At 73.3% G+C, this 55,703-nt stretch carries 46 protein-coding genes and 1 pseudogene; 17 read left to right on the plus strand and 30 right to left on the minus strand.

From position 1 onward, the window contains the following. Positions 1–518: 518 nt before the first annotated feature. On the minus strand, positions 519–956 hold the full coding sequence (locus ACIA8F_RS36040) for a Zn-ribbon domain-containing OB-fold protein (RefSeq protein WP_399385255.1): 438 nt from the start codon (positions 954–956) through the stop codon (positions 519–521). Positions 957–1,116: 160 nt separating this feature from the next. Between ACIA8F_RS36040 and ACIA8F_RS36045 the strand changes: the two genes are divergently transcribed. The 4 genes from ACIA8F_RS36045 to ACIA8F_RS36060 all read left to right on the plus strand — a co-directional run bounded on the left by ACIA8F_RS36045 (position 1,117) and on the right by ACIA8F_RS36060 (position 6,539). Further along, entirely contained in the window at positions 1,117–2,292 is a 1,176-nt protein-coding gene (locus ACIA8F_RS36045) for a flavin-containing monooxygenase (RefSeq protein WP_399385256.1), read from the plus strand. Positions 2,293–2,371: 79 nt separating this feature from the next. Beyond that, on the plus strand, positions 2,372–2,713 hold the full coding sequence (locus ACIA8F_RS36050; protein ID WP_399385257.1) for a DUF5713 family protein: 342 nt from the start codon (positions 2,372–2,374) through the stop codon (positions 2,711–2,713). 314 nt (positions 2,714–3,027) lie between these two features. Next, positions 3,028–5,262: an acetate--CoA ligase family protein gene (locus ACIA8F_RS36055; RefSeq protein WP_399385258.1), complete on the plus strand. Its 2,235-nt coding sequence runs from the start codon at positions 3,028–3,030 to the stop codon at positions 5,260–5,262. A gap of 473 nt (positions 5,263–5,735) precedes the next feature. Beyond that, entirely contained in the window at positions 5,736–6,539 is an 804-nt protein-coding gene (locus ACIA8F_RS36060) for an enoyl-CoA hydratase/isomerase family protein (RefSeq protein ID WP_399385259.1), read from the plus strand. Between the two features lie 6 nt (positions 6,540–6,545). Here the strand turns inward: ACIA8F_RS36060 and ACIA8F_RS36065 are convergent, their stop codons facing one another. After that, positions 6,546–7,331 (minus strand): VOC family protein, encoded by a 786-nt coding sequence (locus ACIA8F_RS36065; protein WP_399385260.1) that lies wholly within the window; start codon positions 7,329–7,331, stop codon positions 6,546–6,548. 276 nt (positions 7,332–7,607) lie between these two features. Then, on the minus strand, positions 7,608–8,618 hold the full coding sequence (locus ACIA8F_RS36070; protein ID WP_399385261.1) for a hypothetical protein: 1,011 nt from the start codon (positions 8,616–8,618) through the stop codon (positions 7,608–7,610). A 114-nt stretch (positions 8,619–8,732) separates the two neighbouring features. Here ACIA8F_RS36070 and ACIA8F_RS36075 point away from each other — a divergent pair, with 114 nt between their 5' ends. Both ACIA8F_RS36075 and ACIA8F_RS36080 read left to right on the plus strand, forming a co-directional pair. Continuing rightward, positions 8,733–9,350 (plus strand): flavin reductase family protein, encoded by a 618-nt coding sequence (locus ACIA8F_RS36075; RefSeq protein WP_383950433.1) that lies wholly within the window; start codon positions 8,733–8,735, stop codon positions 9,348–9,350. 71 nt (positions 9,351–9,421) lie between these two features. Beyond that, positions 9,422–10,324 (plus strand): hypothetical protein, encoded by a 903-nt coding sequence (locus tag ACIA8F_RS36080; protein WP_399385262.1) that lies wholly within the window; start codon positions 9,422–9,424, stop codon positions 10,322–10,324. A 65-nt stretch (positions 10,325–10,389) separates the two neighbouring features. Here the strand turns inward: ACIA8F_RS36080 and ACIA8F_RS36085 are convergent, their stop codons facing one another. The 3 genes from ACIA8F_RS36085 to ACIA8F_RS36095 form a co-directional block, all read right to left on the minus strand. Further along, positions 10,390–11,457 (minus strand): Zn-dependent alcohol dehydrogenase, encoded by a 1,068-nt coding sequence (locus ACIA8F_RS36085; RefSeq protein ID WP_399385263.1) that lies wholly within the window; start codon positions 11,455–11,457, stop codon positions 10,390–10,392. Then, positions 11,454–12,668, minus strand: coding sequence for an acyl-CoA dehydrogenase family protein (locus tag ACIA8F_RS36090; RefSeq protein ID WP_399385264.1), 1,215 nt, complete (start codon positions 12,666–12,668; stop codon positions 11,454–11,456). Before ACIA8F_RS36090 ends, ACIA8F_RS36085 begins: the two co-directional genes overlap by 4 nt. A 106-nt stretch (positions 12,669–12,774) precedes the next feature. Beyond that, entirely contained in the window at positions 12,775–13,695 is a 921-nt protein-coding gene (locus ACIA8F_RS36095) for an SDR family NAD(P)-dependent oxidoreductase (protein ID WP_243339341.1), read from the minus strand. A 120-nt stretch (positions 13,696–13,815) separates the two neighbouring features. On the opposite strand from ACIA8F_RS36095, the gene ACIA8F_RS36100 reads away from it, so the two are divergent. Then, complete coding sequence (locus tag ACIA8F_RS36100) at positions 13,816–14,742, plus strand: cyclase family protein (RefSeq protein WP_399385299.1); 927 nt, start codon at positions 13,816–13,818, stop codon at positions 14,740–14,742. A gap of 133 nt (positions 14,743–14,875) precedes the next feature. On the opposite strand, the gene ACIA8F_RS36105 is transcribed toward ACIA8F_RS36100, so the two are convergent. The 7 genes from ACIA8F_RS36105 to ACIA8F_RS36135 form a co-directional block, all read right to left on the minus strand. After that, positions 14,876–15,574, minus strand: coding sequence for a hypothetical protein (locus ACIA8F_RS36105; protein ID WP_399385265.1), 699 nt, complete (start codon positions 15,572–15,574; stop codon positions 14,876–14,878). A 103-nt stretch (positions 15,575–15,677) separates the two neighbouring features. Further along, a complete protein-coding gene (locus tag ACIA8F_RS36110) occupies positions 15,678–16,223 on the minus strand; it encodes a hypothetical protein (RefSeq protein WP_399385266.1) in 546 nt (181 codons plus the stop codon). Continuing rightward, positions 16,220–16,885 (minus strand): SigE family RNA polymerase sigma factor, encoded by a 666-nt coding sequence (locus tag ACIA8F_RS36115; RefSeq protein WP_399385267.1) that lies wholly within the window; start codon positions 16,883–16,885, stop codon positions 16,220–16,222. The genes ACIA8F_RS36110 and ACIA8F_RS36115 overlap by 4 nt, the downstream gene beginning before the upstream one ends. Positions 16,886–17,086: 201 nt before the next feature. After that, complete coding sequence (locus ACIA8F_RS36120; protein ID WP_399385268.1) at positions 17,087–17,593, minus strand: ATP-binding protein; 507 nt, start codon at positions 17,591–17,593, stop codon at positions 17,087–17,089. Between the two features lie 358 nt (positions 17,594–17,951). Then, entirely contained in the window at positions 17,952–18,881 is a 930-nt protein-coding gene (locus ACIA8F_RS36125) for an acyl-CoA dehydrogenase family protein (RefSeq protein ID WP_399385269.1), read from the minus strand. Between the two features lie 7 nt (positions 18,882–18,888). Next, positions 18,889–20,052, minus strand: coding sequence for an acyl-CoA dehydrogenase (locus tag ACIA8F_RS36130; protein ID WP_399385270.1), 1,164 nt, complete (start codon positions 20,050–20,052; stop codon positions 18,889–18,891). Positions 20,053–20,057: 5 nt separating this feature from the next. Further along, positions 20,058–21,266 carry an amidohydrolase family protein gene (locus ACIA8F_RS36135; protein WP_399385271.1) on the minus strand — a complete coding sequence of 403 codons (1,209 nt, stop codon included), beginning with the start codon at positions 21,264–21,266 and terminating at the stop codon, positions 20,058–20,060. 206 nt (positions 21,267–21,472) lie between these two features. Here ACIA8F_RS36135 and ACIA8F_RS36140 point away from each other — a divergent pair, with 206 nt between their 5' ends. Both ACIA8F_RS36140 and ACIA8F_RS36145 read left to right on the plus strand, forming a co-directional pair. Next, a complete protein-coding gene (locus ACIA8F_RS36140) occupies positions 21,473–23,026 on the plus strand; it encodes a class I adenylate-forming enzyme family protein (RefSeq protein WP_399385272.1) in 1,554 nt (517 codons plus the stop codon). Between the two features lie 216 nt (positions 23,027–23,242). Beyond that, positions 23,243–24,490 carry a hypothetical protein gene (locus ACIA8F_RS36145; protein ID WP_399385273.1) on the plus strand — a complete coding sequence of 416 codons (1,248 nt, stop codon included), beginning with the start codon at positions 23,243–23,245 and terminating at the stop codon, positions 24,488–24,490. A 79-nt stretch (positions 24,491–24,569) separates the two neighbouring features. On the opposite strand, the gene ACIA8F_RS36150 is transcribed toward ACIA8F_RS36145, so the two are convergent. Beyond that, positions 24,570–25,088: an EF-hand domain-containing protein gene (locus tag ACIA8F_RS36150; RefSeq protein WP_399385274.1), complete on the minus strand. Its 519-nt coding sequence runs from the start codon at positions 25,086–25,088 to the stop codon at positions 24,570–24,572. A 320-nt stretch (positions 25,089–25,408) separates the two neighbouring features. Between ACIA8F_RS36150 and ACIA8F_RS36155 the strand changes: the two genes are divergently transcribed. Both ACIA8F_RS36155 and ACIA8F_RS36160 read left to right on the plus strand, forming a co-directional pair. Then, a complete protein-coding gene (locus ACIA8F_RS36155) occupies positions 25,409–25,987 on the plus strand; it encodes a sigma-70 family RNA polymerase sigma factor (RefSeq protein WP_399385275.1) in 579 nt (192 codons plus the stop codon). Further along, on the plus strand, positions 25,984–27,321 hold the full coding sequence (locus ACIA8F_RS36160; protein WP_399385276.1) for a maleylpyruvate isomerase N-terminal domain-containing protein: 1,338 nt from the start codon (positions 25,984–25,986) through the stop codon (positions 27,319–27,321). Before ACIA8F_RS36155 ends, ACIA8F_RS36160 begins: the two co-directional genes overlap by 4 nt. A 56-nt stretch (positions 27,322–27,377) precedes the next feature. Here ACIA8F_RS36160 and purU read toward each other — a convergent pair whose 3' ends face one another. Both purU and ACIA8F_RS36170 read right to left on the minus strand, forming a co-directional pair. Beyond that, positions 27,378–28,253: a formyltetrahydrofolate deformylase gene (gene purU, locus ACIA8F_RS36165; RefSeq protein ID WP_399385277.1), complete on the minus strand. Its 876-nt coding sequence runs from the start codon at positions 28,251–28,253 to the stop codon at positions 27,378–27,380. 19 nt (positions 28,254–28,272) lie between these two features. Continuing rightward, the gene (locus ACIA8F_RS36170) at positions 28,273–28,719 is read right to left on the minus strand and encodes a hypothetical protein (protein ID WP_399385300.1); all 447 of its coding nucleotides are present in this window, start codon (positions 28,717–28,719) and stop codon (positions 28,273–28,275) included. 231 nt (positions 28,720–28,950) lie between these two features. Here ACIA8F_RS36170 and ACIA8F_RS36175 point away from each other — a divergent pair, with 231 nt between their 5' ends. Further along, the gene (locus tag ACIA8F_RS36175) at positions 28,951–30,306 is read left to right on the plus strand and encodes an ABC transporter substrate-binding protein (RefSeq protein ID WP_399385278.1); all 1,356 of its coding nucleotides are present in this window, start codon (positions 28,951–28,953) and stop codon (positions 30,304–30,306) included. Between the two features lie 88 nt (positions 30,307–30,394). Here the strand turns inward: ACIA8F_RS36175 and ACIA8F_RS36180 are convergent, their stop codons facing one another. Both ACIA8F_RS36180 and ACIA8F_RS36185 read right to left on the minus strand, forming a co-directional pair. Further along, positions 30,395–31,753, minus strand: a complete 1,359-nt coding sequence (locus ACIA8F_RS36180; protein WP_399385279.1) for a hypothetical protein — start codon at positions 31,751–31,753, stop codon at positions 30,395–30,397. 127 nt (positions 31,754–31,880) lie between these two features. Next, the gene (locus ACIA8F_RS36185) at positions 31,881–33,260 is read right to left on the minus strand and encodes a transcriptional regulator (RefSeq protein ID WP_399385280.1); all 1,380 of its coding nucleotides are present in this window, start codon (positions 33,258–33,260) and stop codon (positions 31,881–31,883) included. A 219-nt stretch (positions 33,261–33,479) separates the two neighbouring features. Here ACIA8F_RS36185 and ACIA8F_RS36190 point away from each other — a divergent pair, with 219 nt between their 5' ends. The 3 genes from ACIA8F_RS36190 (at position 33,480) to ACIA8F_RS36200 (ending at position 36,825) form a co-directional block, all read left to right on the plus strand. Further along, positions 33,480–34,160, plus strand: coding sequence for a bifunctional DNA primase/polymerase (locus ACIA8F_RS36190; protein ID WP_399385281.1), 681 nt, complete (start codon positions 33,480–33,482; stop codon positions 34,158–34,160). Between the two features lie 131 nt (positions 34,161–34,291). Further along, on the plus strand, positions 34,292–35,164 hold the full coding sequence (locus tag ACIA8F_RS36195) for an ABC transporter ATP-binding protein (protein ID WP_399385282.1): 873 nt from the start codon (positions 34,292–34,294) through the stop codon (positions 35,162–35,164). Beyond that, a complete protein-coding gene (locus ACIA8F_RS36200; protein WP_399385283.1) occupies positions 35,161–36,825 on the plus strand; it encodes a transporter in 1,665 nt (554 codons plus the stop codon). Before ACIA8F_RS36195 ends, ACIA8F_RS36200 begins: the two co-directional genes overlap by 4 nt. A gap of 401 nt (positions 36,826–37,226) precedes the next feature. Here the strand turns inward: ACIA8F_RS36200 and ACIA8F_RS36205 are convergent, their stop codons facing one another. Together ACIA8F_RS36205 and ACIA8F_RS36210 are read right to left on the minus strand one after the other, a co-directional pair. Continuing rightward, positions 37,227–38,159, minus strand: a complete 933-nt coding sequence (locus tag ACIA8F_RS36205; protein ID WP_399385284.1) for an alpha/beta fold hydrolase — start codon at positions 38,157–38,159, stop codon at positions 37,227–37,229. A 373-nt stretch (positions 38,160–38,532) separates the two neighbouring features. After that, positions 38,533–39,225, minus strand: a complete 693-nt coding sequence (locus ACIA8F_RS36210) for a metal-dependent transcriptional regulator (protein ID WP_274548200.1) — start codon at positions 39,223–39,225, stop codon at positions 38,533–38,535. Between the two features lie 268 nt (positions 39,226–39,493). Between ACIA8F_RS36210 and ACIA8F_RS36215 the strand changes: the two genes are divergently transcribed. Then, positions 39,494–40,249: an SIS domain-containing protein gene (locus ACIA8F_RS36215; protein WP_399385285.1), complete on the plus strand. Its 756-nt coding sequence runs from the start codon at positions 39,494–39,496 to the stop codon at positions 40,247–40,249. 80 nt (positions 40,250–40,329) lie between these two features. Here ACIA8F_RS36215 and ACIA8F_RS36220 read toward each other — a convergent pair whose 3' ends face one another. The 3 genes from ACIA8F_RS36220 to pdxH form a co-directional block, all read right to left on the minus strand. Further along, positions 40,330–41,661, minus strand: a complete 1,332-nt coding sequence (locus ACIA8F_RS36220; protein WP_399385286.1) for a PAS domain-containing protein — start codon at positions 41,659–41,661, stop codon at positions 40,330–40,332. Positions 41,662–41,763: 102 nt separating this feature from the next. Further along, positions 41,764–42,399: a PH domain-containing protein gene (locus ACIA8F_RS36225; protein WP_399385287.1), complete on the minus strand. Its 636-nt coding sequence runs from the start codon at positions 42,397–42,399 to the stop codon at positions 41,764–41,766. A 334-nt stretch (positions 42,400–42,733) separates the two neighbouring features. After that, positions 42,734–43,357, minus strand: coding sequence for a pyridoxamine 5'-phosphate oxidase (gene pdxH / locus ACIA8F_RS36230; RefSeq protein WP_399385301.1), 624 nt, complete (start codon positions 43,355–43,357; stop codon positions 42,734–42,736). A gap of 237 nt (positions 43,358–43,594) precedes the next feature. Here pdxH and ACIA8F_RS36235 point away from each other — a divergent pair, with 237 nt between their 5' ends. Next, on the plus strand, positions 43,595–44,701 hold the full coding sequence (locus ACIA8F_RS36235; RefSeq protein WP_383956471.1) for a citrate synthase 2: 1,107 nt from the start codon (positions 43,595–43,597) through the stop codon (positions 44,699–44,701). Between the two features lie 118 nt (positions 44,702–44,819). On the opposite strand, the gene ACIA8F_RS36240 is transcribed toward ACIA8F_RS36235, so the two are convergent. The 7 genes and pseudogenes from ACIA8F_RS36240 to ACIA8F_RS36270 all read right to left on the minus strand — a co-directional run bounded on the left by ACIA8F_RS36240 (position 44,820) and on the right by ACIA8F_RS36270 (position 55,312). After that, a complete protein-coding gene (locus ACIA8F_RS36240) occupies positions 44,820–45,485 on the minus strand; it encodes a TetR/AcrR family transcriptional regulator (RefSeq protein ID WP_399385288.1) in 666 nt (221 codons plus the stop codon). Next, a complete protein-coding gene (locus tag ACIA8F_RS36245; protein WP_399385289.1) occupies positions 45,473–46,219 on the minus strand; it encodes an enoyl-CoA hydratase family protein in 747 nt (248 codons plus the stop codon). Before ACIA8F_RS36245 ends, ACIA8F_RS36240 begins: the two co-directional genes overlap by 13 nt. Positions 46,220–46,964: 745 nt before the next feature. Continuing rightward, complete coding sequence (locus tag ACIA8F_RS36250; protein WP_399385290.1) at positions 46,965–48,155, minus strand: acyl-CoA dehydrogenase family protein; 1,191 nt, start codon at positions 48,153–48,155, stop codon at positions 46,965–46,967. Then, positions 48,152–50,137, minus strand: coding sequence for a biotin carboxylase N-terminal domain-containing protein (locus tag ACIA8F_RS36255; RefSeq protein ID WP_399385291.1), 1,986 nt, complete (start codon positions 50,135–50,137; stop codon positions 48,152–48,154). The genes ACIA8F_RS36250 and ACIA8F_RS36255 overlap by 4 nt, the downstream gene beginning before the upstream one ends. A gap of 8 nt (positions 50,138–50,145) precedes the next feature. Beyond that, a complete protein-coding gene (locus tag ACIA8F_RS36260) occupies positions 50,146–51,744 on the minus strand; it encodes an acyl-CoA carboxylase subunit beta (RefSeq protein WP_399385292.1) in 1,599 nt (532 codons plus the stop codon). Positions 51,745–51,875: 131 nt separating this feature from the next. Further along, positions 51,876–54,428: pseudogene (locus ACIA8F_RS36265) on the minus strand (acyclic terpene utilization AtuA family protein); the annotation flags it as partial. A gap of 68 nt (positions 54,429–54,496) precedes the next feature. Further along, positions 54,497–55,312, minus strand: a complete 816-nt coding sequence (locus ACIA8F_RS36270; protein ID WP_399385293.1) for a TIGR03084 family metal-binding protein — start codon at positions 55,310–55,312, stop codon at positions 54,497–54,499. Between the last annotated feature and the right edge of the window lie 391 nt (positions 55,313–55,703).

Here is a 55,703-nt window from a genome sequence, read left to right on the forward strand (position 1 = left end):
CTGGACTGCATGATTTAGGCGCCCTGTCCCCGACTTTCGACAGTTGTGGCTTCCCCACGCGCCACAAATCACGCTCTACGTCCAGGCCAACACCCCACCCCGCCCCCGTCCCCGCCCCTGCCGTCCGCAGCCACCGACCCCGGGCGGGGAGTATCGACCTTGGGCGATGTGGGTCTTTGGCCCCGGCCGGGGTTTGGTTTTTCAGCCGTCCGGCGTTTGAGGACCGGGGTCCGGGGCGGAGCCCCGGGGGTTCGGCGCAGCCCGGTTGCCGGTTTCGGGGCGGGCTGCCCATATTCAGCCTCGCCGGCGTTTGAGGCGCGGGGTCTGGGGCGGAGCCCCAGGGCGGCCGGGCGCAGCCCGGGGACCCGCTTTCAGCCTGGCCGGCGTTTGAGGGCCGGGGCAGGGCTGGCCCTGGGAACGGTGGAAGGGTGGGGCGGGGACTTCGCCCCGCAGGGCCGAGGCACGCGTGGCCGACCACCGGGCACCGGGGCCGAGCCGGCTCCGGGCGGCAGTGCGGCTCAGCGTGTGCTCGGTGCGAACACCGCCACCCAGATGCCCTCCGCCGCTTCCCGGAAGGTGACCTCGAGCTCCATCCCCACCCGGAGCGACGGCTCCCCCGTCCCGTCCACGACCTCGGTCATCATCCGCGGCCCCTCCTCGAGTTCCACCACCGCCGCCACATAGGGCACCCGCTCCCCGAAGGGCGGCAGATCGTTCCGGTGGATCACCGACCAGGTGTACAGCGTGGCCCGCCCGCTCGCCGTCTCCCACGTGACCCGGTCCTCGCCCGCCCAGCAGGCCGGGCAGAACTCCCGCGGGTAGTGGTGGGCTTTCCCGCACTCACCGCAGCGGCGCAGCAACAGCCGCCCCTGCGCCGCCGCGTCCCAGTAGGGCCGCGTGAAGTCGTCGATCTCCGGCAGGTCGAACCGCGCAGCCGTACCGGCTCCAGTACTCACGACACCACTCCTCCGCGACACACCTACCTGACGTACCGTCAGTTCACCGGATCCCGCCCCATCCCACAAGCCCCCGTCCCCACTCCCCGTGATCGATCCGCAACCGATTCCCTCCTCGTCCGAGACCCACCGCCCCCGTACGGCGATACGCTCACACCTCATGTCCGGAGTCCCCACAGCACCCGACCTGTCCACCCAGCCCCGCCCGGTCTACGTGATCGGCGCCGGCCCCGGCGGCCTCGCCGTCGCCGCCGCGCTGCGCGCCCGCGGGATCCGTGCGGTGGTCGTGGAGAAGTCGGAGTCGGTGGGTGCTTCCTGGCGGCGGCACTACGACCGCCTCCACCTGCACACCACGCGCCGCCTCTCCGCCCTCCCGGGCCTGGCCATGCCGCGCCGCTTCGGGCGCTGGGTGGCGCGCGAGAACGTGGTGCGGTACCTGGAGAAGTACGCCGAGTTCCACGAGCTGGAGATCGCCACCGGCATCGAGGTGACCCGCATCGAGCCGGCCGCGGACTCCAGCCCCGGCTGGACCCTCCACGCCACGGGCGGCCGCGTCATGGCGGCCCGCGCCGTCGTGGTCGCGACGGGCTTCAACCACACCCCGTTCGTCCCCGACTGGCCCGGCCGGGACACCTATCCGGGCCCCCTCGCGCACGCGGCCGAGTACCGCAACCCCGCCCCCTACGCCGGCCGCGACGTCCTCGTCGTCGGTGTCGGCAACACCGGCGCCGAGATAGCCGTCGACCTCGCCGAGGGCGGGGCCGCCCGGGTCCGGCTCGCGGTGCGCACCGCCCCGCACATCCTGCGCCGCTCGACCGCCGGATGGCCCTCGCAGCGGACCGGGATCCTGGTCCGGCGGCTCCCGGTCCGGCTCGTCGATCGGCTCGGCGCGATCGTCGGCAGGCTCTCGGTCCCGGACTTGTCCGCGTACGGCCTCCCGCGCCCCGCCACCGGCCTCTACAGCCGGGTCAAGCAGGGTGCGATCCCGATCCAGGACGTCGGCCTGATCGACGCGGTCCGCACGGGCCGGGTGGAGCCCGTGGCCGCCGTCGTCTCCTTCGACGGAGCCGAGGTGGTCCTCGCGGACGGCTCCCGGATCACCCCGGACGCCGTGATCGCGGCCACCGGCTACCGCCGCGCCCTGGAGGGCCTGCTCGGCACGCTCGACGTACTGGACGACCGCGGCCGCCCCCGCACGCACGGCGCCAAGACCCCGCCCGATGCCCCGGGCCTGTACTTCACCGGCTTCACCAACCCCATCAGCGGCAACCTCCGCGAACTCGCCCTGGATGCCGAGAAGATCGCCAAGAGCATCGCCCGTACGCTCCCCGAGTGATCCCCACCCCCACCCCCGTTGTCAGCGCCCTGGTGCACCATCGGCACACCGACCCAGCACCGGACCATGGGGGATCACCGTGCCGATCACGAACGAACGGGCAAGGACGCGCTCCTTCCTGGCGCCGCTCTACGGGGACGCGTACTACCCCGATCACGTCCTCGACAAGGGCCGGGAGATCCTGCTCCGGCTCTGTGCGCGCATCGAGGCCGAGCGGCCCTCGGATCTGGCCGGGCTGTACGCGCTGACGGGGGCGGCGACCGAGGAGTTCAACGCGCTGGAAGCGGAGTTCGAGGCCGCGGGGAGCGAGATCGAGACCGTGGCGCGCGAGGAGATAGCCGAGGACTTCGCGTTCGTGGCCGCCGCGTACGGATTCGCGGACGCGGACGTGGAGGAGCTCATCGCCCCCCGCGAGTGGTGAGGATCCACCGGGCCCACGGGGCTCCGCGGGCGCGGTGCGGCCGCCCCGCCGGGCCGTCCCGGCCCTCTGACCTCGGCCGAATACTGGTCTGGACCGGGTGCCGGTGATCTGAGACCGTTCCCTGGACGGCCCCGTAAAGCATCCGGGGGCCGGGCCCGGGAGGCGTCCGGGGGCCGGGCCGCGGGCGTTCCACACATCACCTCCACCAGCTTTCCTGTGCATCCCTGTTCCTGACGGCACGTCAGTTCAGTAATCTGACTACGCGTCAGTTATTGAGATTCGTCGAGGTTCATCGAGCAGGAGCGGGCGGAACGATGCTTGGATCTACTCACGGCACCCTCACCACCGACTTCCGCGCACGTGTCGAGGCCTGCGGGGAGACCCCCAGGACGGCCGTCCATTCCACAGCGGCCCCGTCCGCCGAGGACACGGTCGCGCTGGACGTCAGCGGTCGGCCCCTGCACGCCGACGCTCCCGACCTGGACCGGTTCTTCCGGCCCGAGTCCGTGGCGGTCATCGGCGCCTCGGACACCGACGGCAGACCCAACACCGGCATCACCCGCCAGCTCATCGCCTGGGCGGAACGCGTGGGAGCCCGGCTGCACCCCGTCCACCCCACCCGGACGACGGTCTTCGGGCTGCCCTGCCACGCCTCCGTGGCCGACCTGCCCGAACAGGTGGACCTCGCCGTCCTCCTCGTCGCCGACCCCCTCCCCATCGTGGAGCAACTGGCCGAAGCCAAGGTGAAGTTCGCGGTCGCCTTCGCCTCCGGCTTCGCCGAGACCGGCGACGAGGGCGCCGCCGCACAGGCCCGCCTGGGCGCCGCCGTACAGCGCTCGGGGCTGCGCCTGCTCGGACCCAACACGAACCTCAACGCCTTCGAGAAGTTCCGCGACGACCTCGACGGCCCGGCCATCGCGCTCATCACCCAGTCCGGCCACCAGGGCCGGCCGGTCTACACCCTCCAGGAGCTGGGCATCCGCCTCTCCCACTGGGCGCCCACCGGCAACGAGGCCGACCTCGAAACCTCCGACTTCATCTCCTACTTCGCCGAGCAGCCCGAGGTCGGGGCCATCGCCTGCTACGTCGAAGGCCTCAAGGACGGCCGGCAGTTCCTCCTCGCCGCCGACCGGGCCGCCCGCAACGGCGTCCCCGTCGTCGCCGTCAAGGTCGGCCGCACCGAGACCGGCGCCCGCATGGCCGCCTCCCACACCGGCAAACTGACCGGCGCGGACACCGTCGTCGACGCCGCCATGCGCCAGTTCGGCGTCATCCGCGTCGACGGCCTGGACGAACTCCAGGACACCGCGGCCCTCCTCGCCCGCGCCCGCAAGCCCCTCGCCGACGGAGTCGTCGTCTACTCCATCTCCGGCGGCACCGGCGCCCACTTCTCCGACCTGGCCACCGAGGCGGGCCTCAGCATCCCCACCCTCTCCCAGGCCAAACAGGACGAGCTGCACCAGTGGATCCCGCAGTACCTGGGCGTCTCCAACCCCGTCGACAACGGCGGCCACCCGGTCGGCGACTGGCGCGGCCGCAAAATCATCGACGCGATCCTCGCGGACCCCTCCGTAGGCGTCCTGATCTGTCCGATCACGGGCCCCTTCCCCCCGATGAGCGACAAGCTCGCACAGGACCTGGTGGACGCGGCCGAGCAGACCGACAAACTGATCTGCGTGATCTGGGGCTCCCCGGTCGGCACGGAGGAGGCCTACCGCACCACACTCCTCGGCTCCTCCCGGGTCGCGACCTTCCGCACCTTCGGCAACTGCATCACCGCCGTCCGCGCCTACCTGGGCCACCACCGCTTCACCGCCGCCTACCGCTCCCCCTTCGAGGACGCCCCCCGCACCACCTCCCCCTCCTTCCGCAAGGCCCAGGCCCTCATGCGCCCGGGCCAGCAGCTCAGCGAGCACGCCGCGAAGCAGCTCCTGCGCGCCTACGGGATACGCGTGCCCCGCGAACAACTCGTGACCAGCGCCGCAGCAGCCGTACGGGCGGCCGGACTGGTCGGCTACCCGGTCGTCATGAAAGCCTCGGGGCCGCAGCTCGCACACAAAACGGAACTCGGCCTGGTCAAGATCGGCCTGACCTCGGCGAGCCAGATCCGCGACGCCTACCGCGAACTGACCGACATCGCCCGCTACGAGAACGTCCCGCTGGACGGGATCCTCGTCTGCCAGATGGTGGAGCGCGGCGTCGAGATGGTCGTCGGCGTAACCCAGGACGACCTCTTCGGCCCGACGGTCACCGTCGGACTCGGCGGGGTCCTGGTGGAGGTCCTGCACGACGCGGCCGTCCGGGTACCCCCCTTCGGGGAGGACCAGGCCCGAGCCATGCTCGGGGAGCTCCGCGGGCACGCGCTTCTGGAGGGCGTGCGGGGGGCGCCGCCGGCCGATGTCGACGCGCTGGTGGAGGTCATCCTCCGGGTCCAGCGGATGGCGATGGAACTCGGCGACGAGCTGTCGGAGCTGGACATCAACCCGCTGATGGTGCTGCCCCGCGGCCAGGGCGCGGTCGCCCTGGACGCCCTGGCCATCTGCCACTGAGCCCCCGCTGCGCGGTCGGCCCCTGCGGGGCGAAGTCCCCGACCCACCCTTCCACCGTTCCCCGGGCCAGCCCGGACCCGGTCCTCAAACGCCGGACGGGCTGAAGGGGGCCCCGGGCTGCGCCCGGACCCCCGGGGCTCCGCCCCAGACCCCGGTCCTCAAACGCCGGACGGCTGAAAGACCCCGGGTCGGCGGCTGCGGCAGGGGCGGGGACGGGGGCGGGGTGGGGTGTTGGCCTGGACGTAGAGCGTGATTTGTGGCGCGTGGGGAAGCCACAACTGTCGAATGTTGGGGGCAGGGCGCCTAAATCATGCAGTCCAGGCCAACACCCCACCCCGACCCCGGCACCGCCCCACCCCCGCAGCAAGCGAGCCCCGGCACAACCCAGCCCCGCCGGCGCTTGAGGCGCAGGGGCCCGGGGACAGAGTCCCCGGCAACGGCGCCGCACGTATCCACCGACAAGGAGTTCCACCATGACCGGCACCCCGGAGGACGAAGTCCTCCACCGCTTCGAGAGCGGCGTCTCCTGGATCACCCTCAACCGCCCGGAGGCCATGAACGCCGTCACCTGGGACCAACGCGAACGCATCATCACCCTGCTCGCAGACGCCTCCGCCGACCCCGACGTGCGGGCCGTCGTGATCACCGCCACCGGCAAGGGCTTCTGCGCAGGCGCCGACCTCCGCGGAGCAGCCGCCGCCCCCACCGAGCGGGTCGTCGGAGACATAGCCCGCATGATCCGCCTCGGCGCCCAACGCCTGATCACTGCGGTGCTGGACTGCGAGAAGCCGGTCATCGCCGCCGTGAACGGCACCGCGGCCGGCATCGGCGCCCACCTCGCGCTCGCCTGCGACCTGGTCATCGCCGCCGAACCGGCCCGGTTCATCGAGGTGTTCGCCCGCCGCGGCTTGGTCCCCGACGGCGCGGGCGCGTACCTCCTGCCCCGCCTCCTCGGACCGCAGAAGGCGAAGGAGCTGATGTTCTTCGGCGACGCCGTCCCCGCGGCCGAGGCCGAGCGGCTCGGGCTGGTGAACAGGGTGGTCCCCGCCGAGGCGCTGCAGGACACCGCCCGGGAGTGGGCGGAGCGCCTCGCGCAGGGCCCCACCCGCGCCCTCGCGCTCACGAAGCAACTGGTCAACGCCTCCCTGGACAGCGACCGCGCGACCGCGCTCGCGGCCGAGGCCACCGCCCAGGAGCTCAACATGAGCACGGCCGACGCGAACGAGGGCGTCGCCGCCTTCGTGGAGCGCCGCACCGCGAAGTACGTAGGGCGCTGAAGAGACCTACATCCGAGGGTCCGGCGTGAGCAGAGCGAACACCGCTCCCGTCGGATCCGCCGTCCACGCCATCCGCCCGACGTCCGGAACATCCGCGGCGGGCATCAGCACCGAGCCCCCGCCGCCCCGGATCGCGGCGACGGTCGCGTCGACGTCGGCGACGTTGAAGTACGGCACCCAGCGCGGGCGTTCGTCGCCCGAGCCGTCGCCCTGGGGTGCGACCCCGCCGAAGGAGCCGTCCTCCTGGTCCCCGTCGGCGATGCTCAGTACCCGGTAGGTCATCCCGGGGGCCTCCATCTCGGCGGAGCGCCACCCGAAGAGGCCGGCGTAGAACTCGATCGCCTCGACCGGGTCGGGTACGTGCAGTTCCGCCCAGACCAGGGTGTTCACCTCGGAGGCCCGCCCCAGCCCGGCGGTCTTCCCGGGCTGCCAGCAGGCGAACTCGGCGCCCTGCGGGTCGGTGAACTGGGCCAGCCACCCCTCCCCCATGACGTCCCCGGGCTCCATGCGGACCACTCCGCCGCCCGCCGTGACGGCCGCCGCCGTCTCCTGGATGTCGGGGGTGTCGAAGTGCATCATCCAGGCCGGGGTGGCGCCCTCCTCGGTGAGCGGCCCGAGGGCGGCGACGGTCTTGCCGTCGATCTGGAAGAAGCCGTACCCGCCCGCCTCCGGGCCGAGGGAGAGGAACTCCCACCCGAAGACTCCGGTGTAGAACGAGATGGCCCCGTCGGTGTCGGGGCTCCCGAGGTCGAGCCAGTTGGGCGATCCCTTGCGGAATGCGGTGCCGAGCATGAGGGTCCTCCTGTGCGTACGGGCGTACGGGCGTACGTGGCGTGCGTGCCGGCGTGCCGGCGTGCGTGCGCTGCACACCTGCCGGGCCGGCGGGTGCTCCCCCCGGCCCCCGCCACGATGCCGAGCCCGTACGGAACCCGCCCTCCAGGGAACACCGCATGGCGGTGGAACCACCCGTACGGCCGCGCCCGTGTCCGTATCCGTGGGATACACGGCCCGACGGCCATGGCGGGAGGGAGTACGGCACCGAAGACCGGTGGTGATCCGACGACCCGGCTACCGCGCCCGCTTCCGCAGCACCCGCACGTCCCCGGCGTCGGGGTCCCCGATCAGCACGAACAGCTCGGGCTCCGCCGCCGTACCCGCGACCTCCCACGTCAGCGAGGCGCCCGCACCGCACTCCGCGACGGCGAGGACCACGCCCGCCCGGTAGGAGCCCTCGTCCGCCTCCCGGGACTTCCACGTGCCGGGCCCCGAGCAGCGGCCGACCGGCTCGAACCCGTTTTCCACCGGCAGCTGCTCCGCCGTCGCCGTGCCCTGCGCGTCCAGTTCCAGGCGGATTCCGTCGCCGGTCCACACGCCGGCGTAGTCGCCCTGCGACAGGACCGGCGGCCGGTACGGCCCCGACCTCGACGGCCAGGCCGAACCGCCGATGAAGGCTCCCACGGCCGCCACCGCGGCCACCGCGAGCACCCACCGCCTTACCGAGGACTTCGTCCACTGCCGCATCCGCGCGGACACGGCCACCGCCACCGGGAGCACCCCGGCAGCCGCGAGCAGGCCGCACGTGGCGGCGTACGGGGAGCCGGTCAGCAGGGCCACCGGGGCGGCGTACGAGGCGCTGAGCGCGGCGAGGACCGGCAGGGACCACCAGGGCGCGGGAATCCGGGTGCGCACGCCGGCCGCGTTCGAGAGCCGCATCACGGGGACGGTGACGAGCACGCTGTGCAGCCAGCCCAGCGCGAAGGCGAGCAGGGGCAGGATCACGCAGAGGAAGAACAGCAGGAGGAGCGCGGCGATGCCGCCGCCGTAGCCCCGGCCGTAGGGGTCGTCCATCACCGCCGCGGTGGTGGCCATCTGCCAGAACACCCCGGCGGCCAGGAACTGCCCCGCGGCGACGGTCTCCGCGCCCGGCGCCAGGGCGCTCCCTGCACGGCCCTTCGGCTGCGCCACGACCACGCCGTTCCACGTGCCGGTCGCCACGCCGCTGCGCGTACCGGTCCCCACGCCGGTCCCCACGCCGTTCCCCGTGCCGTTCCCCGTGCCGGTCCACGTGCCGGTCCCCATGGCGATCCCCCCGGATCATTAATTGAACACGTTCAATCCACGCTGGAGCCTACACTTCCCTTCCCATCTGACGAACCGTCAGCTTCAATCGGAGATGTGATGGGACACGCAGGGATGGCGGCCACCGTCGTCCGATACCTCAGATCAGTCGGTTCCCTCCCCTCCGCCGCCGCGGAGCCCGGGGCCGAGCCCGTCGAAGCACTGCCCCGCCCCGATCTGCGGGCCGTCGGCGAACACGAGCGCGCGCCCGTCAGCCCCGCCGAATTCCGTGCCGTACTGGGGAACTTCGCCAGCGGGGTCACGATCATCACCTCCCCGCCCGGCGAGGGCGAGGAGGGTCCGGCCGGCTTCGCCTGCCAGTCCTTCGCCTCGCTCTCCCTCGACCCGCCGCTGGTCACCTTCATGGTGGCCCGTACGTCGACCACCTGGCCCCGCATCGCCCGCTCCGGGGTGTTCTGCGTGAACATCCTCGGCGCCGAACAGGGCGATCTGTGCCGGGCCTTCGCCGTCAGCGGCGCCGACAAGTTCGCCGGTGTCGCCCACACCCCGGCCCCCGCCACGGGCTCGCCGCAGCTCGACGCGGTGCCCGCGTGGATCGACTGCCGGATCCACGCCGTGCACACCGGCGGCGACCACCTCATCGTCGTCGGCAAGGTCGAGGCCATGGGCGCGGCCGGCGAGGGTGATCCCCTGCTCTTCCACAAGGGCCGCTTCGGCCGCTTCACCGACTGACGCTCCACGGTCCGGGCCCGCCCACCCACCCGCCCCGCCGCTATCCTGCGGATCTCGAACGGGCGGGGGCCATGGGACACATGCACTACGAGCCGGGACGCAGCACGTGGACCGGCATCACGGGCTGGCTGATGGTGGCCAGTGCGGCCGCCGCGATCGTCTGCGCACTGACCCCCGTGTCCCCGTACCCGCCCCTGACCGCCGAGCTGGCCCTCGCCGCCGCCTCCGCGGTCTTCGCCTGCTGCTGGGTCCTGGCCTCGTACCGGGTCCGCGTCGGCCCGCTGGACAGGCCGCCGGCGCCGGTCGGCTACCGCACGGGGGACCACGTCCTGCCCTGGGTCTTCGCCATCGGCATACCGCTGGCGGTGGCGGGCGCCCTCATGGTGCTGTGCACCGGCTCCAGCGAGGACGGCAAGAGGATCGAACGCCTGGAGCGGGCCGGGTACGGCGGCCGCACGGCAGAGATCGTCCGGCTGGCCGGCGAGCCGGTGCGGACACCGCCCTCCGAGGACAGCGACGGCTGGTACGACACCGACCTCGTCGTCCGCGTCCCCTTCGACAGCGGGGACCGGGAGGTCCTCCTGAAGCGGTACGAGACCACCCGCTCCCCCGAGCCCGGGATGCGGGTGAAGGCCTATTTCGCTCCGGCCCACCCCGAGGAAGGCGTGGCCGAGCACGCCGACATGGGCCGCGCCCGGTTCATCGTCACCCTCCTCGGCCTCTGCATCGCCGCACCGCTCGCCGCCATCGCCTGCGGGATCGCCAAGGCGTGCATGGACCACCGCCACCTGCGCCGCCTGCGCCGCTTCCGCCCCGGCACCCATCTCCCGGCCCTCGCGATCCTGCTGTGCGGCCTCGTCCTGCTGCTGCCGGTCGCCCTGGAATTCCAGGTCCACGGCTACAACCGGCTGCCCGCCTTCCTCGCGAGCCCGACCCCGGTGCTGGCCCTCGTCTGGGTCGTCAAGCGGCGCTGAGACAAAGCCGCGGCCGGCCCCGCTCCGCGAGGAGGGCCGGCCGCGGAACCGTGCGAGGAGCCGGGTCAGAAGGTGAGGACCCCCCGGGCCACCCGCCCGTGGTGGGCGTCGTCGACCGCCTTGGCGAAGTCCTCGACCGGGTAGACCTCCGTGACGAGTTCGTCCAGCAGCAGCCTGCCCTGCCGGTAGAGCTCCGCGTAGAGCGCGATGTCCCGCTGCGGGCGCGAGGACCCGTACCGGCAGCCCATGATCGTCTTGTCCAGGTACATGGACGAGACCTGGAACGCGGCCTCCTCCTTGAAGCCGGGCACGCCCAGCAGGACCGCCTGCCCGTGCCGGTCCAGGAGGTCGATCGCCTGCCGGATCAGCTTGACGTTGCCCACGCACTCGAAGGCGTGGTCCGCCCCCGTGGGCAGGATCTCCTTCACGGCCGCCGAGGAGTCCGCGACCGCCGAGGCGTCGATGAAGTGCGTGGCGCCGAACTGCCGGGCCACCGCCTCCTTCGCCGGGTTCGCGTCGATCGCCACGATGGTGGTGGCGCCCGCGATCCGCGCGCCCTGGAGCACGTTGAGGCCGATGCCGCCGGTGCCGATGACGACCACCGTCTCGCCGCGGTCCACCTTCGCCCGGTTCAGCACGGCGCCCACGCCCGTCAGGACCCCGCAGCCGATCAGGGCCGCCGAGGTCAGCGGGATGTCCTCGGGGATCTTCACCGCCTGCACGGCCTTGACGATCGTCCGCTCCGCGAAGGCCGAGTTGGAGGCGAACTGGAAGAGCGGCTTGCCGCCCCGCGAGAACGGCTGCCCCGGCATCCCGATCGCCTTGCGGCACATCGTGGGCCGGCCGCGGTCGCAGTCCGCGCACGCACCGCAGTTGGCGAGCGTGGACAGCGAGACGTGGTCGCCGGGCGCCACGTGGGTGACCCCGGAGCCGACCGCCTCCACCACGCCCGCGCCCTCGTGCCCGAGCACCACCGGCGGCGGGAACGGGATCGTCCCGTCGATCACCGACAGATCGCTGTGGCACAGCCCGGCCGCCGCTATCGCGACCAGCACCTCCCCCGGCCCCGGGTCCCGGATCTCCAGATCGTCGACCACCTGGGCCTGCTTGCCGTCGAATACGACGCCTCTCACCTGGACTCCTTAGGCAGGCCGAGCACGCGCTCGGCGATGATGTTGCGCTGGATCTCGTCCGAGCCGCCGTAGATGGTGTCGGCGCGGGTGAACAGGAACAGCCGCTGCTCCTCGTCGAGTCCGAGTTCGTACGGGGTTCCCCGCGACCAGTAGCCCGGCCCGGCCGTGGCCACCGCCCCCCGGACCTCCACCGCCAGCTCCCCGAGCCGCCGGTGCCAGCCTCCCCACAGCAGCTTGGCCACGCTGGGCGCACCGGGATCCCCGCCCGCACCGCCCGTGGTCCCCAGCGTCCGCAGCGCGTTCCACCGCATCGTGCGCAGCTCGGCCCACTGCCGTACGAGGCGTTCGCGCAGGACCTGGTCGCCCGCACCGGCGGCCACGTACGCCCGGACCACCCGTTCCAGTTCGGCCGCGAAGCCGATCTGCTGGACGAGCGTGGAGACCCCGCGCTCCAGCGCGAGCAGTCCCATGGCCACGGACCAGCCGTTGCCCTCCCCGCCCACCACCTCGGCGGCGACGGCCCCGTCGAAGAACACCTCGTTGAACTCGGAGGTGCCCGACAGCTGCCGGATCGGCCGGACCTCGACCCGGCCCGGCTGATCCATGCGGACCAGGAGGAAGGACAGCCCGCGGTGCCGCCGGGACCCGGCTTCGGTGCGCGCCAGGACGAAGCACCAGTCGGCGTCCTGGGCGAGCGAGGTCCAGATCTTCTGCCCGGTGACCCGGAGCAGGCCGTCGGCCGGGTCCCGTACCGCGGTCGTACGGATTCCCGCGAGGTCGGAGCCGGCGCCCGGTTCGGAGTACCCCTGGCACCACAGCTCCTCGCCGCGGGCGATGCCGGGCAGGAAGCGGGCCCGCTGCTCGGGGGAGCCGTAGGCGATCAGGGTCGGCGCGAGGAGGTTCTCGCCGATGTGGCCGACCCGGGCCGGGGCGCGCGCAGCCGCGTACTCCTCGGCCCACACCACCTGCCCGGTGAGGGAGAGCCGCCGGTTGCCGTACCCGTCGCCCTCCGCCGTCTCCCAGCCCTGGCCGATCCAGCCGGCGCGTCCCAGCTCGCGCTCCCAGGAGCGCCGGACCTCGACCCCCTCGTGCTCGCTGCCGGGGCCACCGAGGCCGACGGCCTCCTCGTACGGTCCCGTGAGGTGCCGCGCCAGCCACTCCCGGGCCTGGCCGCGCAGCGCCTCGTCCTCCTCGTCGAAGGCGAAGTCCATGGTCGGTGCCCCCTCGGGTCCCTCGGGTCCTGTCCGGCCGCTGCGGCCGGGCTCTCGCGCCGTGGCACGCGTACGCATCCCTCCACCGTGAACAACCGGCCGGGGGCTACGCGTTGGGGCGGTCCTTGGCGGCGGCCGCCTTGGCCATGGCCTCGAGCTGGGCGAGCATCGGCATCGGGTCCGTGCCGACGGTCCCGGGCAGGAAGTCGGCGATCTTCTCGGGGGTCCAGGACCCCTCGGCGTAGCCGGCGCGCAGTTCGCGGGGCTGGGCCCAGACTGCGATCTTCGGGCCGGCGATCGTGTAGACCTGCCCGGTGATCTTCTCGCCGCCGACGGCCACGGCCTTGTCGGAGAGCAGGTAGGTCACCAGCGCCGCCACGTCCTCGGGCTCGCCGATCTCCTTGAGTTCCATCGGCACGTTGGCCGACATCCGGGTGCGCGCGACGGGCGCCACGGCGTTGGAGGTCACTCCGTACTTGGCCAGTCCCAGGGCCGCCGACCGGACGAGGGAGATGATCCCGCCCTTGGCGGCGCTGTAGTTGGCCTGGGCCACCGAGCCCTGGTGGTTGCCGCTGGTGAAGCCGATCAGCGTGCCGGTGCCCTGGCGGCGCATGACGGCGGAGGCCGCCCGGAACACTGTGAAGGTGCCCTTGAGGTGGGTGGCGACCACCGGGTCCCACTCCTCCTCGGACATGTTGAACAGCATCCGCTCGCGCAGGATGCCGGCGACGCACACGACTCCGTCGATGCGTCCGTACTGGGCGAGCGCGGTGTCGACGATGCGCTGGCCCCCCGCCATCGTCGAGATGTCGTCCGCGACGGCGACGGCCTCCCCGCCGGCGGCGACGATCTCCTTCACCACCGCTTCGGCGATCTCGCTGGTGGGCTCGTTGCCCTCCATGCCCACGCCGTAGTCGTTGACGACGACCCTGGCGCCCTCGGCGGCCGCGGCGAGTGCCACGGCCCGCCCGATGCCCCGGCCGGCGCCTGTGACGGCGACGACTTTGCCTGCCAAGAAGTTCCCCACGTCCGGCCCCTTCCCGCGTTTTCTGACGGTCCGTTAGATTCTATGGGCAGTCAGATGCGCCAGCACAAGCCCCAGTTCACTTCCGCCGCTCATTTCCACTCCGAGGAGCTGATGAGATCCATGGCCATGCCCGCCGAGTTCCACGACATCGCCAAGCGCGTCAACAACTGGGGCCGGTGGGGCGCCGAGGACGAGATCGGCACCCTCAACCTGATCACCGACGAGGTGGTCCGCGCGGCCGCGGCCGAGATCCGCACCGGGCGCCGCATCCCGCTGGCCCTCCCCCTCAAGGAGGACGGGGTGCAGTCCGGCATGATCCCGGGCCGGATCAACCCGCTGCACACGATGGTGCAGATCAACCAGGAGCTCTTCGGACCGGGCACGGTGGCGTGCAGCGACGACGCGGTGACCTTCGGACTCCAGGCCGGCACCCACTGGGACGCGCTCACGCACGTCTCGCACTCGGGGAAGATCTACAACGGCCGCCCGGCCGGCACCATCACGGCGCACGGCCGCGCCGAGTTCAGCGGCATCGACAAGGCCGGGCACATCGTCTCGCGCGGGGTCCTGCTGGACGTGGCCCGCGCCAAGGGCCTGGACCGCCTCCCCGGCGGCCACCCGGTCACCCCGGAGGACCTGGACCAGGCGGAGGAGTTCGCCGGGGTCACCGTCCGCGCGGGCGACATCGTCCTGGTCCGCACCGGCCAGGTGCAGGTCTACCTGGCCGGCGACAAGCACGGCTACGGCTACCCCTCCCCCGGCCTGTCCGTCCGCACCCCCGAGTGGTTCCACGCCCGGGACGTGGCCGCCGTCGCGAACGACACCCTGACCTTCGAGATCTTCCCGCCGGAGATCGAGAACCTATGGCTCCCGGTGCACGCGCTCGACCTGGTCGAGATGGGCATGCACCAGGGCCAGAACTGGAACCTCGAAGCACTGTCCACAGCCTGTGCGGAAGAATCCCGCTACACGTTCCTCCTCTCGGCCATGCCGGAACCCTTCGTCGGCGCGGTCGGCACCCCGGTCGCCCCGATCGCCATCCTCTGACCGCCCCGTCCAGCCCTCCGGCACCGAAGCGGGAAGCACCCGGCCCCCGTGCACGGCGGGCAACCGCGTACGTCCGGGTCGGGCCGGGCACGGTGCCCATCGGCAGCGGCTCGTGCACGGCCTACGGCCGCGCTCAGCCCTTCGCGCAGATCACGTCGTACGGGCGGCCCACCGCCATGGTGAGCTGCATCGGCTCGGTGGTGCCGGACGGGCACTCGGCCTTCGTCTTGACCAGGCCGAGGACCTTGTACGCGCCCGAGCCGCACGGGACTTCCTGCGCCTGGTCCGTCACGCAGTCGCCCGGCACCAGCTGGCCGCCGCCGGCGCCGGCGTCGCCGGGGTGGTCGCCGGTCAGGTTGCGGCCGCAGACGGTGTTGGTGGGGATGCCGCCCGACTTCGCGGAGCCGTAGGAGATGCTCACCTGGATCATCAGGTCGGTGCCGGCGGGGCACTGGATCGCACCCGGCAGGATGCTGGCGTCCTTGATGTCGATCGCCTTGAAGGTGGCGCCGGACGCGGAGCACTTCTGCGGGCGGTAGCCGTCCGGCGGGTTCTTCGGGTCGGGGCCGCCGCAGTCGCCCACCGCCCACGTGCTCGACGTGTCGGAGGAGGACTCCGGGTTCCCCGGATCCTTTGACGTCGCCGCGGAGGACGAAGCGGAGGGTGCGGCGGAGGCCGAGGGCTTGGCGTCGTTCCCGTCGCCGTCCTTGCCGAGCCACTGGGAGGCTCCGTAGACGGCTGCGATGAGCAGTACGAGAACGAGGAGGCCGGGGAGCTTGCCCCCGCGGCGCCTGGGAGCGGGCGGAGGTGTCACCTCGTACGGGTTGGCCATGCGCTCCTCCTGCGGTGAGGTTGGACCCGGACTTCCGGGCGGGGCGACGCGCCCCGCACAGAGACACGTCATGAACACCTCATGGTTCCACGCCCGCCAACTCTCATGCACAGGGCACTGGTTCGGCCTCCATGGGACGGAAGGTGATCGTGAGGTCCGGGGCGTAGCGGACGAAGCGGGCCTCGCCCGCCGACACGAGCACCATCGTGCCCGCCGTGTACGGGTCCTGCCGGACGGCCCCGTCCAGCGCCTCCTCCGGCACCTCCGGATCGGCGCGCCACCAGCGGCCGCCGAACTTCGTGTACCGGATCCCGCAGTGCACGTACAGGTCGTGGGCGTACGGGACCCCGAGCGCGGGATCCGTCCGAACCGCCGGCTCCGTCGCGGCCGGCTGCTCGCTCGGCGGACCCGCGGTCGCGGCCGGCGGGGCCGGCATCCGGGACCCGCCGCCCGGCGCCCACTGCGGGACGAGGAGGGCCAGCCCGGCCACGGCCACCACCAGCCCGGCCCCGGCGGCCCGCCGCCGCCTGCGGATCCGGGCCGCCTCCCGGACGGCGGCCTGCGGCGAGGGCACCGCGACCGGCACCGCCGGCCGGTCCGCCAGCGCGTGCAGGGCACTGCGCAGCTCTTCTTCGGGGAACCCGTTCATCGCGCATCCGCCTCACTCGCGGTCGTGGTCGTGGTCGTGGTCGTGGTCGGGCTCGTGATCGGACTCGTGGTCGGACGCCTACTCGGGCTCGGGCTCGGGCTCCGACTCGGACCGTCGCCCGGCCAGAGGTCCGGCTGCGACCGCAGGCGGGTCAGTGCCCGCGCGGCGAGGCTGGTGACCGTGCCGTTCGGGCAGCCCAGGATCTCCGCCGTCTGCTCGACGGTCAGGTCCTGGTAGTAGCGCAGCACCAGGACGGCCCGCTGGCGCCGCGGCAGGCCGAGCAGGGCGCGTTCGAGCAGGTCCGCGGCGGCGACCGCCTCCGCCGCGGGCTCGACGGAGCCGCCCGCCGGATCGGGCGGGGCGGCATGGGGAAGCTCGTGGTGCCAGCGCCTTCGGCGCCAGGTGCAGTACGTGGTGACCATGACCTTGTGCGCGTAGCCGGCCGGCGCGTCGTACCGGCCCGCGCGGGCCCAGCGGTCGTAGACCTTGGCCAGGGTCACCTGCAGCAGGTCCTGTCCCAGATGCCAGTCGCCCGTCAGCAGCCGCGCGGTGCGGAGCAACGGGAGTCCTTGCGCCGCGACGAACTCCGCAAACGATTCTTCGGATGGCTCCACCCGGCAACACCCCCTCACCCTCAAGACGACCCGGGGGTGCGATCGCATTGCACGGCGGTACGAACACACCGGGAGGGCAGGGGAAGGGTTCTGCGGGTGGCGGCGGCGCGCATGCACGCCCCGAGCGCGGCACGGCGGCCGCCACCCCACGACCCGCACTCGTCAAGGCAGGACTGACCCTTGGCGTCCCCTCGCGACGAATCGTTCAACACAAGAGTGATCACCAGTTGACGAACCGTCAACACCTCGTTAGAGGTACACGCGCGGTTCCCGGATCGCGCCCCGGATTTCCGGCCCCTCCGGGGACTCCCCGGCGGCCTGGTCCACGGGCCCCGCCACGGGCCCCTCCACGAGCCCCTCCGCGGTCTTCTCCTCGCGGTCGATCTCGCACCAGATCCGCTTGCCGGCGCCCTCGCGCTGCCAGCCCCAGCGGTCCGCCAGCCCGTCCACGAGCTCCAGCCCGCGACCCCCCGTGTCCTCCCCCGAGGCCTGCCGCGGGGACGGCGCCCGGTCGCTCGCGTCCGCGACCTCCACCCGCACCCCCGGCTCCCCGAAGAGCATGCGCAGCACGGCCGGACAGCCGGTGTGCACGACGGCATTGGTGACCAGCTCGGAGATCAGCAGGATCAGCGTCTCGGCGAGCGGTTCGTCATCCCCTATGCCGCAGCCCGCGAGCCGGGAGCGGGCCCATCGGCGGGCCCGGCCGACCTCGGCGGGGTCCGGTCCTACCTCCAGCTGAACCTGAAGCACCTGCACCGCTCACACCATCCGAACCGGCGGACACTTCGCCTCGCGACAGGACGGGGTCACCGAGTGTGACCCCGTTCCGGAGCAGCATGGTTGACCTACAGTCACCGCGACAAGCGCTTCGGGCATATTCCAGCGCGAAGGAGTAGGCGTGGTGCATACTGTGCGGCGCTCGCGCCGCTCAACCGCTCGCATTCCCGGGAGCGTACCGGAGCGGCCCCCCGCCTCCGGGCCGCAATGAGTCGGGCGAAGGACACAAACCGATATCAACTCTCTGTAATCGGACATGCGTCCCGCGCCGTCCCTCCCGTACCCCTCCGTCACAGCGAGCAAGCAAGCAAGCAGTGAGCGAGCGCAGGGCCCCGCCCTACTCCGCCGCCGCCAGCAGCTCCGCCGCCAGCGCCTCCTCCGCCTGCGCAGCCGTCCGCCACTGCTCCGCCCGCACCCAGGCCCGCTTCAGGTGCAGGTGCACGTCCGCCTCCCAGGTGAAGCCCATCCCGCCGTGCACCTGGAGACAGTCCCGGGCATTGCGCACGGCCGCCTCGTCGGCCAGCAGCTTCGCCCCGGCCACCTCCGCCGGATCGGCCGTCACGGCGGCCGCGTAGACCGCCGTACGGGCCACCTCCGCCCGCACCAGCATCTGCGCGCACAGGTGCTTGACCGCCTGGAACGCCCCGATCGGCTGCCCGAACTGCTCGCGCTCCTTCGCGTGGCGCACCGCCAGCTCCACCGTGCGCAGCGCGCTGCCGAGCTGCAGGGCCGCCGTCAGCAGCGCCCCCTCGTCCCGGTACCTGCCCGCCGTCACCGGGCGCGCCGGTACGGACACCCGCGCCAGCGGGGTCAGCGGGTCCGCGGAGCGCACCGGCTCGCCGGCGTAGACCTCCACCGGTTCCCCGTCCGCGCCGAGCACCGCGTCGGCCTCGCCGAGGTGGGCCACGAGCGGGCCCTCCAGGTCGAAGGCCGTCACCACCGCCTCGCCCTCCGCGGCCCCCGCGACCAGCCCGGCGGCCAGGTGGGTGGCGACCAGCGGGCCGGGCAGCAGGGCCCGCCCGGCCTCCTCGAAGACCAGGACGGCCTCCGGGAGCCCGAGCCCGACCCCGCCCTCGTCCTCCGGGAGCCGCAGCGCGAAGAACCCGGCCCCGCCGAGCTCCCGCCACAGGGCCCGGTCGACGGACCGGCCCGTGGCGGCCGCCCCGTCGACCGAGGCGCGCAGGGCCTCGCGGTCGTAGCGGCCCGCCAGGAGGTCCCGTACGCCCGCCCGCAGGTCCCGCTGGTCCTGCGTCGGCTGGAAGTCCACGGAACGCTCACCTGCCCTTCGGAAGGCCGAGGATCCGCTCGGCCACGATGTTCTGCTGGATCTGCGAGGTGCCCGCCGCGATCGTGTACGAGAGCGAGGAGAGCCGGTCCAGGGTCCACTCCTCCTCCAGCGAGAGGGCCCCGGCCCCCAGCACCTCGGCGGCCGTGTCGTAGAGCTCCTGGCGCGCGTGCGAGTACGCCAGCTTGAAGACGCTGCCGCCGATGCCCGGGACCCCGCCGGAGCGCGCCGACTCGCTGACGTTCCACTGGGTGAGCCGCCACAGGGCGCCGAACTCCCCGTACAGCCGGCCCAGCCGGCGCCGCAGCACCGGGTCGTCCCAGCGGCCGTTGGCCTTCGCGGTGCGCGCGAGCTCGCCGAGCGTGCGCCGGCAGGCGACGACCTCGCCGACGAAGGCGGTGCCGCGCTCGAAGGACAGGGTCACCATCGTGACCCGCCAGCCGTCGTTCTCCGCGCCGACCCGGTTGGCGACCGGGACCCGCACCTCGTCGAGGAACATCTCCGCGAACTCGGTGGACCCGGCCAGGGTGCGCAGCGGCCGGATCGTCACCCCGGGCGCGTCCATCGGCATGGCCAGCCAGGAGATCCCCCGGTGCTTGGGGGTCTCCGCGCTGATGGGGTCCGTGCGCACCAGCAGCTCGCACCAGTCGGCGACCTCCGCGTGCGAGGTCCATATCTTCGAGCCGGTGATCACGTACTCGTCCCCGTCGCGGACCGCGCGGGTGCGCAGCGAGGCCAGGTCGGAGCCCGCGTCCGGCTCGCTGAACCCCTGGCACCACACCTCGTCGCCGCGCAGGACGGGCGGCAGCCAGCGCGCGCGCTGCTCCGCGGTGCCCTCGGCGGCGATGGTCGGGCCTGCGTGCAGCAGCCCGACGAAGTTCGCGCCGACGTACGGGGCGCCGGCGCGCTCGGTCTCCTCCAGGTAGATCAGGTGCTGGGTGGGGGTGGCCCCGCGGCCGCCGGCGTCCACCGGCCAGTGCAGTCCGGCGTACCCGGCGTCGTACAGCCGGCGCTGCCAGCCCGCGTCGTAGGCCCGGCGGCCCGGCCAGTCGTCGGGCGAGGGCCTGGGCGGCAGGTCCGGGAGCACGTGCGCGAGCCAGGCCCGCAGCCGGGACCGGAACTCGCCTTCCTCCTCGGTGTAGGTGAGGTCCACTGCGCCTACCGCCCCGTCCGCCGGTCCTTGTCGAAGTCAAGTCCGAGCATGCGGATGGCATTTCCGCGCATGAGCTTGTATACGGTTTCTTCATCGAGACCCTTGACGTGGTCGAGGGCGACCTCCTTGGTGTGCGGGAAGGTCGAGTCCACGTGCGGGTAGTCGGTCTCGAAGGTGGCGTTGTCGCGGCCGACGACGTCGAGCGAGGCGATGCCGTGCTTGTCGCGGAAGAAGCAGCAGAACATCTGCCGGTAGTAGTACGTGGACGGCGGCTCGGGGATCAGGTCCCTGACCCCGCCCCAGGCCCGGTGCTCCTGCCACACGTCGTCGGCGCGCTCCAGGGCGTACGGGATCCAGCCCATCTGCCCTTCGCTGTACGCCAGTTTCAGCGTCGGGAACTTGACGAGCACCCCGCTGAAGAGGAAGTCCATCATCGAGGCCATGGCGTTGTTGAAGCTGAGCGCGGCCTGCACGGCGGGCGGGGCGTCGGGGGAGGCAGCGGGCATCTGGGAGCTGGACCCGATGTGCATGTTGACGACGGTGCCGGTCTCCTGGCAGACGGCGAAGAAGGGGTCCCAGTAGCCGGAGTGGATGGACGGCAGCCCGAGGTAGGTGGGGATCTCGGAGAAGGTCACGGCCCGCACCCCGCGCGCGGCGTTGCGGCGGATCTCGGCGACGGCCAGGTCGATGTCCCAGAGCGGGATGATGCAGAGCGGGATGAGCCGGCCGCCGCTGTCCCCGCACCACTCCTCGACCATCCAGTCGTTGTAGGCGCGCACGCAGGCGAGCGCGACCTCCTTGTCCTTGGCCTCGGCGAAGGTCTGCCCGCAGAAGCGCGGGAAGGTCGGGAAGCACAGGGAGGCCTCGACGTGGTTGAGGTCCATGTCGAGGAGGCGCGCCTTGGGGTCCCAGCAGCCGCGCCGCATCTCCTCCCGGGTGATCCCCTCCAGGGTCATCTCGTCCCGGTCGAAGCCGACGGCGGCGATGTTGCGCTTGTACGGGAACTTCAGGTCCTCGTAGATCCACCAGTCGGTGGGCGGGCCGTCGGGGTCCATGGTGATCACGTACTTGCCGCCGGTGTAGGCGAGTTCGCCGATGCCGGCGGTGAGCGCCTTGGGGCCGCGGTCGCGGTACCTGGCCGGCAGCCACACGTCGAAGAGGTGGGCCGGTTCGATGACGTGGTCGTCGACGCTGATGATCCGAGGCAGTTCCATGATGTCCCCTCGCTGATGCCGGACCCGATGGCGAATCCGATGGCGAATCCGATGCCGCACCCGATACCGAATCTGATGGAGCGTCAGAAATCTGGAACCAAGCTAGCTCCCCACCCCTGGACCGACAAGCGTCCGCGCCCTACGCTCTGCGCTTGATCTGACTATCCGTCAGGTCCATGTGGCGGCCAACGGGAGGCGGGTCCGGGATGACGGACAACAGCACCGCAGTCGAACTCAGCCGGTCCCGCACGCTCTGGGACCTGATCGCCCGGCGGGCCGCCCTGACCCCCGACGCCCCCGTCCTCATCGAGGCCGCGGAGGACCCGGCGGCCGACCGCCGGCTCACCTTCGCCGAACTGCGGGACCGCTCCGAGCAGGTCGCGGCCGGCCTGTACGGCATGGGCGTGCGCCCCGGCACCGTGGTCGCCTGGCAGCTCCCCACCCGCATCGAGACCGTGCTGCTCTCGGTCGCCCTCGCCCGCATCGGCGCCGTACAGACCCCCGTCATCCCCTTCTACCGGGACCGCGAGGTCGGCTTCGCCCTGCGCGAGTCGAAGGCGGAGTTCTTCGCCGTCCCCGGCGTCTGGCGCGGCTTCGACCACACGGCGATGGCGCACCGCCTCGGCGCGCACGGGATCTTCGAGGCCTACGACGCGCTCCCGACGGGCGACCCGGCGGTGCTCCCCCCGCCCCCGGAGGAGGGCGTATCCGTCCGGTGGATCTACTGGACCTCGGGCACCACCTCGGACCCCAAGGGCGTCCTGCACACGGACCGCTCCCTCATCGCGGGCGGCTCCTGCCTGGCCCACGCCCTGCACCTGTCACCGGACGACGTCGGCTCGATGGCCTTCCCGTTCGCCCACATCGCCGGACCCGACTACACGGTGATGCTGCTGCTCTACGGGTTCCCCGCGGTCCTCTTCGAGAAGTTCGCGATGCCCGACGCCCTGGACGGCTACCGGCGCCACGGGGTCACGGTCGCCGGCGGCTCCACGGCCTTCTACTCGATGTTCCTCACCGAACAGCGCAAGGACCCGTCCGCCAAGCTCATCCCCACCCTGCGCCTCCTCGCGGGCGGCGGCGCCCCGAAGCCCCCGGAGATCTACCACGCGGTCGTCCGCGAACTGGGCTGCCAGCTCACCCACGGCTACGGCATGACCGAGGTCCCCATGATCACGATGGGCGCCCCGGACGACACCCCCGAGAACCTCGCCACCACGGAGGGCCGCCCGCCGGAAGGCATGTCCATCCGCATCACGACCCCGGAGGGGACCCTCCTCCCGCCGGACACCGACGGGGAGGTCCGCCTGCGCGGGGAGGCGGTCTGCCGGGGATACCTCGGACGGGAGGAGAACGCCGGGGTCTTCGACGCCGACGGCTACCTGATCACCGGCGACCTCGGCCACCTCACCGAGGACGGCCACCTGGTGCTGACGGGCCGCAGCAAGGACGTCATCATCCGCAAGGGCGAGAACATCTCGGCGAAGGAGATCGAGGACCTGCTCCACGAACTCCCCGGCGTGGCCGACGTCGCCGTCATCGGCCTGCCCGACCCGGAGCGCGGCGAACGCGTCTGCGCCGTCGTCGAACAGCCCCCGGGCGCGGCCCCCCTGACCCTGCCCGAGGTGACCGCACACCTCCGCGCGCAGGGCCTCTCCCCGCACAAGCTCCCGGAGCAACTGGAACTGGTCGAGGCCCTGCCCCGCAACGACGCCCTGCGCAAGGTCCTCAAGTACAAGCTCCGCGAACGCTTCGCGTAGCGGAAGCGGCGGGCCGGACCGAGACCGTGGGCCGGGCCGGGCGGGGCGGGGCTGGGGCGGGCGGGGCCGGACCGGGTCGCCACGAGACTGCCGGAAGTCCCCGGCAACGGCCCTCCACGACTGCCCGGTTCCGGCATTGTCCGCCCCGGCACCGAGGGCGCAGTCTGGCCTCTTCGCGCCGCGACGCCGGCGCCGGGCGACGTGGGGGAGAGCCCGATGAGACGTACGCCTTGGATCCGGTGGACGCTGCTGACCGGTCTGGTGCTGATCGGCTGCTCGTTCGCGGTGCACCTGGCCGGTGGACCGCCCGAGACCCGGCAGACCGACCTGATCGTCCTCCACGAGGACGAGGCCGGCGCGTGCACGGTCCGGTGGACCGACCCCGGCAGCAAGAAGTGGCGCGAGGGGCCGTACCGGTGCGACCCGAAGCGGGACGGCATGCTGAAGGCTCCGTACTACCGGGAGGGGTACGACGAGGGCTGGGACACCGGGTGGGTGATCACCGAAGGCCCGCGCGAGGGAGACCTGTACTCGCTCACCGAGTCCGACGGCGGCACCGGCCTCTCCAACGGGCTCCTCCTGGGCGGCCTGCTCCTGACCGTCGCCGCCACCGCCGGCACCATCCACGCGCGGTCCCGGAACCCGCACCGGCCCGGGCCCCGCCACCACCCCTCACCCCCGGCCCGGGTCCCGGCCCGGCCTCGGGTCCCGGCCCGGCCCGGACTCCTGGCCCGGTGTGCCGCGCGGTGCCTGGCCCTGCCCCGCTCCCTGGCCGGGTCCCTCGCCTCGGCCTGGTCCCTGCCCGAGTCCCTGGCCCGGCCCTTGGCCCAGGCCCAGGCGCGGGCACGGTCCCAGACCCGGACCCGGATCCGGACCACGCCGTGGTCCAGGTCCCGGCTCGACTCCGCCGACCGCGAGGTCATCCGGCGGGCGGAGGGGCTGCGGGACGCCGCCGTGCTGGCGGGCGCCGACTACCGGGCGGCCGTGGCGGCGGTTCGGGACGCCTGGATCCCCCTACGGCGCGACATCGGCCCGGAGTTCCGGCTCGACGCCCTCGGCCCGGGGCCGGCCCGCACCGGGCTGCTCGTCTCCCTGTGGGTGCTGCTGGAGGCGGGTCCGCAGGCCCTGGAGGCCGCCCGCACCGGCGCCGTCCTGGCCGCTCGGCTCGAGCCGCTGCTGTCCGACGCGGGATCCGGCCACGAGCGCGGCCCGGCCCCTGCCACGGCCCAAGCACTGCGCGTGCTCACCGAGGCGGCCCGCCGCCAGGGCGCGGAGCTGTCCTTCGCGCAGGCTTCGGCAGACCTGCTGCGCGGCCACGGGGCCGACCCCAGCGGGCTCGCCGCCGAAACGGAGTTCGCGGCCCGCCCCTCGGAGTACGAGACCCTGCTCAGGGCCGTCGTGGCCCCCAAGGCCGGGAGCGAGCGCAGGACCAAGGCGGCCCGGGGCAAGGGCCGCCGCAGGTGACGCCCGCGGCGGGCCGGCACGGGGCGGGCCGGGGTGCCCGGGGCCCGGGTGGGCTCAGCCCCCGGGCCCGTGCGTCCGGCTAGGCGTCCGGCGCCGCCACCCCGCAGTAGCCGGCGAAGGCCGCCAGGATCTCGTCCTCCGTGATGCGGCCGTCGCCGTCCGCGTCCAGGGCCGCCGCGACCGGGCCGGCCAGTTCCTCCGGGGTGCCCAGCACGCGCAGCACGCGCGCCGTCGCCGCCGGGGTCGCGCCGAGGCCGTCCGAGTCGGCCGCCGCGATCACCGCCCGCAGGAAGGGCCGGGCGATCTCCGCGAACCGGTGCGGGTTGTCCCGCAGCCGCTTGGCCGCGCCCGTGATGAACTCCTCGCGGGACACCCGCTGGTCCCCGTCCACGTCCGCGATGCCGGCCATGCCCTGCCAGAAGGCCTCGGCGCCGGCGAAGACGGCCTGGCCCCTGTCGGACCTGGCAGCCACGGCGAATTCGGCCAGGACCGCCTTGGCCGCCGTACTGAAGTCCTCCCGGTCGATATACCCGGACCCGTCCTGGTCGAAGGTGGCGAAGCGGGCGGCGATCTTGCGCTCGTATTCTGCGCTGTCCATTTTCGGCGTTCCGCCTTCACGTGTGCGGTGGGGTGCAGTTCAAGACAGGACAGGAGCGTAAGGCCTACGTGGCCTGCGCGTTAAGCGAAGCGGGCAAGGAGGTGGCCGCATCGAACCAGCGCACGAGGAGCGCGGTGGGGCGCGTACGCGTGTACCCATCCGCACGGCCCGACATCCGCGTTCACCCCGTGCGACGCCCGTATCACGCAGGGCGCACTTCCGGGACGAGGTTCTGGCAAAACGGGCGCACACCGCTGGATGCCCACTACATTCGAGTGGTCGACACACGGCTGCGAAACCGGAATCCGGCTGGGGGCACGATGCCGAAGGACGCACCACCGCGCTGGGACCGCCGCATGCAACAGCGCCTGGCCCGCGGCGAGGCCGCCGCGCTCGGAGAGCTGTACGACCGCTTCGCCTCGCTGGTGCACAGCCTCGCCCACCGGGTCCTGAACGACGAGACGGCCGCGGAGCGGGTCACCCGCGAGGTCTTCGGCTACATCTGGGAGAACCCGGACGCCTACGACCCCAAGCAGGGCTCCATGCGCTCCTGGGTCGCCCGCATCACCCAGGGACAGGCCGTGGCCCGCCTGCGCCAGGCCGAACTGGGCCGCGGCTCCCGCGAGGAACTCGAGCAGAAGGTGCGCAGCGCCAACGCGGCCGCCCGCGCCGACTTCATCGTCACCTCCATGCCCGCACCCCTGCGGGCCGCGCTCGAACTCGCCTACTTCAAGCGCCGCGACTACCGCCAGACCGCCGCCGACCTCCAGATCAGCGAGGACGAGGCCCGGCGCCGGCTGCGCCTGGGCCTGCAGCTCCTGTCCACGGCCAACGCCGTCCCGCGCGACGACGCCGTGCCGCCCGGGTACGGCCCCTCCGGATTTGGATCCGCCCGATGACGAGCCCCTTCGGCGAAGACGAGGAAGAGTACGAGCTGCCCGAGCCGTCCCGGAACCCGGCCGGCCCGGCGCGCATACCCGGCCCGCGCGGGGCGGCCGACGACCTCGACACCCTCGACGACATCGTCGACGCGCGGTACACGCAGTACCCGGAGGTCACCGACCACCCCGTCCCGCCCGCGCCGCTGCCCGCCGAGCCCGAGCCCGCCCCCGAGCCGGTCCCGGCCGCGCCGCCGCCCACCCACGCCGTACTGAAGTCCCTGCTCGGCGCATGGGCCCTGGCGGCCTGCTCCGCCGACGAGACCCAGGCCGTCGAGGACCACCTCACCGCATGCGCACCCTGCGCCGAGGAGGCGCTGCGGCTGCGCGACGCCGTGGGACTGCTGCACCCGGAGGAGACCCTCGACCTCAAACCGCTGCTGCGCTCGCGCGTGCTGGAGGACTGCCTCGGCAAGCGCCCCGCCCGCATCCCGGTCCCGGTGTGGGCGAGCCCGTACGACACCGAGACGGCCCGGCTCGACGCGCTGCTGCGGGACTTCGGGGACGCGGAGTGGCACACCCCGGTCCGGCTGAAGTGGTTCGAGGAGGAATGCCGCCAGACGCGCCGGACCACGGTGGCCGGGGTCATCGGGCACCTCCTGGCGGTGGACGGCCTCGTGGCCGCCGCGCTGGGCCTGGACGACCCCCTGGGCCCCGAGGCGTCCACGGACACCCCGACCGCGCGCACGGAACGGTTCTGGGGGGACTCCCCGTACCCGACCACCCGCCGGGTCCGCGAACCGTGGCGGGAGCAGGGCCACACCCTGGTGCGCACGGTGTCCTTCGCCGGGCGCGGCGTGGCCGAACTGGACGTGGAGTACGGCCCCTTCGCCCTGCCCCTCGGGGACGCCTTCCTGGAGCGGGCCTTCGAGTGCTGGGTGCACGCCGTGGACATCGCGGAGGCGGTGGACTACCCGTACGAGCCGCCGTCCGCACCCCACCTGAACCGGATGATCGACCTGGCGGCCCGGCTCCTGCCGGCGGCCCTGGCCGGACGCCGGCGGGCGGGACTGGCTGCGCCGGCCCGCGGGCTGGTCGCGGCGGGGGCGCCGGGCCGGACCCTGCACCTGGAGATCGAGGGTGCGGGAGGCGGCGGCTGGGACATCGCCCTGGACTCCCCCGCGGCGAAGCCCTCACCGGACCACACGGTGGCCCGGATCGCCCTGGACGGCGTGGAATTCTGCCAGCTGGCCGCGGGCCACATCTCCCCGGAGGACGCCGCGGTCGGCCAGAACGGCGACCGCGAGGCCATCCGCGACGTCCTCTTCGCGGCGGCCTCCCTGAGCCGGATGTAGCCGCATCCAGCCACCTGCAGGAGGCTGCAGCCGCATGCGGGCGGCTGCCGGGGCGGTTACGTGAAGACGACCGTCCGGGTGCCGTTCAGCAGCACCCGGTGCTCGCTGTGCCATTTCACGGCCCGCGCCAGCGCCTGGCACTCCACGTCCCGCCCGATCGCCACCAGCTGGTCGGGGGTGACCTCGTGCCCCACCCGCTCGACCTCCTGCTCGATGATCGGGCCCTCGTCCAGGTCGGCGGTCACGTAGTGCGCGGTCGCACCGATCAGCTTCACGCCCCGGGCATGCGCCTGGTGGTACGGCTTCGCGCCCTTGAAGCTCGGCAGGAACGAGTGGTGGATGTTGATGATCCGCCCGCTCAGCTCCTTGCACAGGGTGTCCGACAGCACCTGCATGTACCGGGCGAGGACCACGAGGTCGACCCGCTCGGCCCGCACCAGTTCCAGCAGCTGCGCCTCGGCCGCCGCCTTCGTGTCCTTCGTCACCGGGATGTGCACGAACGGGACCCCGTAGGAGCCGACCAGTTCCTCGAAGTCGGTGTGGTTCGAGACGACCGCCGCGATGTCCACCGGCAGCGCGCCGATCCGGTGGCGGAAGAGGAGGTCGTTGAGGCAGTGCCCGAACTTCGACACCATCAGCACGATCCGCATGCGCTCGTCGGAGCGGTGGATCTGCCAGTCCATCCGGAAGGTGTCGCCGATCGCGGCGAAGCTGGCCCGCAGCTTCTCCACCGTCACCGGAGCCTCGGCCGCGAAGTGGACCCGCATGAAGAAGAGGCCGGTGTCGCGGTCGCCGAACTGCTGGCTGTCCTCGATGTTGCACCCGGTCATGAACAGATAGCTGGACACGGCGTGCACGATGCCCTGCTTGTCCGGGCATGAGAGGGTCAGTACGTACTGCTGCGTGGCCTGGGGCTGCGGGTCGTCGCTCATGACCCCACAGCCTTCCACATCACACCGCGCGCGTGAGGATCCTCAGGACGTCCAGTGAGCGCGGCCGTGCGTCCGGGTCGTCCCCGTCCGCCGTCGCCAGCCGTACGTGGGCCTCGCGCGCGGCCCGTACCGCCTCCGGCCAGGCGTGGTGCTCCAGGTAGCCGGAGACGGGGGCGTCGGGGCCGATCTGGTGCATGATCCGCAGCACGCGCAGCACGGCGAGGTCCACCAGGGCCGCTTCCTGCGCGTCGCGGAAGATCGTGCCGACGTACTTGTCCGCGGACCAGCTGTCGAGCCAGGTGTCCTCGACGAGGCGGTACACGGCGTCGGTGACGTCCCCGTACCCCTCGGCGCCGGCCAGCCAGGTGTCCTCTTGGAACGCGGGGTCGGAGAGCATGTGCAGCGCCGAGCGCACGTTGCTGCGCCAGCGCCACCACGGCATGTCGTTGAGGGGCATGCCGCCCATGGTGGAGGAGCGGCCGCCGCGGCGGGAAGAGTTCTTCGAACCTTGGGCGAATGTCACGCTTTCGATCGTACGTTCCCGTCCGGCGTGATCTTGAGGCGCCCGGACCCGGCGGCCCGGACCCGCCCGGCGCTCACTCACCGTGTGGGGGCCACCCGTAATTCACCTGGGCGTCACCCGATGTTGCGCACACCACACACGTCAGTTCCCCGGGGCGCGGAATGGTGCATGCACATGACCACCCGGCGATGCGCAGCAGCACTCTCCCGCACCTTTCTGGCCCGGACCACGGCCATGGCGATGGGCGCGTGTCTCGTCGCCGGCTGCGGGGCGCTCCCCGGAGGCTCGGGGGGCTCCGGGGGCGCCGACACCCTCACGGTCATGACCTTCGCCCCGGTGGAGTCCGCGGCGACCAACATGCCGGGCATGCCGGGCATGGCCAAGGCCTACGAGCGCTGGGTCAACTCCAAGGGCGGCATCAACGGCCGCAAGCTCCGGGTCCTGACCTGTGACGAGCGCAATACGCCCACCGGCGCCGCGGACTGCGCCCGCAAGGCGGTCACCGAGAAGGCCGTCGCCGTCATCGGCTCCTACAGCCAGCACGGGCGCGCCTTCCTGGCCCCGCTGGAAGCCGAGGGCATCCCGTTCATCGGCGGGTACGGGGTCTCCGCCGAGGAGTTCCAGTCCCCGCTGTCCTACCCCGTCAACGGCGGCCAGCCCGTCCTGGTGGCCGGCGCCGGCCACCAGCTGGGCCGCTCCTGCGCCAAGGTCGCCCTGGTCCGCCCCGACACCCTCGCCGGGGACTCCCTGCCCCTCCAGCTCAACGCCGGCCTCAAGGCCAACCAGATGGGCGAGGCCAGCGACATCCGGGCCGCCGAGGACTCCGCGGACCTGTCCGCCCAGGCCGGCGAGGCGCTGGCGGCCTCCTCCCCCGGAGCCCCCGCGAAGGGCGGCGCCGCTTCGGCGAAGGACGGCTCCGGTTCCGCGAAGGACGGCAAGGAGAAGGGCTGCGTGGCCGCCGTGCTCGGCGCCCGTACCGAGACCTTCTTCGACGCCTTCCGGCGCGCCGACTCCCAGAACCGCAAGCCGCAGGTCTCCTCGGTGCTCGGCTCGGTCAGCCAGGCCCTGGTCGACCGCACCGGCGGCAAGGAGAGCCCCTTCGAGGGCGCGTACGTCACGAGCTGGTACCCGGTCTCCACCGACCCGCTGTGGACGCAGATGCGCAACGTGATCACCGACCACGCCTTCGGGGACAACGCCGTGGACCCCGACGACAGCGGGGCCCAGACCACCTGGATCGCGTACACGGTGTTCAGCGAGATGGTGAAGGGGTTCAAGGAGGGCGAGGACATCACCGGGCGCACCCTCACCCGCAAGCTCAACCAGTCCGCCCCCGTCAAGACCGGCGGTCTGACCCCCGACCTCAGCTGGCGCTACGAGGACATGCGCGCCGTCTCCGGCTTCCCCCGCATGGTCAACGGGCGGGTCCACTTCCAGATCGTCCAGCAGGGCCGCCTGGTGGCGCAGCCGGGCGTCGAGCAGTCGCTGGACATGACCAAGACCCTGGAGCAGGCGCCCCGTTCGAGCTAGTCGGGCCAGGGCGGTCCGGGCCGGGCTGGTCCGGGCCGGTCCGGGCCGGTCCGGGCCAGGGGGCGCCCCGCCAGGGCGGGGCCCCGTCCTACAGCTGGCTCTTGTCGCGCTTGGTGAGGCCGTACTTGCCCGCGATGGCGTTCCACATCCCCGACGCGTTCTCCTTCGCCCGGGTGGCGTCACCGCTCGCCTTGTTCCCGTCCGAGGCGTTGCCGGTCGACTTGGCCTTGCCGTCCTTGCACTTGTCGCCGTCCGACTTGAGGTCGTCCGCCCAGGACGCGTAGCTGTTGTCGGCCTCGGCGGAGGACTTCCACGCCTTGGTGAGGGCCGCGGTGAGCTTCGCGTTGTCCGGGAGCTTGTCCACCTTGAGCTCCTGGAGGCGGGTCACCAGCTCCTCGCGCTGGCGGGCCGCGTCGCGCAGGTCGACGGCCGCCTGGTCCAGGTTGCTGCAGCCCTTGATGTCCTCGACTGCCTTGATCACCGCGGCCCGGCTGTCGTTGCTGTCCGCGAGGAGCTTGTCGAGCTGGACCGCCTGCGGCTGCGCGGGGTCCAGCGGGGCCTCGCCCTTGTCCGCGGCGGAGCTGCCGGGGGCGGGGGTGGGGGCCACGGCGGCCGGGTCGTTGTTCTGCGCCTTGCCGTCGCTGAGCACGGCGCCGACCCCGAGCCCGACGACGGCCAGACCGATGACGACGGCGGCGATGATCGCGGGCGAGACCTTGCGGGACGCGGGCGCCGGATCCTGGCCCTGGCCCTGGTAGTGCGGCGGCTGCTGCTGGTACTGCTGCGGCGGCGGCGCGTACTGCTGCTGCACGTACGGCTGTTGGTGCTGCTGCTGCGGATGCGGGCGCTGCTGCGGCGGCGGCCGGCGGAGCACCGGCTCCTGGACCGGCGGCAGTTGCTGCGTCTGCGGGGCGTCCCCCCGGAACAGCCCGTCGAAGCCGGCCGCGGGATCGGCGGGCGCGGCCGGGACCGGCGGGATGTACTGCGTGGCGGCCTCCTCGTACGAGGGGGCGGCCGGGACCGGCGGGATGTACTGCGTGGCCGCCTCGCCGTGCGCGGGGGCCGCGGGCACCGGCGGTATGTACTGGGTCGCCGCCTCGCCGTGCCCGGGGGCCGCCGGGACCGGCGCGATGTACTGGGTGGCCGCCTCCTCGTGCCCGGGGGCCGCGGGGACCGGCGGTATGTACTGGGTGGCCGCCTCCGGCAGCGGCGGGTAGCCGTAGCCGTGGGGCTCGCCCGGGCCCTCGTAGCCGGGGCCGACGACGTGGCCCTGCGGGTAGCCGTAGGCGGGGCCGCCGGGTGCGGGGTAGCCGTAGGAGGGCTGTCCGTACAGGTACTCCGGCTCGCCGCCGGGCTGCACGGGCGGCTGCGTCGGCGGCTGCGCGGGCACCGGCGCGCCCCACGGCTCGCCTCCCTGCGGGCTGCCGCCCTGTCCGCTCTCCGTCACCGGAACTCCCTCTCCGACCTGTCCGCGTCTACGGAACCGTCGGCTCACGCTACAGTTCCCCGCCGAGTTTGCCAGTGTCGGCCTGGTCGCCGCAGGCCGTAGCGGACACGGTGGCCGGGTGCCCGGGTCAGCCGACCGGCTCCAGGCGGGCCGTGAACTCCCGGGCCGCCGGTTCCTCCCGGTAGGGGTCCAGGCGGGTACGGAAGTCCTCCAGGTACACCGCCCCGCGGTGCGAGCGGATGCCCGACAGGGCCTCCGCCGCCTGCGTCGCCGTCTGGCAGGCGGCCTCCACCTCGCGCTGCTGCACCCGCGCCGCCGCCAGCAGGAGCAGCCCGATCGCCCGGCGCCTCGCCTTGCCCGCCGGGAGGTCCCGCAGCGCCTCCTCGGCGCGCCTCGCCGCCGCTTCGGCCTGCCCCAGGTCCCGGTGGCAGTGCGCCAGTTCGTCCGCGAGGTACGCCCCGTCGAAGTGCCGGATCCACTCCGGGTCGTCCCCCGACTCGGGCTCCGCCCGCTCCAGCGCCGTCAGCGCCCGCGAGGACAGCACCGCCGTCGCGCGCGCGTCACCGAGCAGCGCGTGGCCCCGCGCCTCCGCCGCGTAGAACATGGCCTCCACCCGGGGAGTGACCTGGCCCCGCGTCCCCTCCTGAGCGGCCCTCGCCAGCTGCGCGATCTCCCTCGGATTGCCCAGTTCGGCGGCGAGGTGACTCATCGAAGCCGCCAGTACGTAGCCCCCGTACGCCCGGTCGCCCGCCGCCTGCGCGAGCCGGAGCGCCTGGATGTAGTAGCGCTGGGCCAGGCCCGGCTGGCCGGTGTCCACCGCCATGTAGCCGGCCAGCTCCGTGAGCCGGGCGACCGCCGCGAACAGGGCCCGGCCGACCGGCTCCCGGTACGAGCCGCCGATCAAGCCGGAGACCACCGAGTTGAGGTAGTGCACGACCACCGGGCGCACGTGCCCGCTGCCGAAGCGGTGGTCGAGGTCCTTCAGCGCCTGCGTGGTGGCCCGTACCGCCTCCACGTCCGACATCCCCACCCGGGAGCCGCCGCTGCGCGCGACCTGCGCGTCGGCCCCGGTGATGAGCCAGTCGCGGCTCGGCTCGACCAGCGCCGAGGAGGCCACGCTCGACCCCGACAGGAAGTCGCGCCGGCCCACGTCGCTCCGCCACAACTCGCTGACCTGCTCGATCGCTCCGATGACGGTCGGGGAGAACTGGAGGCCGACGCCGGAGGCGAGGTTCTTGCCGTTGGCCATGCCGATCTCGTCGATGGTGACGGTCCGGCCCAGCTTGCGGCCCAGCGCCTCGGCGATGATCCCGGGGGCCCGGCCGCGCGGCTGCTGGCCGCGCAGCCAGCGGGCCACGGAGGTCTTGTCGTAGCGGAGATCGAGGCCGTGCTCGGCCCCGCACATGTTGACGCGCCGGGCGAGCCCGGCATTGGAGCACCCGGCTTCCTGGATGAGCGCCTGCAGCCGTTCGTTCGGCTGGCGGGCGACGAGAGGCCTGGCTGCCATGAAAACCCCCAGAGACGCGGGTGATCGTTCGAATGATCACTTCCCGCCTGATGTGCGGGGAATCTTCCCCATTGCGTCCTGTCGTTACCCACCTCCGGCGCCCCGGCCTCCTACGCGCCCCCCGCGATGCACCTATGCGCCCCGCATGCAGGATCGATGCTCCCCAGCCCGGCCGGTTTACGCCCGTAACCCCCGGTGACCGCAAGAGTTGTGTTGCACGTGGAAGAGACCATCGGAGTCACGGAGACCGCGCCCATCCCCCTCCAGCGCAGTGAGCCGCTGCTGGACCATGCCGTGCGGTACACGGAAGAACGGCACTGGGACGTCTTCGCCGGCACCTGGCTGGAGTCCGGCGACGGACGGGAGCGGTGCTCGTGCGGGGCCGCGGAGTGCCCGGCGCCCGGCGCGCACGCGGCGGGCAAGGACTGGGCCTCGCAGGCCTCGGGCAGCGCCGTGCAGGTCAGGCGCCTCTGGGGGAGGAACCCGAAGGCCGCCATCCTGCTGCCCACCGGCCGCACCTTCGACGCCCTCGACGTCCCGGACGCGGCCGGCTTCCTCGCCCTGGCCCGGCTCCAGCGCATGCAGCGCACCCTCGGACCGGTGATCGCCAACCCGGCGGGGCGGATGCTGTTCTTCGTCCTGCCCGGCGCCGGGGCGAAGGTGCCCGACCTGCTGCGCAAGATCGGCTGGCAGCCGGCCCAGCTCGACCTGGTCGCGCGCGGCGAGGGCGAGTACGTGGCCGCGCCGCCGACCCGGATCGGCGGGCGCGGCTCGGTGCAGTGGGCGCAGCCCCCGACGGCCGCGAACCGGTGGCTGCCCGACGTGGAGGAACTGATCGACGCACTGGCCTATGCGTGCGGGCGCGAGGCGGCCGCGGAACGGGCCCGGCGCACGGCCTGATCCGGTCGGGCCCGCTCTGACCAGCGGACATTCCCCGCAGGAAACTCATGACATAAGTAACTGCTCCGCCTCTCCCCCTCCTCCTATGGTGAGAAAAGCAGGACACGGGGACCAGAACGAGAGGCAGGCGCATGCCGGACCAGGGCGTTGCGACGGGCGGGACGGACGGAACGGGCGGCGGTGTGCGACCCGCACCGTCCGCCGCACCCGCCGTGCGGGTCGAAGGTTTGTGGAAGCGGTTCGGCGAGCAGGTGGCCGTGTCCGGAATCGATCTCGAGCTGCCCGCCGGGCAGTTCGTCGGCCTGGTCGGGCCGAACGGCGCGGGCAAGACCACCACGCTGTCCATGGTGACCGGGCTGCTGCGCCCGGACATGGGCCGGGTGACCGTCGCCGGGCACGACGTGTGGGCGGACCCGGTCGAGGTGAAGTCCCGGATCGGCGTGCTGCCGGAGGGGCTGCGGCTCTTCGAGCGGCTCTCCGGGCGGGAACTGCTCGGCTACATGGGCCGGTTGCGGGGGCTGCCGGGCCGGGAGACGGACAGCAGGGCCACCCAGCTGCTGGACATCCTGGACCTGGCCGGTTCGCAGAACAAGCTGATCGTCGACTACTCGACGGGCATGCGGAAGAAGATCGGCCTGGCGGCCGCACTGCTCCACAACCCCGAAGTGCTCTTCCTGGACGAGCCGTTCGAGGGGGTGGACCCCGTCTCCGCGCAGACCATCCGCGGAGTGCTGGAACGTTACACCTCCTCCGGGGCCACGGTCGTCTTCTCCTCCCACGTCATGGAGCTCGTCGAGTCGCTGTGCGACTGGGTGGCCGTCATGGCCGCCGGCCGGATCCGGGCCTCGGGCTCGCTGGCCGACGTACGGGGCGACGCGCCCTCGCTGCAGGCCGCGTTCCTGGAGCTGGTCGGGGCACAGGGCCGGGCCACCGGCGAGTCCCTGGACTGGCTCGGCGGCGGGGCGGCGGCCAACGGCGGGAGCAACGGGGCGGGCGTCCGATGAGCACGCCCACGCCCACCCGGGCCCCGTCACCCGCATCCGGGCCGGCCGCCTCCGCATCCGCGGCTGCCGACGTCAACATCACGCCGATCTTCGTCCGGCTCAAGCTGTCCCTCCTGCGCAACGGGCTCAAGGGCTCCTCGAAGCGCAAGGCCGCCTACTTCGGCGCCCTCGCCTTCGCCCTCGTCGTCGCCTTCTTCGCCACGCTCGGCCTCGCCCTGCTGCGCGGCAACGCGCACGCCGGAACGGTCGTCGTCCTGCTCGCGGCGGTCCTCGCCCTCGGCTGGACCTTCGTCCCGCTGTTCTTCCCGACCGGCGACGAAACCCTCGACCCGAGCCGGCTGGTCATGCTGCCGCTGCGCCCGCGGCCGCTCGTACGGGCCCTGCTGGCCTCCTCGCTCGTCGGCATCGGCCCGCTGTTCACGCTGTGCCTGGCCATCGGCTCGGTGATCGCCCTCGCGCGGGGAGCGGCGGGCGCGGCGGCCGCCGTCCTGGCCGTACCGCTGCTGCTGCTCGGCTGCGTCGCCCTGGCCCGGGCGGTGGCGACCGCCAACGTCCGGCTGCTGACCAGCCGCAAGGGGCGCGACCTCGCCCTGCTCAGCGGCCTGCTGATCGCGATCGGCGCACAGGTGGCGAACATCGCCGGCCAGCGGCTGTTCGAGGCCGGCGGACTGGAGCAGCTGGAGCCGGCCGAGGCGGTCGTGCGCTGGCTGCCGCCCGCGACGGCCCTCGGGATGGTGGACTCCGCGAGCGAGGGCTCGTACGGGACCGCCGCCGCCCAGCTCCTGATCACGCTCGCCGCCCTCGGGCTGCTGCTCCGGTTCTGGGAGCGCAGCCTGACCAAGCTGATGGTCACCCCGGACGGTTCGACGGTCGCGGCCGCCAAGGACAAGAAGCCGGCGAACGGCGCGGCCGGCGGCGGCTGGTCGCTCCTGCCGGACGACCGTACGGGCGCGGCGATCCAGCGCGCGCTGCGCTACATCGTGCGCGACCCGAAGACCAAGTCGGCCTGGGTGTCGGCGCTGGCGGTCGGCCTGATCATCCCCGTCGCCAACGCCTTCCAGGGCAGTGGCTCGGTGTACCTGGCCTGCTTCGCCTCGGGCATGCTCGGCGTCCAGATGTACAACCAGTTCGGGCAGGACACCTCGGCGTTCTGGATGGTCGCGCAGACCATCGGCGGCGCCCGTGACGCGTACCTCGAACTGCGAGCCCGCGCCCTGGCCCTCGCCCTGGTCACCGTGCCCTGGACGGCCCTGGTCGCGGTGGTCACGGCCGCCCTCGTCGACAACTGGGCCGGTCTGCCCGGCGCCCTGGGCCTCGCACTGGCCCTGCTCGGCTCGATGCTGTGCACGGGAGCCCTGGCCTCGGCCCGCTTCCCGTACTCGATCCCGACGGACGGCGCCTTCAAGAACGTCGCCCCGGGGCAGGGCGGCCTGGCCTGGGCCGGCATCTTCGGCGGCATGCTCGCCTCGGCGCTGATCTGCTCCCCGGTGATCGTGCTGGCCATCTACTTCAACGTGGCCGACCAGCAGTCCCTGAGCTGGATCCTGCTCCCCCTGGGTGTGGCCTGGGGCACGCTGGCCACCTGGGCGGGCCTGCGCCTCGCGGCCCCGACGGTGGCGCGCAAGCTGCCCGAGATCCTCCTGGCGGTCAGCAAGGGCTGACCGGGCGCGCCATGCGGGCCCTGGTCTCGGCGGAGTACTCCTTGTCGGGGGTCCACCCCGCCCGGCCGACCGGGCCCCGCAGGGCCGCACAGCGGCGACACGTACGGGCGGGGACCTGACCCGACAGCCCTTCCCGCCAACTCCCCAAGCCCCAGCAGGGTTCGCGAGCACCCGCGAGACGGCGCCACGAAGGCCCGTAGAGCCCTGTAGGGCGGCGGGGACGACCCGAGAGACGGCCGGGGCTCAAGAACCGGCGTCACCGGCCCTCAGGGCCCCGCCAGGCTCCGTAAGTCCCCACAGGAGGGACGGAGTCCCCGGCCGGCCCCGCCGGCCCGCCGGAGCCCGGGCAGCTGCCCAACCGGCCCACCCGATCCGCCCAAGCCCCGCAGGGACCCGCAGGGCTACGCCGGGGCCTTGATGCCCTCCAGGAAGGGCTCGACCGCTGCGCGCCAGGCCGTGGGGTGGTCGTAGTGGAGGTAGTGGCCGGCGTCGGGGATCTCCGCGTATTGGCCGGCCGGCAGGACGCGGACCATCTCCTGGGCCTCCGCGCGGCCCAGTTCGCCGTCCAGGCCGCGGACGACCAGCGTCGGGCAGCGCACCTGGGCCAGTTCCTCCCAGTGCGCGTCGTGCACCCACGTCTCGCGCGCGGTCAGCATCTGGCGGCGGGAGAACAGCGGGCGCCAGCCGTCGTCCGCCTCGTGCATCACCTCGGCGAAGAACTCCCCCCGGCCGGGATCCGGGCGCTCCACCCGCGGGTCGTCCTCGCCGAACCAGCGCCGCGCGGCGTCCTGCGTGGGGAACGGCAGCGGCCAGTGGCGGAACCATTCCTCCCACTCCTGCTGCGAGGCCTCTCCCAGCGCCGACGCCCGCATGTCGCAGATGACCAGGGCCGCCACGAGGTCGGGGCGGCGGGCCGCGAGCTGCCAGGCGGTGAGGGCGCCCATGGAATGGCCGATCAGGGTCACCGGCGCGAGGCCGAGCTGCTCGACGGCCGCTTCGGCGTCGGCCACGAAGGCCTCGCGTCCGTAGGCGACGGAGCTGCCGGGGCCGGTGGTCGGGGGGCGCTCGCTCTGGCCGTGGCCGCGCTGGTCGAGGGCCACGACGCGGCGGCTCGCGCCGAGCCAGCGGGCGGTGCCCGCCCAGTGGAAGGCGCGGCCCATCAGGCCGTGCAGTAAGAGCGCCGCGGGCTCACCCGACGGCGAGGGAGAGGGGGGTGGGAACGGAGACGGAGACGGCGAACTGCGCGGCTCGGGCTCGTGCTCCGCCGCCGCGCGGAACTCCCAGGCCGCCAGGCGTACGCCGTCGGCCCCCGTCACATCGAGGCGTCGTACCACGCAGATGCACCCCCTTCGCTCCCGGCCACAGTATCGAACCCGTATTCGAAAACGGGGTTCTCGCCTACAACACCGCTCTTTCGAGTGACCTTGCTCAAGGATTGACCGCCGCTGCCGATGGAGATCCTTTCAACAGGGAGGCGGACCGCTCGGGGAAGACGGTCCGAAGGGATGACCTTGAGAGCTCGGGGCTCCAGGTCAAAAAGGGGAGGACCGGTCCCGGCGCCGCAAGGCGCCGGGACCATCCATACAGATCCGCACCGGTCCGCATAGGCCGACACCAGCCGGATTCGCTCGCACTGACGACCCGATCGAACGCCGGTGCGTCAGCCTGTCGAACCCGGAAACCCCAGCCCCTCCTTCGGTCGGCCGGTCAGCGCTTCGCCACGAACACGTGGGAGGCGATGTCCGAATCCAGCTCCGCGGCCTCGCCCCCACTGCCGACCAGCACACCGCCGGGCGACTCGGTCACGCTGACCACCGAACCGGGCTGTACGCCCGCCCGGCGCAGCGTGTACATCAGCTGCGCGTCCGTCTGGATCGGCTCGCCGATCCGGCGGATCACCACCGTCTTACCCTCCGCGCCCGGGTCCAGCTCGGAGAGGCTGACCATGCCCTCCTCCAGGAACGGATCGGCCTCGGCCTTCTCGCCGAGCTCCTCCAGCCCGGGGATCGGGTTTCCGTACGGCGATTCGGTCGGGTGGCGCAGCAGCTCCAGCACCCGCCGCTCCACCGCCTCGCTCATCACGTGCTCCCAGCGGCAGGCCTCGGCGTGCACCTGCTCCCACTCCAGGCCGATGACGTCGACGAGCAGACACTCCGCGAGCCGGTGCTTGCGCATGACGCGCGTCGCCAGCTTGCGGCCCTCGTCGGTCAGCTCCAGGTGCCGGTCGCTGGCGACGGCCACCAGGCCGTCGCGCTCCATCCGCGCCACCGTCTGGCTCACCGTCGGGCCGCTCTGGTCGAGCCGCTCGGCGATGCGGGCGCGCATGGGGACCACACCTTCCTCTTCCAGTTCGAGGATGGTGCGGAGGTACATCTCCGTGGTATCGATCAGTCCGGACATTCGTGCCCCTCGGATTGCGTGCGCTGGCCCTGCCCCCAATTCTGACCCATCGCGCCGACAACCGTCCCGTGTAGGACGTCAAGGGCCCTTCCGGACTGCCTCGAAACGCCCCCCGCGCCCCTCCGGTCACCTCTCATTACGCCGCCCACCGGGCCTTTCGGCCCCTGGATGGAAGTTCGTATTGACACGCCCTTGGTCCAGACCGCACGGTGAGCGGCGGACACGGACGACAACCTCACCCACTCCCACCCCGGAAGGCCATCGGCGTATGAGCGAGAGCAAGCTGGCCGGTCAGTTCTTCGACGCCGCGATCGGCCTGTTGGAGCGGGTGCGGGACGAGGAGTCCGGCCGCATCAGCGAGGCCGGGACCGTCATCGCGGAAGCCGTGGCCACCGGGAACAAGCTCTTCGCCTTCGGTGCCGGGCACTCCTCGCTGCCCGCCCAGGACGTGGTCTACCGGGCCGGCGGGCTCGCCCTGATGAACTTCCTCGCCGTCCCCGGCACCGTCGGCATCGACGTCATGCCCGCCACCCTGGGCAGCGCCCTGGAGCGCGTCGACGGCCTCGCCGGGGCGGTCCTGGACAGCAGCCCGGCCGGCGACGGCGACGTCCTGGTGATCATCTCCCTCTCCGGGCGCAACGCGCTGCCCGTCGAGATGGCGATGAACGCCCGCGCGATCGGCCTGAAGGTCATCGGCGTCACCTCGGTGGCCTACGCGACCGACACCAAGTCCCGCCACGTCTCCGGCACCTTCCTCAAGGACCACTGCGACATCGTCCTCGACAGCAAGATCGCGGTCGGCGACGCGGAGCTCACCCACGAGGGCATCGAAGCCCCCTTCGCCCCCGCATCCACCGTCGTGACCAGCGCGATCATGCAGGCGGTCATGGCCGCCGCGGCCGGCGAGCTCGTCGCCCGCGGGGTCGAACCGCCGCTGCTGCGCTCGGGCAACGTGGACGGCGGCCACGAATGGAACGGCCGCGTCATGCAGGAGTACGGCGACCGGATCTTCTTCCGCCACTAGGCCGTCTCTTCCGGATCTTGCCGGGCCCGGTCCGTAAGACCGGGCCGGGCCAGACCTGGTCGGACCTGGTCAGACCCGGGCTAGGCCGTGCGCGGCTCCCTCACCACCAGGTCCAGATCCAGGTCCGCCGCGACGCGTGCCGCCACCTCCTCCGCGTACTCCGCGTCCGCGCGCTCGAAGGCGGCCCTGGACGGGCCCCGCAGGAACGTCAGCGTCCCCAGGCTCCGGCCCCGGCTGCGCAGGACCGTGCACAGGGCGTGCGCCGCGCCCTCGGGCCAGCGCCGGCTGCCCGACCAGGCCTCGTCGGCCTGCCCGCGCGGCGCGCTGTCCCGTACGGAACCGGCCCGGTCCAGCGCCTGCAGCGCCGGGTGCCCGGGCTCGTAGCGCACGGGGATCGCCCCGGGCTCGGGCAGCCCCGGCAGGCCGGGCGGGGAGGCCGCCCAGCGCAGCAGCCGCGCGGGCGCGGGGTCCCGCAGCGGCTCCAGTACGTCCACCAGCGCGTGCTCGGCGAAGCCCGCCAGGGCGAACTCCAGCCGGACCGCCGCCGCCTCCGCCGGGTCCTCGCACTCGGCGGCGGCCCGCCCGGCCCGGTACAGCTGGTGGGACCGGAACCGCAGCTGCGCCGTGTCCAACTGCGCCTGCCGGGCCTCGGTGACGTCCTGGAACAGCAGCGCGACCCCGAGCGGTACGGGTTCCTCCGCGAGCGGCGACGCCAGGCGCAGGAACCCGCACCGCCAGCACCGCCGCCGCACGCCCTCGGGGCCCCGTACGGACACCCACAGCTCCGCCGGTGCGGGGGGCGCGCCCTCGGCCAGCACGTGCTGCAGGGCCCCCTCCAGCTCTTCCACCCCCTGCGCCAGCAGCTCCCCCAGCGGCCGCCCGAGGAGCGTGGTGCGGCCGGACCCGAAGGCGCGGGCGGCGTGCACGTTGACCACGGCGGGCCGCAGGTCCACGTCGACGAGCACCACCCCCCAGGAGGCGTCCTCCATGAGCGCCTCGCTCAGCGCGATGGAACGCTCCAGGTCGATCTGCGCGTGCACCTCGCTGAAGGCGCAGTACACCCCGGCCGGCCTCCCGTCGGCGCCCGGCACCCCCGCGGACTGGGTCCGCACGAGCACCCGCCCGCCGTCCTTGGTCAGCAGCGCGAACTCGTGCACCTGCCGGCCCGGCACGTCCTGGGCGGCCATCAGCCTGTCCTGCACGTCCTGCGCGTCGGAGGCCCGCACGGCCCACCCCGCGAACCCCTTGCGCCCCACGGCTTCCTTGGCCGACCACCCCAGGATCCGCTCGGCCTCACGGTTCCAGTGGGTGATCACGCCGTCGGCATCGAACGCGCACAGGGCCGCGTCCATCCCGTCCAGCAGCGCTGCGAGCAGATCGTCGGCGGTCTCACTACGTCCGGATGCAGTCACCTGGGCCCCCTGCAGGTGTTCGCGTGTGCGGCACGTCACGTCATTGAACTCGAACGTGACCCAGCCCACACGGGTTTCTGCGGATTGGGACGATAAATCCGGTCAGGACGAGCCGGAGGCCAGGACACCCACGACGATCACCCCGAGGCCCGCGGCCACGGTGATGGCGACGACGGCCACGGCCAACCGCCACCCGGTGACCCACCGGTAGGCGTTCTCCCACTGCGCCGTCCGCCCGGCGATGCGCGGCTCGGCCTGCGGGTCGGGCGTCCAGTCGGCCCGGCGGTGCTCCGCCAGGAGGGAGCGCAGCGCCTCGGCCTCCTGCTCGACCTGCTCGGCGTCCGTCAGCTCGTTGTCGTCCATGCACGGCAGGCCCACCCGCCGGCCGTCGGTGCGGTAGGCGTACACGACGAGGCCGGGCCCGGCGCCCCCTTGCGTGTGGGGGATGACCACGGAACGGATGTCGTGGATGTCGTCCCAGGCGAGACGGCGCACACCGCGGGCGTTCCGCAGGGAGATGCCCTCGTGGTCCACGGTGGTGAAGCGGCGCGCCCGGGCGTACAGGACCCACGCGACGAAGACCGCCATGAAGGCGATGAACAACACCCTCAGCAAGGCCGGCACGGGCAGCTCCCAGCTCTGCACGAGGAGGAGCGCGAGACCTCCGACCAGGACGACGATCAGCGCCCGGTTCCCCGGCTTCGTCCGGTAGTGGCGTGGCAGTGCGATGTCCGGCATGGCTCCCCCTGGATCTTGTTCCCCAACGGGCCCATCCTCGCCCTGACACCGGGGAGAAATAAACAGTTGTGGGCCCGGACCAGGCTGCCTAGGCTCTGTCTCACACGAGAAGGGAGGTGGTTGCCGCAATGTACGGAAACCGGACGCGTGAGGTGGCTGCGGGCTAAAGCGCCCGTTGTCGCACGCACCCAGTGCGGTGCCCGGCGGAGTCGCCGGCGCCAATCCCAAGCAGTCACCCGACCCGCGAGCTCGCCGGTACGTCCGGCCGGCTTCCCCCACTGCAGGGGGGAAACCCGAGCTCGCGGGTCGCCTGCGTTTCCGGGCCCCTACGGGGTCACGGGCAGAGGCGTTCCACGCGCCAGGTGCCGGCCTCCAGGACGTAGCGGAGGCGGTCGTGGAGGCGGTTCTCGTGGCCCTGCCAGAACTCCACCGTGTCCGGGACCACCCGGATACCGCCCCACTGCGGGGGAACCGGAACCTGTTCGCCCTCCGGGTAGCGGGCCTCCAGCTCGGCGTAGCGGCGGTCCAGTTCCGCACGGGAGGCGATCACCGTGGACTGTTCGCTGGCCCAGGCGCCCAGCTGGGAGCCGTGGGGGCGGGAGCGGAAGTACGCCGCCGTCTCGTCCCGGCCGATGCGGGAGGCCGTGCCGGTGACGATGACCTGGCGGGCGATGGCATGCCAGGGGAAGAGCAGGGAGGCGGCGGGGTTGGCGGCCAGTTCGCGGCCCTTGCGGGACTCGTAGTTCGTGAAGAAGACGAACCCGCGCTCGTCGAACTGCTTCAACAGGACCGTGCGCGTACTGGGCCGCCCGTCGGGGGTCGCCGTCGCGACGACCATCGCGTTGGGTTCGAATACGTTGGCCTCCGCGGCGTCCCGGAACCAGCGCGCGAACTGGCCCATCGGTTCCTCGGCGAGGCTCTCCTCGGCGACGAGCCGGGAGCGGTACTGCTTGCGCATGTCGGCAGGGTCAAGGTGCTGATCGGTCACGCGGCCATCCTGCCGCAGCCGGGCGTCCGCGACTGTGCCGTATGTCACGCTTCCCCGCGCCAAGCGGAACGTACAAAATCTTGGGGCCGGTCCGACGGTCCCGAACGGATGACCATCGGCCGTGCCGGGCATCAACGGGGATGACCGCGCCGGACCGCGAATCACGCCGGGAGCCGCGCGTGTTCGCACTATTTGAGGAGCCGCCTGATGTCCGACTTCGTACCCGGTCTCGAGGGAGTCGTCGCGTTCGAAACGGAGATCGCCGAACCCGACAAGGAGGGCGGTTCGCTGCGCTACCGGGGCGTCGACATCGAAGACCTCGTGGGCCACGTCTCCTTCGGGAACGTCTGGGGCCTGCTGGTCGACGGTGCCTTCAACCCCGGTCTGCCGGCCGCCGAACCCTTCCCCATCCCGGTGCACTCCGGTGACATCCGGGTCGACGTGCAGTCCGCACTCGCCATGCTCGCCCCCGTGTGGGGTCTGAAACCGCTGCTCGACATCGACGAGCGGACCGCGCGCGACAACCTGGCGCGGGCCGCCGTGATGGCGCTGTCGTACGTCGCCCAGTCCGCGCGCGGCCAGGGCCGGCCGATGGTCCCGCAGAGCGAGATCGACAAGGCCGAGTCCGTCGTCGAGCGGTTCATGATCCGCTGGCGGGGCGAGCCCGACCCGCGCCACGTCAAGGCCGTCGACGCCTACTGGACCTCCGCCGCCGAGCACGGCATGAACGCCTCGACCTTCACCGCGCGCGTCATCGCCTCGACGGGCGCCGACGTCGCGGCCGCACTGTCCGGGGCGGTCGGCGCCATGTCCGGGCCGCTGCACGGCGGGGCGCCCTCGCGCGTCCTCGGCATGATCGAGGAGATCGAGCGCACCGGCGACGCCGTGGCGTACGTGAAGAAGGCCCTGGACAAGGGCGAGCGGCTGATGGGCTTCGGGCACCGCGTCTACCGCGCCGAGGACCCGCGCGCCCGCGTGCTGCGGCGCACCGCCAAGGAACTGGACGCCCCGCGCTACGAGGTGGCCGCCGCGCTGGAGAAGGCCGCCCTGGAGGAGCTGCACGCGCGCCGCCCCGACCGGGTGCTCGCGACGAACGTGGAGTTCTGGGCCGCGATCATGCTGGACTTCGCGGAGGTCCCGGCGCACATGTTCACCTCGATGTTCACCTGTGCCCGCACCGCCGGCTGGTCCGCGCACATCCTGGAGCAGAAGCGCACGGGCCGGCTGGTCCGTCCCTCGGCCCGCTACACCGGGCCCGGCGTGCGCAACCCGCGCGAGATCGCGGGCTACGCGGACATGGCCGAGACCGCCTGAGCGAACGACCGCGCCGGCTGCCCCCGCACAGGGCCGCCGCTCGTGCCGGGCGCCGCATCCCCCCGGGGGTGCGGCGCCCGCCGCGTTTCCCGGGCGGGGGGGACCGGGCGGGGGGGGATCAGCCCAGTTCCGAGTCCAGGATGCGGGCCCACTGGGCGACCACCCGCGCCCGGCGGGCCGTGTCGTCGCTGAGGACGTTGGCCAGACCCAGGCCGCGGGCCATGTCGAGCAGGCCCTGCACGGTCTCCCGTACGCCCGGTACGGACTCGTCCGCGCCCAGCAGCTCCACGGCCAGCCGGTGGGTCTCACGGCCCACACGGCCCTCCAGCTCGGCCACGCGCGGGCGCAGCTGCTCCTCGTGGGAGGCCGCGACCCACAACTGGAGGGCGGCACGGAACATCGGGCCGGTGTACAGGTCGATGAGCGCCCCCACCACCTCCGCGCGGGGCGCGGCGGCGCCGCCGCGCGGGAACACGTCCAGCAGGGCGGTGGAGCGTTCCTCGGCCATGTACTCGACGGCCGCCGTGAACAGTTCCTCGCGGGTGCGGAAATGGTGCTGGGCCGCGCCGCGCGAGACTCCGGCGCGCTCCGCGACCACCGCGACGGTGGATCCGGCCCAGCCCTGCTCGGCGAGGCAGGCGACGGCCGCCTCCAGGAGGTGGCGGCGGGTCACGCGGCTGCGGGCCTGCTTGGGGGCGGTCGGGGCGGGCTGGACGGCCTGGCCGGTCTGGCCGGTCTGGCCGGTCTGGCCCGGCGGGCCGGGTTCGGTGGTCACCGGAGCCATGACGGGTCCCGTCGCTCGAAGCGGGCGCTGATGCCCTCGCGGGCCTCGGCGGAGGCGAAATGCCGGGCGGACAGCTCGGCGAGGGCGACCCCGTCCCGCTCCAGGGCCGCCCGCACCGGGGCCGTGACCAGCCGCTTCGTCGCCGCCAGGGCCTCGGGGCCGCCCTTGAGCAGGCCGTCCAGGACCGGAGCCAGGAGCGCGTCGAGATCCTCGGCGTCCTCACCCTGGAGGGTGAGCAGGCCCATGCGGGTGGCCTCGATGGCGTCGAACACCTCGGCGGTGAGGAAGTAGCGGGCCGCGGCGCGGGGATCCAGGCGCGGGAGCAGCGGCGCGGAGATCACGGCCGGGACGACGCCGAGGTGCGTCTCCGTGAAGGCGTACGTCGATGCCCGCGAGGCGGCGGCGATGTCGCAGACCCCGAGCAGGCCGAGGCCCCCGGCCCGGACGTGGCCGGTGACCCGGGCCACGACGGGCTCGGGCAGTTCGGCGATCTCCCGGAGCAGGGCCAGGAAGTCGGCGGGGTCGCAGGGCGACTTGAGGTCGGCGCCGGCGCAGAAGGTGGTGCCGGTGTGGGTGAGGACCACGGCCCGGGTGGCCGGGTCCGCCGAGGCGGTGGCGAGGGCTGCGCGGAGTTCCCCGACCAGGGGGGCGGAGAGGGCGTTGCGGTTGGCCGGGGAGTCGAGGGTGAGGGTGGTGAGGCCGGGCGTTCGCGCGGCGTGGACCAGTGCGGGCATGTCTCCTCCGGAGGGGGTTCGTCGGTCGGTCGGGGCCCCTCCGGGGAGGGTATGCGGGCCGCCTGCGGCGGGCTCGGCTGGGCTGCCCGGCCCCGCTCCTGCGCGGGGTTCCCCGCAGCAACCCCCACCGCTGCGCGGGTGCGGCCGGTTCCGCCCTGCGGGGCGAGGTCCCCTACCCGCCCTTCCACCGTTCCCCGGGCGCTGCCCGGACCCGGAAGGGCCCCGGGCTGCGCCCGGCCCCCCTGGGGCTCCGCCCCAGACCCCGCGCCTCAAACGCCGGCGAGGCTGAACATGCCCAGCCGCCGACACGCACGCGCAGGCCGACACCGGGGAAAATCCAGCCCCTGCGGCAGCTGAGGAGCAATGGCGCCGCACGGACCGGACGTGGCGCGGCCAAAACCAGCCCCTCCGGCGTTTGAGGAGCGGGGGTCCGGGGGCTGGTCCCCGGGAACGACGCCGCACGGACCGGACACTGCGCGGCCAACTCCAGCCCCTCCGGCGTTTGAGGAGCGGGGGTCCGGGGGCTGGCCCCCGGGAACGGCGCCGCACCCGGCAACGGGGTCCGGGCGGAGCCCGGGGAACGGTGGAAGGGTGGGTAGGGGACTCCCCCCCGCAGGGCCAACCCGGCCTCACCCGACCTCGCCCGGCTGGGTCAAGCCCGGTTCGGTCAGGACAGGTCCGGTCCGGTCCGGCCAGGGGGAGTTCCGGAGGCGGGGATAGGAGGCGCGCAGCGGTAGGTGGGGGGCTAGTAGGACTTGGGCAGGCCCAGGGTCTGGTGGGAGATGTAGTTGAGGATCATCTCGCGGCTGACCGGGGCGATCCGGGCCACCCGGGAGGCGACGATCAGCGCGGCCAGGCCGTACTCGCGGGTGAGGCCGTTGCCGCCGAGGGTGTGGACGGACTGGTCCACCGCACGGACGCAGGCCTCCCCCGCCGCGTACTTCGCCATGTTCGCCGCCTCCCCCGCTCCCACGTCATCGCCGGCGTCGTAGAGGTGGGCCGCCTTCTGCATCATCAGGCGGGCCAGTTCGAGCTCGATGTGGGCGGTGGCCAGGGGGTGCGCTATGGCCTGGTGGGCGCCGATGGGGGCCTTCCAGACCTGGCGGGTCTTCGCGTAGTCGACGGCCCGGGCGAGGGCGTAGCGGCCCATGCCGATGGCGAAGGCGGCGGTCATGACGCGCTCGGGGTTGAGGCCTGCGAAGAGCTGGAGCAGGCCCGCGTCCTCGTCGCCGACCAGGGCCGAGGAGGGGAGCCGCACCTCGTCCAGGACCAGCTCGAACTGCTTCTCCGCCGCCTGGAGTTCCATGTCGATGGGGGTGTGGGTGAAGCCGGGGGCCTCGCGGGGGACGATGAACAGGCAGGGTTTCAGGCTGCCCGTCCGGGCGTCTTCCGTGCGGCCCACGATGAGGGTGGCGTCCGCGATGTCCACGCCGGAGATGAAGACCTTGCGGCCGGTCAGGACCCAGTCCTCTCCGTCGCGGCGGGCGGTGGTGGTGATGCGGTGGGAGTTGGAGCCGGCGTCGGGTTCGGTGATGCCGAAGGCCATGGTGCGGGTGCCGTCGGCCAGCCCGGGGAGCCAGGCCCGCTTCTGCTCCTCGGTGCCGAAGCGGGCGATGACCGTGCCGCAGATGGCGGGCGAGACGACCATCATGAGGAGCGGGCAGCCCGCGGCGCCGAGTTCTTCGAGGACGATGGACAGTTCGGCGATGCCGCCGCCCCCGCCGCCGTACTCCTCGGGGAGGTTGACTCCGAGGTAGCCCAGTTTGGCGGCGTCCGCCCACAGTTCGTCGGGGTGGCCGCCCTCGCGGGCGATGCGGGCGAGGTACTCGCGCCCGTACTTGCGGCCGAGGGCGGCGACCGCCGCGCGCAGGTCCCGGTGTTCTTCGGTTTCCAGGGTCGTGGTGCCGAGGGTCGTGGTGCCGGGGGTGGAGCTCATGCTTCCTCCTGGACTACGGCGAGCAGGGCGCCGAATTCGACCTGTTGGCCGGTGACGGCGTGGAGCGCGGTGAGCGTGCCGGAGGCGGGGGCGAGGATGCGGTGCTCCATCTTCATGGCCTCCAGCCAGAGCAGGGGCTGCCCGGCGGTGACCGGGCTGCCGGGGGCGAGGCCCTCGGCGACGCGGACGACGGTGCCGGGCATGGGGGCGAGCAGTGAGCCCGGTTCGGTGCGGTCCTGGGGGTCCTCGAACCGGGGGACGGGGGTCAGCGCGTGGGCGCCGAGCACGGAGTCCACGTACGTCGTGTTCGATTTACGTTTCACGTGGAACATCCGCCGGACGCCGTCCACTTCGAGGGTCACCGCGTGGCGCGCGGCGGACAGGACGCGTACGCCGGGGTGGTCCGGGAGCTCCGGGGGGCCGCTGCGGGCCGGGTGGTAGCGGACTTCGTACTCGGCGGTCCCGGCGGCCGTGTACCGGCGGCTCTGCGGCTGGGAGCGGAGGTTGCGCCAGCCGCCGAGGCGGGCGGCGAGGGAGGAGTCCGGGTCGGGGGCGGCCTCGGCGAGGGCGGCGGCGAGCGCGCAGAGCGCGGGGGCCCGGTCGTCCGGGGCGGTGTCGGTGAGGGCCGCCAGGTGGCGCTCGTAGAACCCGGTGTCGAGCCGGGCCGCCGCGAACTCCGGGTGCCGCAGGGACCGTACGAGGAGCTCCCGGTTGGTGGTCAGCCCGTGGATCCGGGCCCCGGCGAGGGCGTGGGCCAGGGCGCGGACCGCCTCGGCGCGGGTCGGGGCATGGGCGACGACCTTGGCGAGCATGGCGTCGTAGTGGACGGAGACGGTGTCCCCGTCGGTGAATCCGGTGTCCACGCGGACCGCGGAGGGGACGTCCAGGGTGTGCAGGACGCCGGTCTGCGGCCGCCAGTCGGCGGCCGGGTCCTCGGCGTAGAGGCGGGCCTCGACGGCGTGTCCGGCGGGCGTGGGCGGCTGGAGGGGCAGCGCGGCGCCCTCGGCGATCCGCAGCTGCAGGGCGACGAGGTCGATCCCGAAGACCTCTTCGGTGACGGGGTGTTCCACCTGGAGGCGGGTGTTCATTTCCAGGAAGTACGGGCGGCCCTCGGCGGTGACGAGGAACTCCACCGTGCCCGCGCCCTCGTACGAGACCGCGCGGGCGGCGGCCACGGCGGCCTCGTGGAGGCTGGTGCGCAGGGCCTCGGGGAGGCCGGGCGCGGGGGCTTCCTCGATGACCTTCTGGTGGCGCCGCTGGAGGGAGCAGTCGCGGGTGCCGAGCGCCCAGACGGTGCCGTGGGAGTCGGCGAGGATCTGCACCTCGACGTGGCGGCCGCGCTCCACGTACGGCTCGGCGAAGACCTCCCCGTCGCCGAAGGCGGACAGGGCCTCGGCGGAGGCGGCATCGAGGGACTCCTTGAGGGAGTCGAGGTCGCGGACCACCCGCATCCCGCGGCCGCCGCCGCCCGCCGCGGCCTTGAGGAGCAGCGGCAGGTCGGCGACGGTGGCCGCGTGCGGGTCGACCGGGTCGAGCAGCGGGACCCCGGCGGCGCGCATCAGCTCCTTGGCCCGGGTCTTGGAGGCCATGGCCTCCATGGCCTCGGGCGGCGGGCCGACCCAGGTGAGCCCGGCGGCGCGGACGGCCCGGGCGAAGTCGGCGTTCTCGGAGAGGAACCCGTAGCCGGGGTGGACGGCGTCGGCGCCCGCCGCGAGGGCGGCGCCGATGACCAGGTCGCCGCGCAGGTAGGTGTCGGCCGGCGCCGCGCCGGGCAGCCGGACGGCCGCGTCGGCCGTGCGGACGTGGAGGGCGTCGGCGTCGGGGTCGGAGTGGACGGCGACGGTGGCCAGGCCCAGCGTGCGGGCCGTGCGGAAGACGCGGACGGCGATCTCGCCGCGGTTGGCGACGAGGAGGGACGTCAGGGTGGTGTGCGGGGTCGTGGTCATGTGCGGGGTCGTGGTCATGTGCGGAGTCGTGGTCATGTGCGGGCTCACATCCGGAAGACGCCGAAGCCGCCACGGGCGCCCTCGACGGGGGCGTTGTGGACGGCCGAGAGGCACAGGCCGAGGACGGTGCGGGTGTCGCGGGGGTCGATGACCCCGTCGTCGTACAGCCGCCCGGACAGGAACATCGGCAGGGACTCGGACTCGATCTGCGCCTCCACGAAGGCGCGCATGCCGGCGTCGGCCTCTTCGTCGTAGGGCTGTCCCTTCGCCGCGGCCGACTGCCGGGAGACGATGGAGAGGACGCCCGCGAGCTGGGCGGGGCCCATGACGGCGGACTTCGCGCTGGGCCAGGCGAAGAGGAAGCGGGGCTCGTAGGCGCGGCCGCACATGCCGTAGTGGCCGGCGCCGTAGCTGGCGCCGATCAGGACGGAGAGGTGGGGGACCTTCGAGTTCGAGACCGCGTTGATCATCATCGAGCCGTGCTTGATGATGCCGCCCTGCTCGTACTCCTTGCCGACCATGTAGCCGGTGGTGTTGTGGAGGAAGAGGAGCGGGATGTCGCGCTGGTTGGCGAGCTGGATGAACTGGGCCGCCTTCTGCGATTCCGCACTGAACAGCACCCCTTGGGCGTTGGCGAGGATGCCGACCGGGTAGCCGTGCAGGCTCGCCCAGCCGGTGACGAGGCTGGTGCCGTAGAGGGGCTTGAACTCGTCGAAGTCGGAGGCGTCGACGATCCGGGCGATGACCTCGCGGGGGTCGAAGGGGGTCTTGAGGTCGGCGGGGACGATCCCGAGGAGTTCCTCGGGATCGTGGAGGGGCTCCTCGGCGCGTACCGGATCGGGCCCGGCCTTGCGGTGGTTGAGGCGGGCCACCACGCGGCGGGCCTGGCGGATGGCGTCGTGCTCGTCGAGGGCGTAGTAGTCGGCGAGGCCGGAGGTCCGGGCGTGCATGTCGGCTCCGCCGAGGGACTCGTCGTCGCTCTCCTCGCCGGTGGCCATCTTCACGAGCGGCGGGCCGCCCAGGAACACCTTGGAGCGGTCCTTGATCATGATGGTGTGGTCGGACATGCCTGGGATGTACGCGCCTCCGGCGGTGGAGTTGCCGAAGACCACGGCGATGGTGGGGATGCCGTCGGCCGAAAGCCGGGTGAGGTCGCGGAAGATGGCGCCGCCCGGGATGAAGATCTCCTTCTGGGAGGGGAGATCGGCTCCGCCGGACTCGACGAGGCTGATGCAGGGGAGCCTGTTCTGCCGGGCGATCTCGTTGGCGCGGAGCGCCTTCTTGAGCGTCCAGGGGTTGGAGGCGCCGCCGCGCACCGTGGGGTCGTTGGCGGTGACCAGGCATTCGACGCCCTCGACGGTGCCGATGCCGGTGACCATGGAGGCACCGACCGGGTAATCGCTGCCCCAGGCGGCGAGCGGGGACAGCTCCAGGAAGGGCGTATCCGGATCGAGCAGCAGCTCGACGCGCTCCCGGGCGAGGAGCTTGCCGCGGGTCTTGTGACGCGCGGTGTACTTCTCCCCGCCACCGGCAAGGGCGGCGGCATGCGCCGCATCGACCTCGGCGAGGCGCTCCAGGGCGGCGCTACGGGCCTGCGCGTGCTCGGGGGCGAGCGGGTCGAGGGCGCTCTTGAGGCGGGTCACGGGGTCCCCTCCGGGGCGGTGGTCGGTACGGGTCGGCCCTGCGCGGGTGGCTCCGCCGGTGGTTGCGGCAGGGCTGCGGGGTGCGACGCCGGTGGCCCGGGCAGGGCTGCGGGAGTCGCCTCGGGCGGTTGCAGCAGGGCTGTGGGGATGTCCACGTGGCGGGAGCGGAGCCATTCGCCCAGAGCCTTGGCCTGGGGGTCGAAGCGGTGGCCGGAGGCGACGCCGGCGCCGAGGATCCCGGTGAGGGTGAAGTTGAGGGAGCGGAGGTTCGGGAGGGTGTGGCGGGTCACCTCCAAGGGGGCGGCTTCGGGGAGGAGCTCCTTGAAGGCGTCGACGGTGAGGGTCCGGTGGAGCCACTCCCAGGCGGGGTCGGTCTCGGCCCACACGCCGACGTTGGCATCGCCGCCCTTGTCGCCGCTGCGGGCCCCGACGATGGTGCCGAGCGGCACCCGGCGGGTGGGCAGCGCGGGGTCGGGCGTGGCCGGCGGGTGGGGGTCCGGCGCGGCCGGCGGATGCGGGTCCGGTGTCGCCGGCGGATGCGGGTCGGGCGCAGCCGGGGCATGCGGGTCCGGCGTCGCCGGCGGATGCGGGTCCGGCGTCGCCGGCGGGTACGGGTCCGGCGCAGCCGGCGGGTACGGGTCCGGCGCAGCCGGGGCATGCGGGTCCGGCGTCGCCGGCGGGTACGGGTCCGGCGCAGCCGGGGCATGCGGGTCCGGTGTGGTGGGCCCTGCGGGGCTTTCCCCCACCCCGCCCCTTCCCGAAACCGGGGGCTCCGCCCCAGGGGTCCCGGAACCGGGCTCCGCCGCCGAACCCCCGAGGCCGGGCAACGCCCCGGAGGTCCCGAGGCCGGGCTCCGCCCCAGGGGTCCCGGAACCGGGCTCCGCCCCCCAACCCTCAAGGCCGGGCTCCGCCCCGGAGGTGCCGAGGATGGGCTCCGGCCGAGGGGTCCCGGGGGCGGGCTCCGGCGCGGGGTTTTCGGGGGCTCCGGGCTCGGACGGCTGGGCCTGCGACAGCGGAGGGGGCGAACTGGGCGCGGTGGCGGCTGAGGTACGGGTCTGGGCGGCGCCCAGGGAACGGGGGAAGGGCGGGGAGGGGACACGCCCCGCAGGGCCGGGCTCCGACCCAGGGGTTCCTGGGCCGGGCTGTGTCCCTGGAGTTGCAGGGTCGGGCTCCGCGCCAGGGGTTCCTGGGCCGGGCTGTGTCCCTGGAGCCGCAGGGCCGGGCTCCGGCCGAGGGGTCCCGGAACCGGGCTCCGCCCCCGAACCCCCGTGGCCGGGCTCCGACCCAGGGGTGGCTGGGTCGGGCTGTGCCGCTGGCGCCGCAGGGGCGGGCGGCGACGCGGGCTTGGCGGGAGGTGTGTTGGTGGGCGTTGGCGGAGCCGGAGGGCGGGGCGGGGCGGCTGAGGTCGGCCCGCCGGGACCGGGCTCGGCGGTTTTTGGGGTCTGGGGGCCCGCGGGGAGGCCGTGCAGCCCGATCGGCAGCCGGGTGCCGTCCGTGAGGACCGCCGTGTGGGGGACCGCGGTGGCGGGGATCGTGGTCGAGGCGAAGACTCCGTACGGCTGGGCCGGGGTCGGGGGGGCCGTGACGTGGAAGCCGGGGTAGCTGGACAGGGCCAGTTCGATGGCCGCCGAGGTCAGGGCGCGGCCCACCCGGTCCGGGGACGGGTCGCGGACGACCAGGCGGAGCAGGGCGCTCGCGGTCTCCTCCGTCTCCGCGTCCTCGTGGTCCGTACGGGACAGCGTCCAGGCGACGGAGGAGACCGGCGCGAGCAGGGCCGCCAGTTGCTCCCGTACGAGCGCCGCCTTCGCGTCGACGTCCAGGCCCGTCAGGACGAAGACGACCTCGTTGCGCCAGCCCCCGATGCGGGTCGCCCCCACCTTCAGGGTGGGGGGCGGGGCCTCCCCCAGGACCCCGGAGATCCGGACCCGGTCCGTGCCCGCGTCCGACAGCCGGACCGTGTCCAGGCGGGCCGTCACGTCGGGGCCGAGGTAGCGGATGCCCTGGGTTTCGTAGAGGAGTTGGGCCGTGACCGTACCGACGGAGACGACGCCGCCCGTGCCCGGGTGCTTCGTGATGACGGACGAGCCGTCCTGCGCGATCTCCGCGAGCGGAAACCCGGGCCGGGACACGTCGTGGCGGGTGAAGAAGGCGTAGTTGCCGCCCGTGGCCTGGGTTCCGCACTCCAGGACGTGCCCCGCCACCACCGCCCCGGCCAGCCGGTCGTGGTCCTCCGGCGCCCAGTCGAACCACCAGGCCGCGGGCCCGCTCACGAGCGCCGCGTCCGTGACCCTGCCGGTCACCACCACGTCCGCGCCCGCCCGCAGGCAGGCCGTGATCCCGGCGCCGCCGAGGTAGGCGTTCGCGGTGAGCGCGCCCTCCCCGGAGGGCAGCGCGTACGGCATCAGGTCGTCGCCCTCCACGTGGGCCACCGAGACCGGAACGGACAGCTTCGCGGCCAGCGCGCGGACGGCTCCGGCGAGCCCCGCCGGGTTCAGTCCGCCCGCGTTCACCACGATGCGCACGCCCCGCTCGTGGGCGAGGCCCAGGCACTCCTCCAGCTGGCGCAGGAAGGTTTTGGCGTACCCGAGTTCCGGGTTCTTCAGGCGGTCGCGGCCGAGGATCAGCATGGTCAGCTCGGCCAGGTAGTCCCCGGTCAGCACGTCGAGGGGACCCTGCGTCAGCATCTCGCGCAGGGCGTCGAAGCGGTCCCCGTAGAAGCCCGAGGCGTTGCCGATCCGCAGGGGGCGCCGGGTCACCGGGAGGCCTCCGGCGTGCGGCCGGGGCCCGCCGGGCCGGCGAAGGCCTGGGCGATGTCGAGCCAGCGGTCGGCGTCGGGGCCGGACGCCGTCAGGGCCAGGTCGGCGCGGTGCGCGCGCTGGGTCACCAGCAGGCAGAAGTCGAGCGCCGGGCCGGTGATCCGCTGCGGCGCGTCCTCGGGGCCGTACGCCCACACCTCCGCGGAGGCTCCCGGGGCCGTCAGCTCCACCCGGAACTCCCCCGTCGGCGCGGGCAGTCCCCGTACCGCGTAGGCGTAGTCGCGCGCCCGGACCCCGATCCGCGCCACGTGCCGCAGCCGGGCCGTCGGGACGCGGCGCACGCCGAGCGCGTCGGCGACGTCCTGGCCGTGCGCCCAGGTCTCCATCAGGCGGGCGCTCGCCATCGACGCGGCCTTCATCGGCGGCCCGTACCAGGGGAACCTGGTGTCGGGCGAGGCCGCTGCCAGGGCTCCGTCGAGGGCGGTGCGGCCGTCGCGCCAGCGGGCGAGCAGCTCGGCGGGGGCCAGGGCGGCGCCCTCCTCGGCACCCGCGTCGACGAAGGAGTCGGGGGCCTTCAGGGCCTCCTCGACCAGCCCCGCGAAGGCGGTGGCATCGGTGAGGGCGAGCAGCGCGGCCCGGTCGGTCCAGTGCAGGTGGGCGATCTGGTGGGCGAGGCTCCAGCCGGGCGCGGGCGTGGGCCTCGCCCAGTCGGCAGCGGGCAACTCCGCGACCAGCGCGTCGAGTTCCCGGCCCTCCTCGCGGAGATCGGCGAAGACGGCGAAGACGTTCTCGACAGCGGACGGATCGGGCACGGGTGCGCTCCCCTTCTCGGCGTGAGGGGAAGCGTGGCAGCCGCCACGAAAACAATCAAGCGTGCTTGCATTTATTTTTGGTGAGATGAACGGGATTGGGTGGCACGGCACTTGGACGGTGCGGGGCGCCGGGGGGGCGCACGGGACCCAGGGGGGGGCGGGACCCAGGGGGCGCGGAACCCGGGGCACGGAACCCGGGGGGCACGGGACCCGAGGGGCACGGGACCCGGGGGGCGCGGGACCCGGGGGCGCGGAACCCGGGGGCGCGGAACCCGGGGGCGCGGAACCCGGGGGCACGGAACCCGGGGGCACGGAACCCGGGGGCACGGAACCCGGGGGCACGGAACCCGGGGGCACGGAACCCGGGGGCACGGAACCCGGGGGCACGGAA

This window comes from Streptomyces sp. NPDC051563 (genome assembly GCF_044454225.1).
Lineage (GTDB): Bacteria > Actinomycetota > Actinomycetes > Streptomycetales > Streptomycetaceae > Streptomyces.

Excerpts from the sequence above, each read along its gene's own strand:
- ACIA8F_RS36240 (WP_399385288.1), bottom strand. The coding sequence starts at position 45,485 with ATGGCTCCGGTGACCACCGAACCCGGCCCGCCGGGCCAGACCGGCCAG.
- ACIA8F_RS36140 (WP_399385272.1), top strand. The coding sequence starts at position 21,473 with ATGACGGACAACAGCACCGCAGTCGAACTCAGCCGGTCCCGCACGCTC.
- ACIA8F_RS36080 (WP_399385262.1), top strand. The coding sequence starts at position 9,422 with ATGGGACACATGCACTACGAGCCGGGACGCAGCACGTGGACCGGCATC.
- ACIA8F_RS36135 (WP_399385271.1), bottom strand. The coding sequence starts at position 21,266 with ATGGAACTGCCTCGGATCATCAGCGTCGACGACCACGTCATCGAACCG.
- purU (WP_399385277.1), bottom strand. The coding sequence starts at position 28,253 with ATGAGCGACGACCCGCAGCCCCAGGCCACGCAGCAGTACGTACTGACC.
- ACIA8F_RS36200 (WP_399385283.1), top strand. The coding sequence starts at position 35,161 with ATGAGCACGCCCACGCCCACCCGGGCCCCGTCACCCGCATCCGGGCCG.
- ACIA8F_RS36245 (WP_399385289.1), bottom strand. The coding sequence starts at position 46,219 with ATGCCCGCACTGGTCCACGCCGCGCGAACGCCCGGCCTCACCACCCTC.
- ACIA8F_RS36235 (WP_383956471.1), top strand. The coding sequence starts at position 43,595 with ATGTCCGACTTCGTACCCGGTCTCGAGGGAGTCGTCGCGTTCGAAACG.
- ACIA8F_RS36215 (WP_399385285.1), top strand. The coding sequence starts at position 39,494 with ATGAGCGAGAGCAAGCTGGCCGGTCAGTTCTTCGACGCCGCGATCGGC.
- ACIA8F_RS36075 (WP_383950433.1), top strand. The coding sequence starts at position 8,733 with ATGGCGGCCACCGTCGTCCGATACCTCAGATCAGTCGGTTCCCTCCCC.
- ACIA8F_RS36225 (WP_399385287.1), bottom strand. The coding sequence starts at position 42,399 with ATGCCGGACATCGCACTGCCACGCCACTACCGGACGAAGCCGGGGAAC.
- ACIA8F_RS36185 (WP_399385280.1), bottom strand. The coding sequence starts at position 33,260 with ATGGCAGCCAGGCCTCTCGTCGCCCGCCAGCCGAACGAACGGCTGCAG.
- ACIA8F_RS36090 (WP_399385264.1), bottom strand. The coding sequence starts at position 12,668 with ATGGACTTCGCCTTCGACGAGGAGGACGAGGCGCTGCGCGGCCAGGCC.
- ACIA8F_RS36160 (WP_399385276.1), top strand. The coding sequence starts at position 25,984 with ATGACGAGCCCCTTCGGCGAAGACGAGGAAGAGTACGAGCTGCCCGAG.
- ACIA8F_RS36115 (WP_399385267.1), bottom strand. The coding sequence starts at position 16,885 with ATGCGATCGCACCCCCGGGTCGTCTTGAGGGTGAGGGGGTGTTGCCGG.
- ACIA8F_RS36065 (WP_399385260.1), bottom strand. The coding sequence starts at position 7,331 with ATGCTCGGCACCGCATTCCGCAAGGGATCGCCCAACTGGCTCGACCTC.
- ACIA8F_RS36070 (WP_399385261.1), bottom strand. The coding sequence starts at position 8,618 with ATGGGGACCGGCACGTGGACCGGCACGGGGAACGGCACGGGGAACGGC.
- ACIA8F_RS36060 (WP_399385259.1), top strand. The coding sequence starts at position 5,736 with ATGACCGGCACCCCGGAGGACGAAGTCCTCCACCGCTTCGAGAGCGGC.
- ACIA8F_RS36145 (WP_399385273.1), top strand. The coding sequence starts at position 23,243 with ATGAGACGTACGCCTTGGATCCGGTGGACGCTGCTGACCGGTCTGGTG.
- pdxH (WP_399385301.1), bottom strand. The coding sequence starts at position 43,357 with ATGCGCAAGCAGTACCGCTCCCGGCTCGTCGCCGAGGAGAGCCTCGCC.
- ACIA8F_RS36250 (WP_399385290.1), bottom strand. The coding sequence starts at position 48,155 with ATGAGCTCCACCCCCGGCACCACGACCCTCGGCACCACGACCCTGGAA.
- ACIA8F_RS36255 (WP_399385291.1), bottom strand. The coding sequence starts at position 50,137 with ATGACCACGACTCCGCACATGACCACGACCCCGCACATGACCACGACC.
- ACIA8F_RS36045 (WP_399385256.1), top strand. The coding sequence starts at position 1,117 with ATGTCCGGAGTCCCCACAGCACCCGACCTGTCCACCCAGCCCCGCCCG.
- ACIA8F_RS36175 (WP_399385278.1), top strand. The coding sequence starts at position 28,951 with ATGACCACCCGGCGATGCGCAGCAGCACTCTCCCGCACCTTTCTGGCC.
- ACIA8F_RS36210 (WP_274548200.1), bottom strand. The coding sequence starts at position 39,225 with ATGTCCGGACTGATCGATACCACGGAGATGTACCTCCGCACCATCCTC.
- ACIA8F_RS36100 (WP_399385299.1), top strand. The coding sequence starts at position 13,816 with ATGGCCATGCCCGCCGAGTTCCACGACATCGCCAAGCGCGTCAACAAC.
- ACIA8F_RS36195 (WP_399385282.1), top strand. The coding sequence starts at position 34,292 with ATGCCGGACCAGGGCGTTGCGACGGGCGGGACGGACGGAACGGGCGGC.
- ACIA8F_RS36110 (WP_399385266.1), bottom strand. The coding sequence starts at position 16,223 with ATGAACGGGTTCCCCGAAGAAGAGCTGCGCAGTGCCCTGCACGCGCTG.
- ACIA8F_RS36055 (WP_399385258.1), top strand. The coding sequence starts at position 3,028 with ATGCTTGGATCTACTCACGGCACCCTCACCACCGACTTCCGCGCACGT.
- ACIA8F_RS36105 (WP_399385265.1), bottom strand. The coding sequence starts at position 15,574 with ATGGCCAACCCGTACGAGGTGACACCTCCGCCCGCTCCCAGGCGCCGC.
- ACIA8F_RS36150 (WP_399385274.1), bottom strand. The coding sequence starts at position 25,088 with ATGGACAGCGCAGAATACGAGCGCAAGATCGCCGCCCGCTTCGCCACC.
- ACIA8F_RS36155 (WP_399385275.1), top strand. The coding sequence starts at position 25,409 with ATGCCGAAGGACGCACCACCGCGCTGGGACCGCCGCATGCAACAGCGC.
- ACIA8F_RS36170 (WP_399385300.1), bottom strand. The coding sequence starts at position 28,719 with ATGGGCGGCATGCCCCTCAACGACATGCCGTGGTGGCGCTGGCGCAGC.